The sequence below is a fragment of the Psychrobacillus sp. FSL K6-4046 genome (assembly GCF_038624605.1).
GTDB lineage: Bacteria > Bacillota > Bacilli > Bacillales_A > Planococcaceae > Psychrobacillus.
The window spans coordinates 115,344-173,014 of the sequence record NZ_CP152020.1 but is presented as its reverse complement, the minus strand read 5'-3'; the positions used below and the strand labels follow the sequence as shown (position 1 = coordinate 173,014).

59 protein-coding genes (2 of these 59 cut by a window edge) are annotated in these 57,671 nt (G+C 37.4%); 24 read left to right on the top strand and 35 right to left on the bottom strand.

Annotated features, from left to right (window positions below; translation table 11 throughout):
* Positions 1-1,167, top strand: the 3' portion of a protein-coding gene (locus MKY09_RS00905; RefSeq protein WP_342560124.1) for a class I SAM-dependent rRNA methyltransferase. The gene continues 27 nt to the left of window position 1, outside the view; 1,167 of the gene's 1,194 nt are visible here — the last part of the coding sequence; its start codon lies off the left edge, out of view; it ends in the stop codon at positions 1,165-1,167.
* A 245-nt stretch (positions 1,168-1,412) separates the two neighbouring features.
* Here MKY09_RS00905 and MKY09_RS00900 read toward each other — a convergent pair whose 3' ends face one another.
* Positions 1,413-1,838, bottom strand: coding sequence for a GatB/YqeY domain-containing protein (locus MKY09_RS00900; protein WP_340886372.1), 426 nt, complete (start codon positions 1,836-1,838; stop codon positions 1,413-1,415).
* A gap of 138 nt (positions 1,839-1,976) precedes the next feature.
* On the opposite strand from MKY09_RS00900, the gene MKY09_RS00895 reads away from it, so the two are divergent.
* The 5 genes from MKY09_RS00895 to MKY09_RS00875 all read left to right on the top strand — a co-directional run bounded on the left by MKY09_RS00895 (position 1,977) and on the right by MKY09_RS00875 (position 6,007).
* Positions 1,977-2,312 carry a metalloregulator ArsR/SmtB family transcription factor gene (locus tag MKY09_RS00895; protein ID WP_342567353.1) on the top strand — a complete coding sequence of 112 codons (336 nt, stop codon included), beginning with the start codon at positions 1,977-1,979 and terminating at the stop codon, positions 2,310-2,312.
* An 18-nt stretch (positions 2,313-2,330) separates the two neighbouring features.
* Positions 2,331-3,626 (top strand): arsenic transporter, encoded by a 1,296-nt coding sequence (locus MKY09_RS00890; RefSeq protein WP_342567352.1) that lies wholly within the window; start codon positions 2,331-2,333, stop codon positions 3,624-3,626.
* A gap of 19 nt (positions 3,627-3,645) precedes the next feature.
* Positions 3,646-4,065, top strand: coding sequence for an arsenate reductase (thioredoxin) (gene arsC / locus MKY09_RS00885; protein ID WP_251555290.1), 420 nt, complete (start codon positions 3,646-3,648; stop codon positions 4,063-4,065).
* Between the two features lie 89 nt (positions 4,066-4,154).
* Positions 4,155-4,601, top strand: coding sequence for a MarR family winged helix-turn-helix transcriptional regulator (locus tag MKY09_RS00880; protein ID WP_298469291.1), 447 nt, complete (start codon positions 4,155-4,157; stop codon positions 4,599-4,601).
* A 71-nt stretch (positions 4,602-4,672) separates the two neighbouring features.
* Complete coding sequence (locus tag MKY09_RS00875; protein ID WP_342567351.1) at positions 4,673-6,007, top strand: NAD(P)-binding domain-containing protein; 1,335 nt, start codon at positions 4,673-4,675, stop codon at positions 6,005-6,007.
* 294 nt (positions 6,008-6,301) lie between these two features.
* On the opposite strand, the gene MKY09_RS00870 is transcribed toward MKY09_RS00875, so the two are convergent.
* The 3 genes from MKY09_RS00870 to MKY09_RS00860 all read right to left on the bottom strand — a co-directional run bounded on the left by MKY09_RS00870 (position 6,302) and on the right by MKY09_RS00860 (position 8,526).
* Entirely contained in the window at positions 6,302-6,742 is a 441-nt protein-coding gene (locus MKY09_RS00870) for a cell wall hydrolase (protein ID WP_169359273.1), read from the bottom strand.
* A gap of 151 nt (positions 6,743-6,893) precedes the next feature.
* Positions 6,894-7,715, bottom strand: a complete 822-nt coding sequence (locus MKY09_RS00865; protein ID WP_298469283.1) for a phytoene/squalene synthase family protein — start codon at positions 7,713-7,715, stop codon at positions 6,894-6,896.
* A 79-nt stretch (positions 7,716-7,794) separates the two neighbouring features.
* A complete protein-coding gene (locus tag MKY09_RS00860) occupies positions 7,795-8,526 on the bottom strand; it encodes an SDR family NAD(P)-dependent oxidoreductase (protein ID WP_342567350.1) in 732 nt (243 codons plus the stop codon).
* Positions 8,527-8,713: 187 nt separating this feature from the next.
* On the opposite strand from MKY09_RS00860, the gene MKY09_RS00855 reads away from it, so the two are divergent.
* Positions 8,714-8,917, top strand: a complete 204-nt coding sequence (locus tag MKY09_RS00855) for a spore coat protein (RefSeq protein WP_169359275.1) — start codon at positions 8,714-8,716, stop codon at positions 8,915-8,917.
* Between the two features lie 20 nt (positions 8,918-8,937).
* A complete protein-coding gene (locus MKY09_RS00850; RefSeq protein ID WP_342567349.1) occupies positions 8,938-9,249 on the top strand; it encodes a spore coat protein in 312 nt (103 codons plus the stop codon).
* A 37-nt stretch (positions 9,250-9,286) separates the two neighbouring features.
* On the opposite strand, the gene MKY09_RS00845 is transcribed toward MKY09_RS00850, so the two are convergent.
* Positions 9,287-10,945, bottom strand: coding sequence for a hypothetical protein (locus MKY09_RS00845; RefSeq protein ID WP_342567348.1), 1,659 nt, complete (start codon positions 10,943-10,945; stop codon positions 9,287-9,289).
* Positions 10,946-11,090: 145 nt separating this feature from the next.
* On the opposite strand from MKY09_RS00845, the gene MKY09_RS00840 reads away from it, so the two are divergent.
* Positions 11,091-11,588, top strand: coding sequence for a hypothetical protein (locus tag MKY09_RS00840; RefSeq protein WP_342567347.1), 498 nt, complete (start codon positions 11,091-11,093; stop codon positions 11,586-11,588).
* A 328-nt stretch (positions 11,589-11,916) separates the two neighbouring features.
* Here MKY09_RS00840 and MKY09_RS00835 read toward each other — a convergent pair whose 3' ends face one another.
* The 9 genes from MKY09_RS00835 to MKY09_RS00795 form a co-directional block, all read right to left on the bottom strand.
* Complete coding sequence (locus tag MKY09_RS00835; RefSeq protein WP_342567346.1) at positions 11,917-13,626, bottom strand: hypothetical protein; 1,710 nt, start codon at positions 13,624-13,626, stop codon at positions 11,917-11,919.
* 464 nt (positions 13,627-14,090) lie between these two features.
* Entirely contained in the window at positions 14,091-15,131 is a 1,041-nt protein-coding gene (locus MKY09_RS00830) for a siderophore ABC transporter substrate-binding protein (RefSeq protein WP_169359280.1), read from the bottom strand.
* A 219-nt stretch (positions 15,132-15,350) separates the two neighbouring features.
* On the bottom strand, positions 15,351-16,115 hold the full coding sequence (locus MKY09_RS00825) for an ATP-binding cassette domain-containing protein (RefSeq protein WP_169359281.1): 765 nt from the start codon (positions 16,113-16,115) through the stop codon (positions 15,351-15,353).
* Positions 16,112-17,068, bottom strand: a complete 957-nt coding sequence (locus MKY09_RS00820) for an iron chelate uptake ABC transporter family permease subunit (protein WP_169359282.1) — start codon at positions 17,066-17,068, stop codon at positions 16,112-16,114. The genes MKY09_RS00825 and MKY09_RS00820 overlap by 4 nt, the downstream gene beginning before the upstream one ends.
* Entirely contained in the window at positions 17,055-18,011 is a 957-nt protein-coding gene (locus MKY09_RS00815; RefSeq protein WP_169359283.1) for an ABC transporter permease, read from the bottom strand. The genes MKY09_RS00820 and MKY09_RS00815 overlap by 14 nt, the downstream gene beginning before the upstream one ends.
* A gap of 852 nt (positions 18,012-18,863) precedes the next feature.
* Positions 18,864-20,099 (bottom strand): MFS transporter, encoded by a 1,236-nt coding sequence (locus MKY09_RS00810; RefSeq protein WP_342567345.1) that lies wholly within the window; start codon positions 20,097-20,099, stop codon positions 18,864-18,866.
* Positions 20,100-20,245: 146 nt separating this feature from the next.
* Complete coding sequence (gene helD / locus MKY09_RS00805) at positions 20,246-22,432, bottom strand: RNA polymerase recycling motor HelD (RefSeq protein WP_342567344.1); 2,187 nt, start codon at positions 22,430-22,432, stop codon at positions 20,246-20,248.
* Between the two features lie 208 nt (positions 22,433-22,640).
* On the bottom strand, positions 22,641-23,327 hold the full coding sequence (locus MKY09_RS00800; RefSeq protein WP_340886329.1) for a GNAT family N-acetyltransferase: 687 nt from the start codon (positions 23,325-23,327) through the stop codon (positions 22,641-22,643).
* Between the two features lie 14 nt (positions 23,328-23,341).
* Positions 23,342-24,454, bottom strand: coding sequence for a dipeptide epimerase (locus MKY09_RS00795; RefSeq protein WP_340886327.1), 1,113 nt, complete (start codon positions 24,452-24,454; stop codon positions 23,342-23,344).
* An 87-nt stretch (positions 24,455-24,541) separates the two neighbouring features.
* Here MKY09_RS00795 and MKY09_RS00790 point away from each other — a divergent pair, with 87 nt between their 5' ends.
* Complete coding sequence (locus MKY09_RS00790; RefSeq protein ID WP_340886325.1) at positions 24,542-25,777, top strand: hypothetical protein; 1,236 nt, start codon at positions 24,542-24,544, stop codon at positions 25,775-25,777.
* Positions 25,778-25,867: 90 nt separating this feature from the next.
* Here MKY09_RS00790 and nhaC read toward each other — a convergent pair whose 3' ends face one another.
* The 3 genes from nhaC to MKY09_RS00775 form a co-directional block, all read right to left on the bottom strand.
* Positions 25,868-27,307 carry a Na+/H+ antiporter NhaC gene (gene nhaC, locus MKY09_RS00785; RefSeq protein WP_340886323.1) on the bottom strand — a complete coding sequence of 480 codons (1,440 nt, stop codon included), beginning with the start codon at positions 27,305-27,307 and terminating at the stop codon, positions 25,868-25,870.
* Positions 27,308-27,399: 92 nt separating this feature from the next.
* Entirely contained in the window at positions 27,400-28,503 is a 1,104-nt protein-coding gene (locus MKY09_RS00780) for an amidohydrolase (RefSeq protein WP_340886320.1), read from the bottom strand.
* Positions 28,504-28,563: 60 nt separating this feature from the next.
* Complete coding sequence (locus tag MKY09_RS00775) at positions 28,564-28,758, bottom strand: YwbE family protein (RefSeq protein WP_169359290.1); 195 nt, start codon at positions 28,756-28,758, stop codon at positions 28,564-28,566.
* Between the two features lie 213 nt (positions 28,759-28,971).
* Here MKY09_RS00775 and MKY09_RS00770 point away from each other — a divergent pair, with 213 nt between their 5' ends.
* The 6 genes from MKY09_RS00770 (at position 28,972) to MKY09_RS00745 (ending at position 31,810) form a co-directional block, all read left to right on the top strand.
* Entirely contained in the window at positions 28,972-29,412 is a 441-nt protein-coding gene (locus MKY09_RS00770; RefSeq protein WP_169359291.1) for a peptidylprolyl isomerase, read from the top strand.
* Positions 29,413-29,554: 142 nt separating this feature from the next.
* On the top strand, positions 29,555-29,737 hold the full coding sequence (locus tag MKY09_RS00765) for a hypothetical protein (protein WP_340886314.1): 183 nt from the start codon (positions 29,555-29,557) through the stop codon (positions 29,735-29,737).
* Positions 29,738-29,836: 99 nt separating this feature from the next.
* Positions 29,837-30,142 carry a metalloregulator ArsR/SmtB family transcription factor gene (locus MKY09_RS00760; protein ID WP_169359292.1) on the top strand — a complete coding sequence of 102 codons (306 nt, stop codon included), beginning with the start codon at positions 29,837-29,839 and terminating at the stop codon, positions 30,140-30,142.
* A gap of 2 nt (positions 30,143-30,144) precedes the next feature.
* Positions 30,145-30,837 carry an SRPBCC domain-containing protein gene (locus MKY09_RS00755; protein WP_340886311.1) on the top strand — a complete coding sequence of 231 codons (693 nt, stop codon included), beginning with the start codon at positions 30,145-30,147 and terminating at the stop codon, positions 30,835-30,837.
* Between the two features lie 393 nt (positions 30,838-31,230).
* Complete coding sequence (locus MKY09_RS00750; RefSeq protein ID WP_169359294.1) at positions 31,231-31,422, top strand: hypothetical protein; 192 nt, start codon at positions 31,231-31,233, stop codon at positions 31,420-31,422.
* A gap of 187 nt (positions 31,423-31,609) precedes the next feature.
* Complete coding sequence (locus MKY09_RS00745; protein ID WP_340886307.1) at positions 31,610-31,810, top strand: YjcZ family sporulation protein; 201 nt, start codon at positions 31,610-31,612, stop codon at positions 31,808-31,810.
* 91 nt (positions 31,811-31,901) lie between these two features.
* Here the strand turns inward: MKY09_RS00745 and MKY09_RS00740 are convergent, their stop codons facing one another.
* The 5 genes from MKY09_RS00740 to MKY09_RS00720 form a co-directional block, all read right to left on the bottom strand.
* The gene (locus tag MKY09_RS00740) at positions 31,902-32,573 is read right to left on the bottom strand and encodes an SOS response-associated peptidase (protein ID WP_340886305.1); all 672 of its coding nucleotides are present in this window, start codon (positions 32,571-32,573) and stop codon (positions 31,902-31,904) included.
* 114 nt (positions 32,574-32,687) lie between these two features.
* Positions 32,688-33,800: a DUF5808 domain-containing protein gene (locus MKY09_RS00735; protein WP_340886303.1), complete on the bottom strand. Its 1,113-nt coding sequence runs from the start codon at positions 33,798-33,800 to the stop codon at positions 32,688-32,690.
* Between the two features lie 3 nt (positions 33,801-33,803).
* On the bottom strand, positions 33,804-34,187 hold the full coding sequence (locus MKY09_RS00730) for a GntR family transcriptional regulator (RefSeq protein WP_340886300.1): 384 nt from the start codon (positions 34,185-34,187) through the stop codon (positions 33,804-33,806).
* Positions 34,188-34,467: 280 nt separating this feature from the next.
* Positions 34,468-34,629: a hypothetical protein gene (locus MKY09_RS00725; RefSeq protein ID WP_340886298.1), complete on the bottom strand. Its 162-nt coding sequence runs from the start codon at positions 34,627-34,629 to the stop codon at positions 34,468-34,470.
* Between the two features lie 9 nt (positions 34,630-34,638).
* Positions 34,639-35,283 (bottom strand): FMN-dependent NADH-azoreductase, encoded by a 645-nt coding sequence (locus MKY09_RS00720; RefSeq protein WP_169359299.1) that lies wholly within the window; start codon positions 35,281-35,283, stop codon positions 34,639-34,641.
* Between the two features lie 202 nt (positions 35,284-35,485).
* Here MKY09_RS00720 and MKY09_RS00715 point away from each other — a divergent pair, with 202 nt between their 5' ends.
* A complete protein-coding gene (locus MKY09_RS00715; RefSeq protein ID WP_169359300.1) occupies positions 35,486-35,698 on the top strand; it encodes a hypothetical protein in 213 nt (70 codons plus the stop codon).
* A gap of 58 nt (positions 35,699-35,756) precedes the next feature.
* Here MKY09_RS00715 and MKY09_RS00710 read toward each other — a convergent pair whose 3' ends face one another.
* On the bottom strand, positions 35,757-36,194 hold the full coding sequence (locus MKY09_RS00710; RefSeq protein WP_340886295.1) for a GNAT family N-acetyltransferase: 438 nt from the start codon (positions 36,192-36,194) through the stop codon (positions 35,757-35,759).
* Positions 36,195-36,407: 213 nt separating this feature from the next.
* Complete coding sequence (locus MKY09_RS00705; protein ID WP_340886292.1) at positions 36,408-37,352, bottom strand: rhodanese-related sulfurtransferase; 945 nt, start codon at positions 37,350-37,352, stop codon at positions 36,408-36,410.
* Between the two features lie 864 nt (positions 37,353-38,216).
* Here MKY09_RS00705 and MKY09_RS00700 point away from each other — a divergent pair.
* The gene (locus tag MKY09_RS00700; RefSeq protein WP_340886288.1) at positions 38,217-38,690 is read left to right on the top strand and encodes a hypothetical protein; all 474 of its coding nucleotides are present in this window, start codon (positions 38,217-38,219) and stop codon (positions 38,688-38,690) included.
* A 93-nt stretch (positions 38,691-38,783) separates the two neighbouring features.
* On the opposite strand, the gene MKY09_RS00695 is transcribed toward MKY09_RS00700, so the two are convergent.
* The 4 genes from MKY09_RS00695 to ugpC are packed head-to-tail and all read right to left on the bottom strand — an operon-like array spanning position 38,784 to position 43,051.
* Positions 38,784-40,145, bottom strand: a complete 1,362-nt coding sequence (locus MKY09_RS00695) for an ABC transporter substrate-binding protein (protein ID WP_342567343.1) — start codon at positions 40,143-40,145, stop codon at positions 38,784-38,786.
* Between the two features lie 34 nt (positions 40,146-40,179).
* Complete coding sequence (locus MKY09_RS00690) at positions 40,180-40,992, bottom strand: carbohydrate ABC transporter permease (protein ID WP_251555407.1); 813 nt, start codon at positions 40,990-40,992, stop codon at positions 40,180-40,182.
* On the bottom strand, positions 40,989-41,924 hold the full coding sequence (locus MKY09_RS00685; RefSeq protein ID WP_298469768.1) for a sugar ABC transporter permease: 936 nt from the start codon (positions 41,922-41,924) through the stop codon (positions 40,989-40,991). The genes MKY09_RS00690 and MKY09_RS00685 overlap by 4 nt, the downstream gene beginning before the upstream one ends.
* Complete coding sequence (gene ugpC, locus MKY09_RS00680; protein WP_251555410.1) at positions 41,921-43,051, bottom strand: sn-glycerol-3-phosphate ABC transporter ATP-binding protein UgpC; 1,131 nt, start codon at positions 43,049-43,051, stop codon at positions 41,921-41,923. The genes MKY09_RS00685 and ugpC overlap by 4 nt, the downstream gene beginning before the upstream one ends.
* A 221-nt stretch (positions 43,052-43,272) precedes the next feature.
* Between ugpC and MKY09_RS00675 the strand changes: the two genes are divergently transcribed.
* Positions 43,273-44,139 carry a glycerophosphodiester phosphodiesterase family protein gene (locus tag MKY09_RS00675; RefSeq protein ID WP_342567342.1) on the top strand — a complete coding sequence of 289 codons (867 nt, stop codon included), beginning with the start codon at positions 43,273-43,275 and terminating at the stop codon, positions 44,137-44,139.
* Here the strand turns inward: MKY09_RS00675 and MKY09_RS00670 are convergent.
* From MKY09_RS00670 to MKY09_RS00655, 4 genes are all read right to left on the bottom strand, one after another.
* Complete coding sequence (locus tag MKY09_RS00670; RefSeq protein ID WP_340886274.1) at positions 44,136-44,588, bottom strand: YaiI/YqxD family protein; 453 nt, start codon at positions 44,586-44,588, stop codon at positions 44,136-44,138. The two genes, MKY09_RS00675 and MKY09_RS00670, sit on opposite strands and share 4 nt — an antisense overlap.
* A gap of 211 nt (positions 44,589-44,799) precedes the next feature.
* Positions 44,800-45,879 (bottom strand): ABC transporter substrate-binding protein, encoded by a 1,080-nt coding sequence (locus MKY09_RS00665; protein WP_340886273.1) that lies wholly within the window; start codon positions 45,877-45,879, stop codon positions 44,800-44,802.
* A 12-nt stretch (positions 45,880-45,891) separates the two neighbouring features.
* Entirely contained in the window at positions 45,892-46,671 is a 780-nt protein-coding gene (locus tag MKY09_RS00660; RefSeq protein ID WP_298469777.1) for an ABC transporter ATP-binding protein, read from the bottom strand.
* A gap of 5 nt (positions 46,672-46,676) precedes the next feature.
* Complete coding sequence (locus tag MKY09_RS00655; RefSeq protein WP_169359313.1) at positions 46,677-47,504, bottom strand: ABC transporter permease; 828 nt, start codon at positions 47,502-47,504, stop codon at positions 46,677-46,679.
* Between the two features lie 121 nt (positions 47,505-47,625).
* Here MKY09_RS00655 and MKY09_RS00650 point away from each other — a divergent pair, with 121 nt between their 5' ends.
* A complete protein-coding gene (locus tag MKY09_RS00650) occupies positions 47,626-48,981 on the top strand; it encodes a M48 family metalloprotease (protein WP_340886270.1) in 1,356 nt (451 codons plus the stop codon).
* Between the two features lie 215 nt (positions 48,982-49,196).
* A complete protein-coding gene (locus tag MKY09_RS00645) occupies positions 49,197-49,535 on the top strand; it encodes a DUF5412 domain-containing protein (protein WP_340886948.1) in 339 nt (112 codons plus the stop codon).
* 152 nt (positions 49,536-49,687) lie between these two features.
* Here MKY09_RS00645 and MKY09_RS00640 read toward each other — a convergent pair whose 3' ends face one another.
* From MKY09_RS00640 to MKY09_RS00630, 3 genes are read right to left on the bottom strand one after another with little or no spacing between them, the layout of a single operon-like run.
* Complete coding sequence (locus MKY09_RS00640; RefSeq protein WP_340886267.1) at positions 49,688-50,158, bottom strand: nucleoside deaminase; 471 nt, start codon at positions 50,156-50,158, stop codon at positions 49,688-49,690.
* Between the two features lie 38 nt (positions 50,159-50,196).
* Entirely contained in the window at positions 50,197-53,277 is a 3,081-nt protein-coding gene (locus MKY09_RS00635; protein WP_340886265.1) for an SMC family ATPase, read from the bottom strand.
* A complete protein-coding gene (locus MKY09_RS00630; RefSeq protein WP_342560116.1) occupies positions 53,274-54,440 on the bottom strand; it encodes an exonuclease SbcCD subunit D in 1,167 nt (388 codons plus the stop codon). Before MKY09_RS00630 ends, MKY09_RS00635 begins: the two co-directional genes overlap by 4 nt.
* A gap of 149 nt (positions 54,441-54,589) precedes the next feature.
* Here MKY09_RS00630 and putP point away from each other — a divergent pair, with 149 nt between their 5' ends.
* From putP to MKY09_RS00615, 3 genes are all read left to right on the top strand, one after another.
* Complete coding sequence (putP, locus tag MKY09_RS00625) at positions 54,590-56,080, top strand: sodium/proline symporter PutP (protein ID WP_342560115.1); 1,491 nt, start codon at positions 54,590-54,592, stop codon at positions 56,078-56,080.
* A gap of 157 nt (positions 56,081-56,237) precedes the next feature.
* Positions 56,238-57,290 (top strand): fatty acid desaturase, encoded by a 1,053-nt coding sequence (locus MKY09_RS00620; protein ID WP_342560114.1) that lies wholly within the window; start codon positions 56,238-56,240, stop codon positions 57,288-57,290.
* An 86-nt stretch (positions 57,291-57,376) separates the two neighbouring features.
* Positions 57,377-57,671 carry the 5' portion of a sensor histidine kinase gene (locus tag MKY09_RS00615; protein ID WP_342560113.1) on the top strand. It continues 836 nt past the right edge of the window, so 295 of the gene's 1,131 nt are visible here — the first part of the coding sequence; the start codon lies at positions 57,377-57,379; the stop codon falls past the right edge of the window.

Genomic DNA, 57,671 nt, shown 5'->3' with positions numbered 1-57,671 from the left:
AAAGACTCTCTAGCACAAGATTTACAGAAGGGGGTTCCTGTTTTACTGAAGGATGGCTTTCACGAGACGGACTCGTTGGTAGATGGGACAATTCTAAAGCTCAGAAATCCTGGAGGAAAGTTTATAGGCAAAGGCTATGTCGGGAAGCAAAATAAGGGAATTGGCTGGCTGCTTACTAAAAATGAAGCAGAGACAATTGATACTGGTTTCTTTCAAAATAAAATTACCAATGCATTAAAGCACCGAAAAGATTACTATGAAAACGATGATACAACCGCCTTCCGTGTCTTCAATGGAGAGGGTGACGGAATCGGCGGTTTGACGATTGATTATTTTGATGAATTTTATCTGCTCAGCTGGTACAGTGAAGGGATTTATGCATTTAAGGAGCAAATCTTAAAAGCTTTAGAATCTACTGTTCCTTCTTATAAAGGAATTTATGAAAAAAAACGTTTCGATACGAAGGGCCAGTATTTAGAAGACGATGATTTCGTAAAAGGCGAACGCGGGGAGTTCCCTCTTTTAGTAAAAGAAAATGGAGAAAACTTTGCTATCTACTTAAACGATGGAGCGATGGTTGGAGTCTTCCTAGATCAGCGAGAGGTTCGAAAAAAAATACGCGATGAGTATGCAAAAGGAAAAACGGTTCTCAATACATTCTCCTATACTGGTGCTTTTTCTGTATTTGCTGCAGCTGGCGGTGCAAAAAAGACAACAAGTGTCGATTTAGCAAAACGTAGTTTAAGTAAAACGACAGAGCAATTTGAAATAAACGGGATTAATGTTGAAGACCAGGATATTATCGTGATGGATGTCTTCGATTACTTCAAATATGCAAAGCGTAAAGAATTATCTTTTGACATGGTTATTATAGATCCCCCTAGCTTTGCACGCTCGAAGAAGTATACGTTCAGTTCCGCTAAGGATTATACGAAATTGTTAATGGATGCCATTACGATAACAGAAAAAAATGGGGTAATTGTTGCCTCCACAAACAATGCAACCTTTGGCATGAAGAAATTTAAGACCTTTGTGGAAAAGGCATTTAACGAAAGCAATCGAAAGTATGTCATTGAAGATGAATTCTCGTTACCAAGTGATTTCCGTACTTCCCCACTCTTCAAAGAAGGTAACTATTTAAAAGTACTTTTCATACGGGCAAAATAATAAAAGCGTAAGCACTACTTAGGCTAGGCTCGATATGCTAATGGGGTAAGAGAAAGGGCAGGTTTTTGGTTACTGCAAGGTTCTTGATGGTTTCCGCAAGGTTTAAGCTGATTTGTGCAAGGTTTCAGTCGATCTGTGCAAGGTTCTCGCTCGTTTCTGCAAGGTTTTCTGCCGGAGCCTAATTCATAAATGGTTTAAATATAACGAGGAGGGGCATGACTTTTTGAGTCACGCCCCTCCTTTTTTTAGATTAAGCTTTTAACTACTTTAGACATTGTTGCTCCATCTGCTTTTCCTGAAAGCAAAGGTTTAGCAATTTTCATAGCGTCACCCATGTTCATTCCCTTAGTAACCCCTGCTTCTGTAAGAGCCGCAGCAATTTCTTCTTCACTTAATTGTTTAGGCAAGAAGCTCTTTAATAATTCTAGCTTCGCTTCCTCTTTCTCAATTAAATCCTCACGCCCCGCATCTTTGGCTCCATCTAATGCTTGGTTCGTTTGTTTTACTTCACGATTTACCACTGCTACTTCCTCTTCTTGCGTTAGAGTAGCACCTTTTTCTTTTTCAGCTTTATCTAAAGCTGCTTTTAAAAGAGTCAATACACCTTTTGATAACACATCTTTATCACGCATCGCTTGCTTCAATTGTTCAAATACTGCTGTTTTTAACATTTAAATACTTCCCTTCTACTTTACGTTCCATATATTTTATTATAGTCCACCTCTTCTCCTACTGTAAAATTTAGTTGCACTCGAGCATATAAGCAAAGTATTATATAAGCAAACACTTATATAAAGGATGGATTACTCTTGGAACAAGAAATCGAACGTGCTGCGAATCTTTTCAAGCTACTCGGTGATAAAACCAGACTTACAATGCTTAAGATGCTTGAATCGCATGATTATTGTGTTTGTGAATTTGTGGAGATTTTCAAGACGAGTCAGCCTGCAATTAGTCAGCATTTAAAAAAGCTAAAGGATGCAGGCTTAGTTCAAGAGTCTAGAAGAGGCCAATGGATTATTTATTCGCTAAATAGAAATCAGGAGCTCTTTTCACTCGTACAAGGCTTGCTCGAACATTTGCCAAACCAAGACTTTTACCTGGAACAGCTAGAGGAACAAGGAAGACGCATTTCATGTAAGTAATTATTGGAGGTTTCTATATTGTCACCACTTATTTTAGCAGCAACTATTTTTATCGTTACTTTGATTTTTGTCATTTGGCAGCCTAGAGGCTTGAATATCGGCTGGTCTGCCTGCGCAGGAGCCGTTGTCGCGTTGTTAGTTGGCGTTGTCGGATTTAATGATGTCCTAACAGTAATAGACATCACCTGGAATGCTACCCTATCTTTTATAGCAATCATTCTAATTTCATTAATTTTAGATGAAATTGGTCTATTTGAATGGGCTGCCCTTCATATGGCTAGAGTAGCAAAAAGCAATGGTATTAAAATGTTTGTCTATGTCAGTCTGCTAGGGGCGGTAGTTGCGGCGTTCTTTGCTAATGATGGAGCTGCTTTGATCCTTACCCCTATCGTATTGGCAATGGTTCGCAACTTAAATTTTACAGAGAAAATGATTTTTCCTTTTATTATGGCTAGTGGTTTTATAGCCGATACGACTTCTTTACCCTTTGTCGTCAGTAATCTAGTAAATATCGTTTCTGCTGATTTCTTTGGCATTGGATTTATAGAATATGCATCTCGAATGATTTTGCCAAATATATTTTCTTTAATTGCCACTATTACAGTTTTGCTGGTTTACTTTAGAAAAAGTATCCCGAGAACGTACGACTTAACCATGCTTAAACAGCCTAAGGAGGCTATAAAAGATACGTCTATGTTCCGCTTGTCCTGGTATGTGCTTGCTATTCTATTAGTCGGCTATTTCACAAGTGAGTTTATAGGGTTACCTGTGTCATTTGTAGCTGGCGTGGTTGCCATATTTTTTATCGTTATGGCAAGAAAGAGTTCCGTTGTCGATACTCGCACGGTAATTAAAGGTGCACCATGGAATATTGTCTTCTTTTCTATTGGTATGTATGTAGTTGTTTACGGACTAGGAAATGCAGGATTGACTCATGCCTTGGCGGGGGTTATTGAGACTGCTGCTGGATATGGCTTATTTACTGCAACCATGTCTATGGGGTTCATCGCTGCGTTTCTATCATCCATTATGAACAATATGCCAACGGTAATGATTGATGCACTTGCAATCGCCGAGACGAATACTACTGGTACAATCCGAGAGGCACTTATTTATGCCAATATTATTGGCTCTGATTTGGGACCAAAAATTACACCTATCGGGTCTCTTGCAACACTTGTATGGTTGCATGTCCTTTCTCAAAAAGGCGTTAAAATATCTTGGGGAATCTATTTTAAAACAGGTCTCCTGTTAACAGTCCCTATTTTATTCATCACACTATTGGGCTTATATCTTTCCTTACTAGCCTATTAACTAAAGGAGCAAAACTACAATGACCAACAAAATCATATACTTTTTATGCACCGGTAACTCATGCAGAAGTCAAATGGCAGAGGGTTGGGCAAAACAATATTTAAGTGACGAATGGATTGTAAAAAGTGCTGGAATTGAAGCACACGGCCTTAATCCTAATGCTATAAAGGCCATGAATGAGGTAGATATCAATATTTCCAATCAAACCTCAGATCTTATTGACATGGACACACTCCATCACGCCGAATTAGTCGTTACTCTATGTGGCGATGCTGCCGACAAATGTCCAGTAACACCACCCCATGTGAAAAGAGTACATTGGGGATTTGATGACCCTGCTAAAGCAAAAGGATCTGAAGAAGAAAAATGGAGCGTCTTCCAACGAGTTCGCGATGAGATTGGAGAAAGAATCAGGCACTTCGCGAAAACGGGTGAATAAGTATGATTTCGAGCACTTACGCTCGAAATTTTTATTAATTAGTTGCACTTTACAAGTAATGACCATATACTTTAATAGAGGTGAACTACATGGATAACAAACGGGAGCTATTTCAAATACTTACGCGTCGCTTTGGACTATTAAACAAAAATTGTTGTTCAGTAGGTTCTGTTGATATTTCAACTATTCAAAGCCACATTTTATACGAAATTGATAAACACCCCGATCGTTCTATGCAACAAATTGCAGATATTCTTGCAGTGGATATCACTACCTTTAGTCGACAGATTCAAACATTAATTAAAATGGAATTAGTAAAGAAATGTCCATCACCTAAAGACAAAAGAGTTTACCTGCTTTCTTTAACCACTCAAGGAAAATTTGTCGCTACCACAATCGATCAATCGATGAATGATTATTTAGAGGAAGTATTTTCACATATGAATGAGTTTGAAAAAGAAACTGTCATACGCTCCATTCAATTATTGAATCAGGCAATGGCTAAATCCACTGTATGCTGTACTCCGTTACTTTAAGCAAGCGAAAGCTTGCTTAATAAAACATTATATAGTTGCAAATTGCAAGTAAATTACTGGAGGTTACTATAATGAATCAAATTAAATTAACGCCGATTAACACAGGGTGCTGTTCTTCCACTCCTGAAAAGATTGAACCAAACAAAGCACTACCTATAGCCATTATCGGTGCTGGCCCCATTGGCTTGGCAGCAGCTGCTCACTTAGTAAATGCAGGAGAACACTTTATCATTCTTGAAGCTGGAAGTACTGTTGGACACCATATTTCTTCTTGGGAACATGTACGTTTGTTTTCTCCATGGCAATATAATATAGATAAGGTTGCGGAGAAATTATTGAAAAAGCAGGGATGGATTGTACCAAATCCTGAGCATCTTCCTTTAGGTAAAGAACTAATTAGCAGCTATTTAGAGCCTTTAGCAAAAATACCCGAAATAAAGTCTTCACTTTCACTTAACACGAAAGTAGTATCCATTAGCAAAAAGGGATTAGACAAGATGAAAACTGCCAATCGATCAGATGTACCCTTCATTTTGTACATGGAGCAAGCAGGACAATTAAAGAGACTAGAGACTCGAGCAGTTATTGACGCAACTGGAACGTGGTCTTCCCCCAATCCAATTAATGCCGACAACATATGGACAAACGCTGAAAAAGATTTAATAGACCATATTTATTACGGAATTCCTAATGTACATGGCTCTGCTCTAGACAAATATAAAGGAAAACGAGTAGCTGTTGTTGGTGGTGGTCATTCAGCTATTAATTCGATTTTAGAGCTAGCTCAATTAGATGACAAAGTTGAAATCATGTGGATTATGAGAAAGAGAAATGTAGAAGCGGCATTTGGAGGAGAAGACAAGGATGCCCTGGCAGCTAGAGGTGAATTAGGCAGTAAAGTACACCAACTAGTAGATGCCGGCAAAGTGCGGGTATTCACACCATTTCTTATTCATCACTTAACAAAAACAAAAAATGGAATCATTATAGAGGGTGAATCTCAGGGACAGGTTACCACTCTACCTCCCGTCGATGAAATTATTGCAAACACAGGTAGTCGACCAGATTTTTCTTTAACAAGAGAGATTCGCTTGGATATCGATCCGGTAACTGAAAGCGTGACAGCGATCGCCCCATTAATTGATCCAAATATCCATAGCTGCGGAACTGTTCGCCCCCATGGAGAAGAGGAATTAAGACAGCCTGAAAAGAACTATTATATTGTTGGGATGAAAAGTTATGGTCGTGCCCCTACATTTCTAATGGCAACTGGATACGAGCAAGTACGTTCCATTGTAGCCTATATAACTGGAGATATAGCTGCGGCTAAAAAGGTAGAATTAGATTTACCTGAAACGGGAGTTTGCAGTGTGAATATTCAAGACCCTACTTCTAGCTGCTGTTAAGCTTTGCTCATATATAATCTTAGCTGGGATTACATTAGACAAATAAAAACATCTTTCGTTGAAAAATGGGTATACACTACCTTAATTTTCAATCGGAGGTGTTTTTCTTTTGGAATATAAGTACTTTATTTAGTAGAAGTAAAAATGACTGCTATATTTTCATCTATCTCCAGTGATTTATAAAACTATGCTCAAAAAATAGACATATTCATTTTATCTGAATATGTCTTACAAATAGACTTATTGAAGAACATTAAATTCCACTAAAACTCCAGATTTAAAATACTGTATAACCTAGCCTATATAAACGCTTTCGCATGTTCCGGCTGCTGGTTCATAAAAACAATGATCTTTATATTGACCAGAAAAAGGTTGACCATACCAAGTCGGAGGACACGGAGCGTATGGATTAAAATACCACAATGCATATTTCGCTGGGTGTTCTCTCCAATAGTCCAAAGCCTGCTTTGCTAACTTTTTTTCAGTACCTCTCGCTCTTTCATAAAATAAATTACCTTTTTGAACGGCTTCAAAAGAATAATTGCCCCCTTGTACCTGAAAAATGACATCCTCAATAGACCTTACATCTCTAAAGTCTAAACAATCAGCTTTAGCACGGTTTACAATTACATTTCCAACATATAACATCCCTTGCTTACCTTCACCTTCAGCTTCTGCTCTCATCATCCTTGCCATGAGGTCAACATCTTTATCTCGGTATTTAACTCTAGCCATTTTTTCACCCCCTAGATACTATATGATAAAAGCCCGAATTATGTCATTTTGATACTCCCTATTCTTTTAGGTCATAAACCTTTTCCTTTAAATCAGCCTATTAAAAAATCTCGAGACACTACATCTCGAGATTGCTTTAGTCTATACAATTTTAAACTTCTGCTTGTACTTCAACTACGGTTTCTTCTACTTCAGAGCGACTCATTTTTTCTTTACCGCTCTTCAACGCTTTTAATGTTTTATGTGCTAGCGCAAGCGGCAGCTTACAGAATAGTAGGATGCTTTTACGGTTAATGCTTTTTATATACTCGTCCGCTTTAGATAGGTTGTCCTCCGCATATTCAAACATATCCGCTCGTGTCCATCCCTCGGGGAAGAATTGTACCCCTCGCTCTTTGTCTTCGTCTTTATTTCTCAATATATTTACTGCTTGCAAGCCTCTCCCGTACGCTATCGCTAAATCGCGGTCGGTTTCAATATCTGCATTCCACTTCCATAGATCAGAAAGCATTACGCCAACAAGTCCAGCTACATAGTAGGTATACTCGTCTAGGTCTTCTTTTGTTTTTACTTGCCATTCCTTCTCTACCCACTTCGCCATTCCTTCTGCCATTTCAGCGGTATAGGTCTTAACTGTAGCCACTAAATCTGTTGGACAGATTTCAAGCCAGTCGCCAAGTCGGAGGGAAACTGCTGGTAATTGTTCCTGATACGGAGCTACAAGCAGTTCATATTCTTTTTTATCAAAACCATTTACAAGCATCTTGCTAGTTTCGAACAATAAATGTTGTTTTACTAGTGCATCCAATGTTTCGTGGTCTTCAATCTCATCAATTGCACGCATACAAAGATATGCAGAAGCAACCGCCTTTTTCAGAGTGGGCTCTAAAAAAGTAATTGGAATATAAAAGGTTCTGCTTGTTTTCTTTAGCATATCCATTGCTTCTTTTTGTAATGTTGCTACTTCACGCACAACTATGCGCCTCCATTTCACGTTCAAGATTCTATACCCTCTATTGTATCGGATTTTGCCTAAAAGATAAAATGACTCCTTACAGTTGTCGTAAATCTGTTACAACTTCACTAGTATAATATTGATCACTTTCTAAAAAACCTATCAGCTTGGATGCAACTTCCTCTGCACTACTTAGCTGACCAGACACTTTATACTCTCTAAATTTATTTACTAACGCAAATTCACTTTCTTTGGCATCTCGAATCTTCCCTTGCATATTCGTATCAATAATTCCCGGAGCCATAGATACAAGCCTTACACCATTTGTTTTCCTCGATTCCTCGAGCTGTACTGCTTCTGTAAAACGATCAAGTCCTGCCTTCCCAGCACAATAGCTGCTCCATCCCTCATATCCATTTCGACCAGCGCCAGAAGAAATTTGCATAATTTTTTTCGGAACTACTTTTTGTTCTGTCATTCTTATAAACGTTCCAGTTAATATCATAGGTGCAGTTAAGTTTACCGCAATGCTTTTAGCCACTAGATTAGAATTTATCTCTCCAGCTGTCCCAATTGGCTCAATGGTTCCTGCATTATTGATAAGGGTCAACGATGTTGCCTCTTCTATCACGTTATTCAACAGCTCTTCTAGAGTTTCTGCTACCTTTTCGGTTGTTGCTAAATCAAATAGAACGTGATGATAATTAGGATGTTCAAGCTTACTTTCTCCCCTTGCAATACCAAATACTCTCTTATTTTTATCTATAAGTTGTTTTACAAGCTCTTGTCCGATCCCGCTAGTGGATCCAGTTACGATAAATACGTCCATCTTTTCTCCTCCTTTAACTACTGCCCCTATTAGCATATCCTTCCTTCTGTTTCCTTTCAAATGTCCTCCGCCCTTTCTATTTAAATGAAAGATGGAAATTTATTTCAAGTGAAATTTTTTAGGATTAAAAGAAATAAAAGGGGGTAAAAGATTTAAAACAAAATAATCTTGCATAGGAGGATTTCAGATGGCTACTAAAGAACTGGCATTGCACGAACAACTAGAGGTGCACGAGGTGTTAATCTTTAAAACTTCTTGTGTCGCAAAAAGCAAATTATTTATGGATTTAGTACAAGACAAAAAATTAAAAGAAATTTTAGAGGAAGACTTAGAGCTTTCTACAAAGGCTATTAAAGATTTAAGAAAAGTCCTTGCAGACGCAAGCAAATAATTAAATAGGAGGAATTTAAAATGGCTACTAAAAAAGAGGAAACAAAAACAGAACAACAAGAAATGGCAATGATTGACGACTTAGCAATTGCGACTGATTTATTAATTACTTCCAAAGCAGCTGTTAGAAACCTAGCTACTGCAATTACGGAAACTGCGACTCCTTCTGTTAAGAAGCTACTGCGTCGTGAGTTGGATAATGCCATTGATACACATGATAAAATCGCACAATACATGATTAAAAATGAAATGTATCATGCGTATGATTTAAACGAACAAATGGAGCATGACTTAGAAAAAGCTGATATTGCCTTAAATTTAGCGAAAAAATAGGGATTCGGAGATAACTCCAAATCCCTTTTTTATAGCACTACTCAATGCCCTCTATCTTTACTTCTTTCACTGGTAAGAATAGCTCGCCAGTCTCTAAATATTTCACCTGTACCTTGTCGCCCACTTCCATGTATACAACGAATGGTGCCATTTCCGACGAGACAATGTAATTTGCTTTATTGTCTAGTAGGAACGATACTTGCGTGAAGTCTCCTACACGTTCTTTAAATACACGAACTACTGTACCAGACACTGATTTTTCCTCGGCGCTAGAACTACCGTCTACAGTGCTTCCGCCACGCTGAATAGCTGTTTTATAAAGCTTTAACGCTTCATTTGGCGTATTCCCGTAAACAGAGATTTCCGGGTTTGCTGCTGACACGATAAAGTAGTTTTGTAGAAACCCGTTTGAGTCTAATACTGGTGTTAGCCAGCTTGCTTCTCCATAAAAATTATAGAGAACAGGCATCTCACCAGACCATTTCTTTTCTATAAATTTCTTTTCAATAATTTGAAGTGCACCTTGTGAGTCCATATAGGAATCCTCTAGGTTACCAGTGTAATAAGTAGCTTTACCAGTTCGACCATCGGTTAAGGAGTAACCGAGCATAGAGTCCACGCCTTCTTTAGGGCTAGTGAAATCTGTAAAATAATACATTTCTCCGTTTTCAGTGAAGATAGGACTTACATTAGCCTCCGTCCCTTCGTCTGAAGGAAGCTTCACTTCTTTTTTACCGATCAAGCTATTAATAAAACCATGTACATATTTTCCATAATAACTGTTTTGTAAGCTTACAGTTTCTGGTGAAACAGCACCATCAATAAATTCAGGTACATCTGCTAAAGCAAATGATTCCGTTTGACCTGTAGCTGGGTCTACAACAACGATCCCCTCTACATCAAAGCCATTACGTGCAGTGATAAATTTACCGTATGAACGAATATAGTATGGTTTTCCATCTTCATCTATTTCTAATTGGGCATCTCCATAGAAAATTTTAGTCGGATGTTTCATACGCATATGTCTTTCTAAGTTTTTATGAAGAAATGACGATGGTGTATAGGTCATTTGGGATTTCACAAATTTAGGGTTATCCGCTGAATCAGTTGCACTCATTGTGAAATAACCTGGAGTTATATCCCCATTCCACCATTTAAAAAATCCTGAAAATTCTACCGGTGCGATATATACGTACTTGCCATCTACCTTTTGAATTTGTAAACTACCTAATTCATAATAGCTCGTATCAGGCACTTGACCAAATGCCTTCTTCATTTTGTTACGCGCAAACTTAGGAGGAACACTCGCTGGTGTTTTCGTTTCATCGAATGCCTCAATTTCAACTTCTTCATCCATTTTTGCAACTTCATACTTTTTATCAGCATTCCACACAGGTGCTGATAGCATATAAATTGCTAAAGCTAAGCTTCCTAGTAAAAGGATACCTTTTACCTTTTGTTCTACACCTCTTGCCAAAAACGTTCCTGCAAAGGTGATCAATACTAGCCACGGCCATAGGGCAGTCCAGTTTCTATCTAAATTTGTTACATAATATATGATTGCGACTACAACGAACGTTAGGATTGCAAGTAAAGCAATAGAAGACACTTTATCCTTACGATCGCCGCCAAGTGGGACTACTAATAATGCAGTGACTACTGCGACTACGGCTGAAATAATAAATACAAAAGCCATTTATTCATCCTTCTTTCTTTTGTTCATACTTCAATATACGGTCGAAAGAAGAAATGGTTTCAAGCTAATAAATTAAATAATTCTTTCAAACTTATTTAATTCCCATTATAATTTACAAGAATCTAATGATTAAGGGAGCAATAATTTGAAAAGAATACTAACTATACTTATATCCATGTTAATCCTTGCAAGCTGTTCAAATCAGAACAATAGCGTGGAAAATGAAAGTAAAGATTTTTCTCTAGAAGACCAAATGAACGAGGCCATTATTGGTTATTTTGGCCATCGGGTTGAAATTCCAGAACAAGCAGTTAAAACGATAGAATTTAATGAAAAAAATGGAAATTTAAAAGTTGTTGTAACTACCTTAGCTTTTATGGATGAAACAGTAGAAGAATTTAAAGCTGATTTACTTGATAGTTGCATACTACTTTTGCAAGAAATACAAATGCAAGACAAGGTGCAGAATCTTACACTTGTAGTTGAAATACCGTATGAAAAAGAAAATGGGGAAAATATAAACTATGGCGTATTCAAAATAGATTTTACACAGGAGAAGCTTTTAAAGGTCAATTTCGATAAACTAAATCCTCAAAACCTTAGAGAAAAAGCTGACTTTTATTTTGAAGCTCCCTTTTACTAATAAAAAACTGTAATACTTCCTCCATGAATAATGTTGGATATATTACAGTCTTTTTTTATTCAGGCTATGTTACGGTTATGTATCGGCGTTGAAGATAAATCAGTGAATCATGTGTGTTTTCATGTGAAAACCTCGAAAATATTAAAAAGCCCTTAGAGAGATGGACAGTATTAATTCTGTCACTATCACTCCCATTTGCACAGAAAATGGTAACTCATTAGCATTGGCAAGTTTCTCTATACTGGAACAATCGAATTTTACACAAGGTTCTTTTCTATTATTTTCCCTATATCTAACCGTTAATTTTAATTAGCTGAAACGACTTTCATCATTGTATAATTTTATCGCCTTCCACCTTGTACGTTTTTATGGCGTGTTTTGGAAGTTTTGAAGAATATAATGTTTCAGTAGAAACAACCACCAATCTCCCATTTTGATAAAATATATTTTTGATATATCCACTCATTGTATAACTCTGAACTCTTTCCATTGTGGCATAATTGTAAACCTCTATATTTTTTCTATTGCTTGTATAGAAGAGCCCATCATCCATGTTATAGGTAATTTGTTCAAAGGGGGTATATAGCTTTGTTAGATACGTCATATTCATTGCCTTTGAATCTGAAGCAACCATAATGACACCGGAACCGTTAAAAATATATTTTCCATCCGGTGAAATGCTTATATTTGTATTTAGTGAGTAATCACCGTGATAAGGTGAATCGTACCCTGTTGTTACTTTACCATTTTCAATAAAGTGATTTTCAATGTCTCTTGGACTAACAGTTGTATCAATGGCATAAATTCTATCTAAATTTGGATGCATTACTATATAACTATCCTGATATACAGACATGCTGCTCTTGGAAGTTTCGAGTAGTGTCTCCCTTGAATATCCCAGGATATTTGAATGTTGACCAGAACCGCTTGATATATATATAGACTTGTCATCTGCCACTATATCAAAAGGATCGATATTAATATCAAACTGTTCCACCACTTTAAAATTAACCGTATCAATTATAGCGATAGCCCCATTTTGATATTCTATATAAGGACTACGTGTCCCTTTTAGTAAAGCAACATACAGCTCATTATTATATAAATAGATAGTTTCGGGAACTAGATTCATTGTAAGTCGCTGAATTTCACCTGTTTTATAATTTATCTTTAAAACATCTTTATTTTCGTTTAAAGCATAAATAATAGGCTGGGATGGATGAATCACTACCTCCCGAATTAAATCGGATAAATAAAAGAACTCATCATAATCGAACAGGTTGATTCCTGGAATGGTCTTTTTAGCCTCATCTAATTTATTTAGTAATAGTTGTCGAGCGTTTTCATCTTGTATTTTGTTAACAGTGGCATGAATTTGCTTGGCAGTTAAAAGTAGTTCTTCTTTGGTTTTATTATTAGCAATTAATTGCTGAAACCGGTCAATCTCTATGTTTGCGCTTATGGCATACATGGTAGATTGTCTGGCTTTTTCTCCTGGGCTTTTATATCTTTCTAAAATAGCATCCCTCGTTGACTTACCGTATACACGATATAGTAATATCGCCTGCTTTCTAATTTCGCTCGATAAATCATGATAAGCCTTTTCTGTTTGCTTACCTAACGGGTTTAATCTATAGGCATCATTAAGGTCATCTTTTTTTACTATGATTTTATTCCCAGACTTTATAGCATCTATGTACGCCATTGACCTGGTAAAGTGGATATCCACATTACTCTCCATTCTTTTAGTTAACTTCGCTTTCTCTTGAGAGGGGAGACTTTTGATCGCATCGTATGCTAATTGCCTTGCACGTTTTGTATCATTATATAAATTCATATTTGGTAATGTCACGGGATCTGAATACTTAACCTTTCTATGTTCTAGAGAGATTTCCCATTTTAATACCGTTGCAGCACTCTCAGCTTTTTGAACCAACTTCTCTGCTTGTGAAAGGGTAGCTGCATTGCCTGTGCTAGGCATTGTCATCATAAGAACAGTTAAAATAATAACCGTCGCAAAAATATTACATTTATTCACTTAATTGCTCTCCTCATCCTATTAAGAATCTTATAAAAACTATATATTAATATACTAATAGATTTGCCTAAGATTGTATAATGGTAAAAAAAATCCACCCAAAGATGTGATTCATCTCTTTCCAATCCGGTTAACTCTAAAGTATTATTCACCATACAAGATCAGTTAATGATTTGTTAAGAGAATCATCTCATATTTTCTAAACGCAGATGGATGGAACTTGTTTGAAAGATTGTAATATTCCTTCGATTAATTACGGACACTCTCTGTATTGATTGTAGCGGGAGGTGGCGACTCCGCGGTGGGATGAGTAAGACAGATAAGCTATCACAACCACGCGCGTAAGCGATGGGTGATGGCTTATCGCTCACCCCGCTACTAAAAAAAACCCTATAAGATGACCTTTTTTCAAAGTGTCTATCTTATAGGGTTTATTTGGCTATGATTTGAATCTTTTTATGAGATTATTTTAACTCATTTAAGATTTCATCTAATTTTTCTGTTTCAGTAGTTACACCGTTGCTTGAGAAGTACCAGTTAACACCGTCTAAGTACACGATTTTACCTTCTTTGTAAGCACGAGTTTGTTTAATAATATCATTTTCAATATCTGCTTTAATTGCATCTACATCAGAAGCAGTACGGTCAATTATTAATAAAACTTCTGGATCTACAGAAAGAACTGATTCATAAGAGAAATCTGAACCATGAGATGATGCCTCAATATCAGTAGTTGCTGGTTTGAAACCAAAGTCATTGTACACATATGCAAAACGAGAATCTGCTCCGTTATCGAAACCAGAGATTTTTTTGTCATTGTACATTGCTACTAATGCATTTTCATAACCTGCTGCTTTTTCTTTCACTTCATCCACTTTAGCTTGTAGATCTGCTTTTAGCTTTTCAGCTTCTGTTTCTTTATCAAAGATTTGAGCTGCTAAGTCAACTGTTTCGTTTACAGCGTTAATATAATTTTCATTGTCAGAACCGATGAATACTACATTTGGTGTAATTTCTTTTAATTCCTCATAGAATGGTGCTTGACGACCTGAGATGAAAATAACATCTGGTTCAGCAGCTGCTACCGCTTCAAAGTCGATTTGTTTTAGCGTACCAACATCAGCTACACCGTCAACAACATATTTTTCTTTTAAGTGTGGTGGGATATTACCTTTACCACCGTTTGCTGCGATTCCTACAATTCCCTCTACTCCAAGTGCATCAAGTGTATCTAAGAAACCATAATCTAAAGTGATAATGCGCTCCGGCATTTTATCTAAAGTTACATCTTCAAATGTAATTGTTGTACCTTTTTCTTCATCTTCGCTTGAAGCTGTCAAAGAAGATATTTTCATTGGAAATGCAGATTTTTCAGCCGTATCAGTTGCTGCTGAAGTTGAATCTTTCTCTGTAGATTCACCAGTTGCTGAATCATCATCTGAGTTACATGCTCCTAGCATTAATGTTAAAGCTGCAACTGCAGTTAAAAACTTCCATTTTTTCATCTTTCTTTTCCTCCTAAAATATACTTACTTTAATTGAAAATGATTATCATTTTCACTTCTAACTATAGTTTAAATGAAACCCTCAAAATTTGTCAACTGATTTCTGCAATTAATTATCATTCTCATTTAGCCTCATGAAACACGTGCATAAGTGTCTGACTTATGCACGTACATGGAATCTACTGATTACAAACTAAAAGGAACCTTTCGTCTACAAAGTTATTGAGAATTAAAGTATACGCAAATACGGCAACCATCCTGCACTTGTACTGGGATATCCATATCGTAGACATCACGTAAAGCTTCTGAATTAATAATCTCATGTGTTGGACCATCCTTTACAAGGCGCCCCTCTTTCAGTGCAACGATACGATCAGAATAAACAGAAGCAAAGTTAATGTCATGTAATACAATAACGACAGTTTTTCCTAAGTCATCTACGAGTTTACGTAAAATTTTCATGATTTGTACGGAATGTTTCATATCTAGATTATTTAACGGCTCATCCAATAAAATATATTCCGTATCTTGAGCAATTACCATGGAAATAAAAGCACGCTGCCTTTGACCACCTGATAACTCATCCAAGAACTTATCTTGCATATCTGTTAAATTCAAATACTCCAGTGCTTGATCTACCAACTTCTCGTCCTCTGCATTTAGTCTCCCTTTTGAATAAGGATAGCGACCAAAAGCCACAAGCTCACGTACAGTTAAACGGATGTTTAAATGGTTGGCCTGCTTTAAAATAGCCACACGCTTTGCAAAGTTATTCGATTTCATTTTCTTTACATCCGTTTGATCTAAAAATACTTCCCCTGTATCCGCATCTAAAAGGCGGCTTACCATGGATAACAATGTGGATTTACCTGCACCATTTGGTCCAATAAAAGAAGTGATTGCCTTTGGTTGTATTTTTAGTGTTACATTTTCAACGACCGGTTTTTTCCCAAAGCTTTTAGAAAGCTCTTTAATTTCTATCATGCTGCTTTCCTACTTTCCTTTAGTAATAAGTAAATAAAGTAAATCCCACCGACAAAGTTAATGATGACACTAATAGTTGTATTTAAATGAAACACATGCTGTACGATAAATTGTCCTCCGACAAGGCCGATAATACTAATCAAGCTCGCTCCAACAATTAATACAGAATGCTTATACGTATCTAAAAATTGATAAGCTACGTTCGCTACGATTAGTCCTAGGAATGTAACAGGACCAACTAACGCTGTGGAAGTAGCTATTAACACGGAAGATAAAATCAAAACTTGTAGAACAATCTTGTCATAGTTAACACCGAGGTTAATGGCATTGTCTCGACCTAACGAAACAACATTCAAATCTTTTAATAACCTAGAGCCATACAAAAATGCCAGTCCTAGTATAACCATGGCAATTAGTAATAATTCGGTTTTCACATTCATAAAGCTTGCAAACAACCGAGCTTGTAAACTTTCATATTCCACAGGATCAATGATGACCTGCATAAATGTCACTAGACTTCCTAGCAAAGTCCCAATAATCATACCTGCTAATAAGAGAAGGAAGATTGGATACTTATCTGCTCGGAATAAGAAACGATATAAAAGCACCGCGAAAATGATCATTGCCATAATCGATACACTAAAGTTCAAATAACGATTTACGACGAATAAAGAAGCAGAGCCTGCTGTAAAGTAAATCACCGTTTGTACTACCTCATACATAGAGTCAACACCCATTACGGAAGGTGTTAATAAACGATTATGTGTTACTGTCTGGAATATAATCGTTGCATATGCAATTGCAGTACCCGTGATTACCATTGCAGCTAAACGTTCCACACGCTTTGGAAAGGCATAACTAAAGCCGCCTTGAATATTATAAAATGCAAACAATGCCATACATACTAATGCAATAACAGCCAAAATAATTAGCTTCTTACTATTTTTTCGCATATGCTTTCCCCCTAAACAACATAATTAAGAAGATCGCACTGCCGATTACGGCAACTGTTGTATTTACCGGAATCTCATAGGGATGAACTATTAGTCGGCTGATAATATCACATGCGAGTAAGAATGCTGCTCCCATGAAAATAGTATGCGGTATTGTCTTGCGTAAATTATCTCCTAAATACAAAGAAACAAGGTTCGGTACGATTAAACCTAAAAACGGTATAATACCTACTGTTAAAACGACCGTTGTAGAAATAATTGCTACAATAACAAGACCTATATTTAATACTGTACGATAACTTAAACCTAAGTTTTTTGCAAAGTCCTCACCCATACCTGCTACAGTGAATTTGTTTGCATAAATATAAGCTATAATAATGGCAGGTACGGCTACGTATAGTAATTCATAGCGTCCAGAGACAATTAGTGTAAAGCTTCCTAAGAAGAAGGAATCTACATTTTGTAAGACATCTGCTTCGTATCCTAAGAATGTGGAAATGGCACCAATGATATTACCATACATAATACCAATTAAGGGTACGAACATAACATCCTTGAACTTAATACGCTCAAGCAATTGCATAAAAATAAACGTACCGATTAGTGCAAATGAAAAACTAAAGAAAATTTGTCCCATATAAGACATATTTGTAAAGAATATCATCGAAACTATGACACCTAGTTTTGCTGCATCCAGCGTACCGGCCGTTGTCGGTGATACGAACTTATTCCGACTTAAACTTTGCATAATTAAGCCTGCAATACCCATTCCTGCACCAGCTAAAATAATTGCCATTAAACGTGGCAATCGACTCATTACAAAGATTTGGGTCTTCTGGGAGTCCAAATCAAGCAGATCACTCGGTTTTATATCAATGGCACCTATAAATAGCGAAATAAAGGATAGGATAATAGTTGCTACTACTAATATCCATAATCTCATTTGTAATCCCCATAAAAAATATATTTCTCAACTTTGTTGATAACGATTATCATTATTGAGTCGTCTTCCATTATAAACAACGAATATAGTAAAATCAACATGTACTACTTAATTACATTGTTAATTTCAACAATTCTTTGTACTCTAAAATTATGGAATTGACGTTAGTTTATAAACATATGTTTTACAATATAGTTTAGGGTAGGATATTAACCTGAGAATCCTAGTTTTTTAGACCTAATAGCATCCTGCAGTCAAAATTATAAAAAAGATTAAATTCGGGTTATATAGAAGCTTCTTTGTAAATTACTGTTTATATCTTGGCTATATTAAAGGGTTGGGTTGATTGATGATGCAAAGAAATCTTAGATCAGAGAGTAGAATTGATTTTTCGCACCAGCCGGACGCTTTCCTCGGGGTAGCGATAAGCCATCACCCATCGCTTACGCGCGTGGTTGTGATGTCTTATCTGTCTCACTCATCCCGTAGGAGTCGCCGTCTGGCGCTCCAATCAATAAATGGGAACAGGTTTAACATCGATAAGGCGCTAATAAATTTACTCGCATAAGCGAAGCTGAAAAAATGTCACCAACCCAATTTCGTCATCTATTTTATGATTTTAGTAGTAATTGGAATGTCCTTTTTATAATGTTTACAGTCACCATAAAAAAATTGTTAGTCAAAATCAACGAATAACTTTAACAAAGCTTATATTTTTTAAATTCCTCTACATTTCACTATCAAGAGAATATGAAAAAACTGCTCTTCATATTCCACCTCACGAAAGAGCAGTTCTATTGATTTATTTATTAAGTTTAGTAGATTCCCTATAGAACTTCATGATTCAGCTGTTTACAGACTGACTTCCTCTATACAAATAGCTTTCTTATTTCTTACCGAAAAGCCTTTCCTCCAGCTAATTGTAACCATGAAGGCCGACACGACCAAGAGTCCACTTAATATATAGAAACATATGATAATTAATCCGGAAGAGACCATTCCTGTAAAAAGTGCAAGCAATAAAATTCTGATGAGTAAGCCAATAGAACGGAACAAACTATCAACTCTGCCAATAATCTTGTTCGGGACTTGATCCATAAGGAACGAATTTCTCGCTACTCGAGCCCCGCTGTTTCCGATAGCTAAAAACAACATTAACGATAGGTAAACAGGCAGCTCTACAAAAACAATCAAAGAAATGGCAACGGTATAAATAAGCACTCCTAATATAATAGTCTTCTCATTTCCTAGTTTTTTCGCAAGCATCGGAACAAATGCCCCTGCTAGCACTGCACCAGCAGCATATATCATTCCTTCTAAGCCATAAACGCTAGCATCCGCCTCTAGTACTTCCACTAAATAAACAGGAAACAAATAATTCGTCAGCATAACTCCTATAAAAGGCATAAAGGCAAATACCAAAAAAACGAACATGGCTGGACGTCCCATCATATAAACTAACCCATCCCAAGCTCTACCTTTCTCTTCCTTCTCTGCTTCTGATCGTTTCGCTCTGGTATAAGGAAGTTTAACATAGAAGTAAATAGCTGCTCCGTAAGTCAAAACATCTAATAGTAAAATAAAATGTAAATCCCATTTCATTAACAAAATACTAGCTACTCCTCCAGCTATCATGCTAGAAAGCTGCCCCTGTACCTCCATCGTCCCGTTTAAAGATTTATACTGATCCTTATGAAAAATTTCCTGATTCATCGCAAACATGGTTGGATAAAAAATAGTGTAATACAGACTGCCAATCATATAAATTAGTGTGTAATGCCAAATTTCATAGGATAAGCCCAAGAATCCAATGGAAGTGAAAAACAATAAGGCAACTAAACAAACTATTTCACTAATTAACAGTAACTTTTTTCTGGACATTCTATCTACTAACGAGCCAACAAAGGGCGTTATGATAAAACTAATGATAGTCATTGAAATCGTAATATAACCGAATACTGCGTTACCGTCTTCACTCGTCACGAGCATCCAGGGAATTGCTATCATTGTAATTCCTGAGCCTATAGAGGAAGCTATATTAGCCAATATGATCAGCCAAAATCTTGAGTCTTGATATAAATTTTTCATCGTCAAACACCCCTTCAAATATTCTTACTATTCTTAATGTAAGGGAATTGGCATAGATTGCATTCAGCCAATGGTCTTAAATCATCCTCATACCTTTGACCGAAGAAACCCACCTTTACAGTCAGATAAAGGTGGGTTTCTTTGTTTTATTTTAAGGTTTCCGTAAGATATAAGTCCTTTTGGATTTGTTTCAAAGCCTCCGTAAGCTCTATACGATAGAAAATAATTAAGTTTCTGGTTGCTCGCGAGACCATCGTGTAGAGAAGAAACTTGTCATTGGGCCCATCGTAAACCGATTGGTCAGCGTCTGCTATTAATACAGTCGTAAATTCAAACCCCTTTGCCATGTATCCTGGCATGATTAATATCCCTTTCATATATACCTTTTGTTCCTGTGATATTAGTTGAATAGAGGGAATGATATTCTTCAATTCCTCATAGAGCATCCGACAGCTTGCCATGTCCTTACATAATATAACCAAAGAGGTGTTGGTCTCATAATAAGAATCTACCACTGCTTTTATTTCCGTTAGCCGCTGCTCCTTATCCACTTTTTTTACTAATGGCTTTCTCCCACTCACTCCTAGCGAGAGGACCTTATCTTGCTTTAAAACAGCACTCATAAAATCTGTAATTTCATGCGTAGAACGATATGATTTGTTAAGTTCTACTATAGATATATCGGAAAGCTCCCTTGGTATCTGATCTTTTTCGGTTGGATGTACTACCTGGTTTTTATCTCCCAGCAAGGTAAAGTGAGCTTTCGGGAAAAGCTGCTGAATAGCTTTAAACTGAAGAAATGAATAGTCCTGTATTTCATCGATTACAATATGCTTGATGTCTAGGTTTCTGTCAATCCCTTTGATTCTAGCTTGTATATACATAAGTGGACCTAAATCTTCATAAAAAAGTTGTTTGGATTTTATTTGTCGAATCGTTAATTCATAGACTTTTCTAGCCTCCGTTGTATCCATACTCCTAATGGAACCCGTATAAATTTTCAGGATGTTAACGAATCCCAGTTCTTCTATTGCACTATGGAGGGGTGAGTACTGCTTTTCTATCTCTTTTTTACTCTGTCTAATCAAATCCTCGTCATCACCGATGTATTGGTCGACTCCTCTAAGTTCCTCGTATCTCCTCAAAATCGCTTGTTCCTTCCATTCCCTTAACCTAGGCATCAAGTGATTACGGATCTTTTTTAAACGGAAGTCTATTTCCAAGTTTGTATATTTTCGATAAAACAATTCTTGAAGCTCTGTAGCTGATATAAAAACTTTCTTGCCAATGCTTAATGTGTAAAAAGGTAATCCTGCCAATCCTAAATCCTGTAGGTATTGTACGAGATGAATTGCATAAGCATTTGAGTTTTTCCAGTAAAAGCTTTCCTGATGTATCAAGTCGGCGTTTTGTAGCCGCTCTACATTTTCATAAAAGGTCTCTGCCAATAATGGAAGACGCCTCATCCCTTTATATAAACGATAATAGGTTGAATGTACGACATTCTCCTCTCCTAATTCTGGTAAAACATTGGAAATATAATCATTAAACAAATCGCTTGGGGATATAAGCATAATATTTTTGGCGGAAAGCGTCCTGCGGTATTGATATAGAAGATAAGCGATGCGTTGCATAGCTACAGATGTCTTTCCACTTCCCGGTGGTCCTAGCACCATCATATTACGATGACTTTCTGAACGAATAACTGCATTCTGATCACTTTGAATGGTCGTCACAATACTCTTCATCTTTTGTTTTGCTGTATCCGTCAAAAGGCTTTGCAGCACCTCATCACCGATATACATGTCTGCATCGAATATTTGTAGAAGATTATCGTAGGAGATTTTAAATTGTCGGCGTCTTTGAATCTGGACGGGCACCATCTCTTCACTAGGAATTTGGTAGAACGCTTCACCTAACTTGTTTTCATAAAACAGACTGGATATAGGGGCACGCCAATCATGGATAATGATATCACCTGTATCTTCTTCACCAAACGTAGCGAGTCCAATATAAAGGCTCTCCAGTTGTTCATCCTCTATATCAATTCGTCCAAAATAGGCACTTTTATAGAGTAGCTCTAACTTAGAAAGCACGTCATTAACATGGATATAACGAAGTTCTTTTTCCTTGAGAGTAGGTAGTATGGTTGCAAAATCAATTCCACGTTCATCAGACAAATCTGAGAACTCCTTTGAAACGGATTGCCGCTCTTCTATTAGTTCACCTTTTTGCTTTTTAAGAAAAACTTGAAGAACATCTATATGTCCCGTTAGCTTTTCAACTACTGTGGTTAAATGTCGCTGTTCCTCATCCCAAATATGTTTTTCCATCCACTAACCTCCCTGACATAGCATGCTTATGTATTATTACAAAAAATTCTAACAATTTGCAGTCTTATAATAAAAAAATAAATCTGCTATAATGAATATATAAGAAAGGCAGAGACACTAGTGTCCCTGCCTTTTATAGTCTATGCAAATAAGCAAAAATTTATAAGAGTTACCTCAAGGCTATAGCTCTAAAGGTATTCCCTTTACCTTAAATCGTTTCTTTATAGACTACGTACCACTCTTCTTCTTTTTGTAGAATGTTGGTGCCTACCCAGCCTGCTTTAAGTAGCTTTTGCTGTTCCTCTATGTCAGACATTTTTATATTCATCTGATTTTCACCAAATACAATATAATCATTTCCGTCGAGCCTTTTGTAAAATATGTAACGTAGCATGTTGTCATACTTACGTTTGAGAGCTTTAATAACCATTCCTTGACTAAGCTTGTCCTTCAAGCTAGCAAAGTTAAAAGGTGCTACTGTTGCACAAATGTATGTGTACGGAGAATTCTGCAGGAGCTCCATTACTAGGTCTGCTAGTTTTCTTTGAAGACCGTAGCCTCGATACTCTGGATGGACATTTGTAATTTCCTGATAAACTACATCACCTAGCTGCTCTTCCGAAAGACCAATGTCATAGCCAAGGTGATTCTCATCCATCACTGGGATGGCAAGCGTTCGAAATGCAATCAGCTCATCATCAGCGAATACCCCTACCATTAATCGATGCTTAAGAGAGTCTTCAAATTCCTCTTTTGTTAGAGGCTGTAAAAACTCTTTGTTCTCTAAATGCTGGAGAACAATGCTCTGTAACGCTAAAATTTGTTCCATGTTGTCTATTGTTAATTCTCTAGCTGGATAATCTTTTTTCCCTAGACTGACAGTCCACTCTTTCATTGACGCACTTCCTCTTACTTCATGACTTTTACGGAGAACTCGGTTAACTCTTTTAACATATTTTCATCCACATCAATTCCTAAACCCGGACACTCATTCAGTTTAATAAATGGGACATCATAGCGCAAATTCCCAACGTCCTTCGAGAATTTAAGTGGACCGGTCAATTCGACACTCGTAAATGCTTTTTTAGAAAATGCCACATGAAAACCTGCTGCTGAACCAATAGAAGACTCTACCATCGAGCCAATCTGGCATTCCATTCCAGCCATTTCTGCCATATGAGCGAGTTTCATAGCAGGGTATATACCCCCACATTTCATCAGCTTGATATTCACCTTATGCGCGGCTTGTTTTTCTATTAATTCACGCATGTCTCGTATTCCTCTCAACCCTTCATCCATCATAAGCGGGGTACTAGTTTTTGCCTTGACCTCTACCATCCCATTGAAGTCGTCGGCCATAACGGGCTGCTCTAGCCAATCTAATCCGGTATGCTCCAACTGACGCATGGCAGAAATTGTGTTCGCACTGTTCTTCCACCCTTGGTTTACGTCCACTCGGATAGCAACCTCATTACCTACTTTTTCTCTAACGGCTTGTATACGTTGTACATCCGCCTGTACTTCTGTTCCAACCTTCATTTTAAACGATGTATAGCCCTCTTTCATACGTTTTTCTGCTTCCTCTGCCATAGACTCTGGTGATCCTATGCTCAATACATGAGTAACTGGAAATTGCTCGTGATAACGCCCACCTAACAATTGGTATACAGGTACGCCTAGTTTTTTACCAACTACATCGTAACAAGCAATATCTAAGGCTGCTTTAGCTGCTGGAGCTTGATAGACCGCCTTATCCATTTTTTCATGCAGTCGCTCAAATTCCATTGGATTTTCTCCAATCAAAGCCGGAGCTAACGTATTTTTCAGCATCGCATAAGTGCTCTCCCACGTTTCCCCTGTTACATGCTCGTCTGCTACTGCCTCCCCATATCCAATTAAACCTTCTTCTGTTGTTAGCTTAACTATAATCGAAGGCATATCATCGTATGTATGATAGCTGATGATAAATGGGGCAATTAATGGTAATCTAATAGCATAAATTTCTATTTCTTTAATTTTCATATTTTTCTAACTTCCTTTACATTTTTATATTTTTTAGTTATAGTTGTCGTTAAATAGTCGTTAATGTTTTAAAAAAAGGAGGATGTCATGCAAACACGTATAGCAGTACTTGGTTCTAGAAACTTTATAGATCGCTTGAAGCTTTTCGAACAAGAAATTCCTTCTATCCGTTTGGATTATTATCAATATCATACTCCAAAAGAAGCAAAGGAACTACTAAAAAATATAAAACCATGCGACGCTGTATTTTTCTCCGGTTCGCTCCCCTACCTATATGCAGTACAGGAGAGAGAGCTGTTGCCGGTACCTTCCTATTATTTAAAACAGGATGGTACTTCTGTTGCCACTACATTATTAGCAACCTGCAGTACCCCTATGCATCATATTTCCATGGATTTAATGGAACCAGCCCTTGTAGAGAGTGTCCTTCAGGATATTAATCAAACTGCTTCTGTCCCCTTCCTTATGCAAGTAGATCCTGCATTCTCTTTAGAGGAAGTGACTTCCTTTCATATAAACCTACAAAGGAACGAAAAAACAAAATTGGCTATCACCTCTGTGCACGCAGTTTATGAGACCCTGGTACAAAGGGGAATACCTGTTATACGAATGATTGATCCTAAAAACTCTATTTTAAAGTCCCTTGAAGAAACTAGGTCATTGGCATTACTCACAAAAAGTGAGGCTGCTAAGATTGCCGTTTGTTCCATCTCCCTTACCGAACAAGACATGAACACAGCAACAGCATTAAAAAGAATTACAGATTCGATTGATGCTTCTATTGTGAAAGCAGATGACCTCCTCTATTTGCTATTTACTACTCAAGGTAAGGTTCAGCAAGCCTTAGAGCACAATAAGGTTAATAATTGGCTTGAGTTTTTTAGTACACCAATTCGTATTGCCTTTGGTTATGGAACGACAGCAATAGAAGCAAGTGAAAATGCAAAAGATGCTTTAGCACATGCGACAGAAAATACAGTCTTCCTTATGAATGAGAAAAAACAATTGACTAGCCCACTCTTCCAGGAAGAGAACAAGATCAATTTAAGAACGAGCGATCCTAGGCTAGTTGTATTGGCGAAGGAAACAACTTTAAGTCCAGCAAATCTATCTAAAATTATGCTTTTTAGTCGCCTCCATCATTCAGTTGAGTTTACGGCACATGATTTAGAGATCTTTTTAAAGGTCAGCCGCAGGACTACCGAAAGGATACTAAAGAAGCTGTTGAACAAAGGTTATGCATCCATTGTTGGGGAAGAAATGACGTACCAGCAAGGCCGTCCCCGAGCGATTTATGAATTTAATTTTCCTACCTACCAATAAATATGTATAGGCATCAACTAATCTTTTTATCAGTATTCAATCATGAAACCTATAAAAAAGAAAGTTCAGCTTGTCACTGAACTTTCTTTTTTACGCTTCGGCAATCTCTTTGTTTAAAATCTCTTGCTTTTCTTCCTCTGTAATTTTTACAATGGAGAACCCTACCGCTGCATAGATAATAGATATAATTGGCACTGTAAAGTTTAATATTGCATAGGGAGCATATTCATAAGCCCCTACTCCTAATGTTCCTAATATGAAAACGCCACATGTGTTCCAAGGTATGAACACAGAAGTCAATGTCCCTCCATCCTCTAAAGCTCGTGATAGGTTTTTAGAGTGGAGTCCCATATTCGTATATGCTTTAGAAAACATTCTCGCTGGCACAACGATGGAGATATATTGCTCAGAGCATGTCGCATTCGTTGTAAAGCAAGCTAATATAGTAGAAGCTATCATCGAAAAAGCAGTCTTTGCTAGCTTTAAAATTTGATTCATAATAGATTGAAGCATCCCTGAAAATTCGAGAATACCACCAAATGTCATCGCCACAATGGTCATCGACACGGTATACATCATGGAATCCAATCCACCACGATTAAATAGTTCATCCACCATTGTGTTACCTGTTTTAATCTCAAACCCACTTTGAAGAGCACTAACAGCTGATGCTACATCTCCCCCTTGTACAAAAATTTGAGAAAGGAATCCTAGTAAAATCCCCACCACTAAAGCTGGTATAGCAGGTACCTTTACAGCAACTAATACAATTACTGCTAACGGGATTAATAACAACCATGGAGATATTACAAAGCTTTGATCAAGTACATTTATTGTTTGCTGTATGCTCTCCTGATCAATACTGCTATTTTTGTATTTCATTCCTAACAGACCGTAAGCTACTAACGCAATAATAGCTGCTGGTATAGTTGTATAAAACATGTGTCGGATATGTACGAACAAATCTGTCCCTGTAAGACCAGCTGCAAGATTGGTAGTATCAGAAAGCGGGGACATCTTGTCTCCAAAATAAGCTCCAGAAATAACTGCACCAGCAATCATAGCAGCTGGAATCCCCATGCTTAGACCAATCCCCATACCTGCAACCCCGATAGTCCCCATCGTAGACCAGGAGCTACCAATGGCAAGAGAGACAATCATACAAATCACACAAATAGTGACTAAAAAGAATGCTGGTGTAATAATTTTTAGACCAAAATAAATCATGGTCGCAACTACACCGCCACCGATCCAAGCTCCTATTATGAGGCCGACCAATATAATGATGACTACAGCTGGAAGCGCTAGTTTGATCCCCTTATACATCATTTCCTCGACTTCATCCCATTTAAAGCCATGCTTCCAAGCAACCATAGCTGCTACGATTGTACCAACTATTAGCGGAATGTGAGGACCTTGCTCCAGCTTAACGACAGCTATAACCATTGTTATAATCATTACTAGTAAAGGCGTTACAGCCCATATTAATGACATTTCTTTTTTCTCTGTTTGTTCCTTCTTTTCTACCATTCCACTTCACCCCTTCGCGACTTTTTCAATTATTAGAAATTGTCGTTTATTAGTCGCTATTAGGGATATATTAATCTTTTATTAAAAATTCGTCAATCTTTTTTGGCAATTTGTAAAAGCGTTTTCATAAGGACTTGAGCGCCTATATAAAGGGCTTTACGGTCAAAAGACATATGTGGATGATGAAGACCGGGAGAAAGGTCTGCACCGACCCCAATCATAGTAGCCTTTAAATCCGGCTGTCTAATCGTATAAAAATGGAAATCATCACTACCAGATGTGATAACCTCTTCCGCCAGGCTCTCTTCTCCTATTGCTTCCACGATACCCTCTCTTGCTATTAAAGCAGCCTCATTGGAGACTTCTGCTCCTGGAGTGATATCCTGCCATTCCCATTCTATATCTATATCAAAAAGAGCTTGAAGAGCATGTAAATTCTTTTCAATTTGTACTTTCATTTGTTTTAGCACACTATTCTTTTGAGCGCGTGCATCAATTGAAAAGCTCGCTGTACCAGGAATAATATTAGAGCTCTCACCGCCAGCCTGAATTTTAGTTAGTTTCGCGGAATATGCTTCAAAAGGAGAAAAATATAAGTTCTTTAAGGATTGATGTATAGCGACTGCTACATCAATTGCATTCTGCCCTTGATGAGGTCTGGCTCCATGGGCATCCATTCCTTTAATCTTACCTTCAAGAAACATAGCTGCTCCGTGATGAATTGCTGGTGAGACCTTACCAAAAGGTAGTTCTTCTATCGGTCTTAAGTGCACACCAAAGAGATGCGTAACTCCTTCAAGCGCTCCTCTATCGACCATAGAATTCGCACCATTTCCTTTTTCTTCTGCAGGCTGGAAGATGAAACGAATACGTTTATTTAATTTTTCATCCTTCAATAAAAGAAGGGCTCCTAAAACCATAGAGATATTAGCGTCGTGACCACATGAATGATTGGCTCGGTAAACCCCGTCCACTTCCTGCCACAAAGCATCTATATCTGCACGAATTGCTATTACTTCGTCACCTTCTCCTATCTCTGCTAGGAGGCCGGTTACATCATTAAAAAGTCGGTAAGGTACATTGAGCGAATCAAGAATTTCTGTTATTTTTTTCGTTGTTTCGAATTCCTTCCAGCTAACTTCGGGGTATTTATGAAAATGTTCAAACCACTCTAAAATTTGAGATTCTACCTGCATCTTTTCTCATTCTCCCTTTACACTTTTTTATTTTTAGAGCTTTTTTGAAGCCCCAATTTTTTACTTTATGATTTCACATACACGGCCAATTTGACCATCTGTGAGTCTTACTTTAATACCGTGTGGATGAAAGGAAGAATTCGTTAAAATATCTTGAACGATTCCTTTTGTTTTGTTACCGGTACGCTGATCCTTCTTCAAAATAATATAAACTTCTAGTCCTGCGTGAATGTCTTTTCTATTTTGTCCGTTCATATAATCACCTCTTTTTGTATCGTACCACTTTCATATCATGCTTACATCCATTTGTTTAATTGAAACCGGTTTTCCTTAGTAAGTTTTAGAAGAAATGGGCGCCATCTTATATTTAGTACACTACAACTGCTAATAACAGCTATGTTCTTTGGAAAAAGCAAGAGTTCATGCTATACTGTGAAAGAATTTTCATTACAAAAGGAGTGTTTTATAATGGCGAAAAAAGGTTATTTCCTTATGGAATCTGGGGACAAAATTGAATTTGAACTATATCCAAACGAAGCACCAAACACAGTAGCTAACTTTGAAGAATTAGCTAACAGTGGTTTCTACAATGGTGTAGTGTTCCACCGTGTAATTCCTGGTTTTGTAAGCCAAGGTGGAGACCCAACTGGTACAGGTATGGGCGGAAGCGGTAAAACTATTAAATGTGAAACTGCTGGAAATCCTCACAAACACGAAGCTGGAAGCCTTTCTATGGCTCACGCTGGAAAAGACACTGGGTCAAGCCAATTCTTCATCGTTCACGAACCACAACCACATTTAAACGGTGTTCACACTGTTTTTGGTAAAGTAACTAGTGGTTTAGAAGTAGCAAAAGCTATGAAAAACGGCGACAAAATGGAAAAAGTCGAAGTATTCGACGAAGCTTAAGTTAGATATTTTAGGTCTTGGGGTGATTAATTCCAAGGCCTATTTTAAATAACAAAGTCACACCCCTCCCCCCAGCTAAATCCCCAGTATCGTATATCACTGAACAATAAAAACAGAGCAGTACATTTTAGGAGGTAAAAGGATGAAGGATTTCCATTGCTGTGCAACTTGCATTCATTTTAGCAGTGAAAAAACGACTAAAGGCATGCATTATAAATGCAAACGATTAGGCTTTCAAACTGAACCCTCTTATAAATTCAACTGTTGGAACCCAAAAGAGAATGTAAGAAAGCTAATGGAGAAGACAGACACTAGTAAGTCTTAATAAATTAAACTAAATATTACAACTATATATTTACACCGCTTATCCATTATTGTATATTTTATATATAACCAAAAGGTTATGTGATGAGGAGGTCATTTGTTGACGGACATTTATAGAGCAATAGCAGATCCCATACGTCGTCGTATCCTCACCATATTGTCTCAAAAGGAATGTACTCAAACCGAGCTAGTTGATCATTTCCCAATCTCCCAGCCTGCAGTAAAAAAACATCTCACTATATTGCTAGAAGAGGAATTAATTGAGGAAAGGCGAGAAGGGAAATATCGTCTCTATCGTTTAAAGCAAGACAATTTTGCTGTTCACTATAAAAAATTGCAAGAAGAGATTGGCTTGATATTAGAGGATAAGCTCACGAAGCTAAAAAACTATTTAGAGGAGGATTAAAATTGGAGAAAGTTGTTCAGTCGGTTCAAAGGAAAATCTTCATAAAATCTACACCTGAGAGGGTATGGAGAGCACTTACACAAGCAGACGAACGTAATGCCTGGGAAACCAGAAGCTGCGAAATGGATATTAGAATCGGCGGACAGGTAACCCTAGATTATGGGTGGGGCGCTAGCTATGTAGGAACTATAATAGAGTTAGAGGAAGAACAAAAGCTCGTTTTGCAAGGGAACGACAAGCAATTGACCACATGGACCATTACTACTGAAGCAGATGGTGTCCTTGTCTCCATTGAATATACAGGTTCTTGGACTGGGGACATTGGCTTAATGGAAATGGACAATATGCTTTTTGGTACTTATCAGTTCATGTTAAACCTTAAGAGTGTATTAGAAAAGGAAATGGATTTACGCAAAAACTTTTGGAAAAGTTGGATTGGTGTCTTGCATCGTACTGCGGATAAACGAGAAGGAACTAAAGTAGTTCAAGTAATAGCCTCTACTCCAGCGGATGGGTTAATAGAAGTAGATGACGTGATTACAGCAGTAAATGGAAATCCGATTCAATGCTATGACGACTTGGAAAGGTATGTATTTTCATGTAATCCCGGACAAAATTTAATTATTTCTCTTAATCGAAATGGGCATGAACTGCCGGTTAGCCTTCATACGGTTGGTTTTGGTCAATTCAATTAATTCTGCTATATTGGAATCCAAGTAGGCCCTCCTTCGAGAGCCTACTTTATGTTAGGAAGAATCCATCTCTCGTCACTAAGCGTAAAGGCTTATCCATCAACCGTCTCGCTTCGCCACCTACAGCTTTATAAGATCTACCCTCTTAAGCACTTTCCTTCCAACTCATTGCATCGATTTTTAATAACAGTACTTCAGTTCTTAAAACATCTCAGCAAAACCCATTACGTTGTAAATAAATTCCTTTTATAGTCATAATTAATTATTTTTTTAATATTTGGTTACTATATTACAATATAGTAACAATTATAATATAAATTTGTATATTTATACCTTTTATATGTTTTTGTAGGTATAATAAATTATAACAAAATAGTGATAGGCGGAGGTGTACCTATGTTTCTAATCACTCGCAAAATCAATGGTACAACAGAGACCTTGAAAAATTCCAACAGCCAATTCAATAAAACTTTTACAACTTATGAGGATGCCCATAAGTTTGTTCTAAAGTTAAATAATAATATTATTCCTTCTAAGCATTGGAAGGTTACCGAAGAGACGATGGAAGTTACAAACGAGCAGTCATAGCTGCTCGTTTTTTTATTACAGTTTTACTTACCTGTCCAATCCCACCATATCCCGTCAATACTAGTGAACCCAATATTTTTTTGTTTCGCCTAAAAAATAATATGAAAAATCGTTACATATTCATCAGTCTAACCCTATCCCTCTACATATAAATAAGATAACTCTTAGCGAGGAGGAGGTGTTAATAATGAGTTATTCAAATTATTGTGGTGGTGGCTACGGTGGTGGATACGGCGGTAACACTGGCGGTGGCGGTTACCCAGGCGGCGGAGCTGGCATGGGTTCTGGATTTGCTTTATTAGTTGTTTTATTTATTCTTTTAATCATCGTAGTTGGTACTTTCGGATATGGAAGTGGCGGCGGTTATGTTGGCGGAGAGTCCTGCTAAATAAATGTGTTAATGTTCCTCCTAGTTACTATACTTCACCTCACAAGACGGGCTTTTAGGAGCCTGTCTTTTTTTATTACATGTAGTTATTTTATAATGAGTTTAAGAGCTCAGCATAATTATTTTTTGGAGTATTTACTTCCTTCGAAACTGGATAAGCCTGCATTAGGTTTGATTCATAAGGGTTGAGCATTGCTTTAAGCCTATCTTTATCACGAAGGTTGGGATCTAACCAATTCCCGAACTTTTCTGGTGGAAGTATGACTGGCATACGATCATGAATAGTCTTTACTAAAGAATTAGCTTCGGTAGTGAGAATAGTGCAGGAATGAACCGTTTCTTCATTATCCCTTTTCCAGGTCTCCCATATTCCCGCTACTCCAAATAGTTCATTGTTTTTCATTTTTATAAGCATTGGAACCTTTTCCTTTTCATTTACGGTCCATTCATAAAAGGAATTCATAGGTATGATACATCTTCGTTGTGTAAAAGCATTACGATAGCTAGGTTTTTCATCAACTGTTTCAGACCTTGCATTGATCATTTTGTAACCTATCTTCTCGTCCTTTGCCCAGCTGGGTATTAAACCCCACCGTAGCTGCCCCATTCTATTGCTGGTTCCATCGTTAATAATAGCTACGACAGACTGAGAAGGGGCTATATTATAATTAGGATAATAATCCTCTTCATTGGATACAAACTGCACATCAAATTGTTCTTTGATCTGTTCCATATCCGTATATAGACTAAAACGCCCACACATAAGTGAACCTTCCTTTCTAATTACCTGTCCTATATCCTTTTCCTATTTATCGTTCGTTCAAACGCAGACAAAAATTAAAAAGATCCCTAGAGTGTTTTACTCTAGAGACATTTTCTATAAGAGAAATGAAATACCAATAATGAGCACGATAGGTCCTAAAATAAATAACCAAGCTAGCGGTCTTGCAAAGTTGACAGACCAGCCAACTCCAAAGCGTTTTTCTACAAAAACACTTGGATCATCTTTGTTGATATAGAAAATACCGCCCTTCCAAAATCGATCATCATCTACAGAAGTAATATGAGGATTTCCTACAACCGCTTCTTCCTCCCCTACTTTCAAACGTGATCCTCCTTGACCAACTCTTACAGTAAAAATAGCTACACTAGCAAAAGCTAGCACCAAAAATCCTATTGGTAAAGCAATCATAACAAGGGAAGAGGTTATTTCAGGATGTATAGTCTGTAACTGAAGATATCCCATCAGCAAGGTGACTCCTACCGACATGACAAAAGAGAGCCAGCTAGAGTATTTCCGAAATGCAAGCTGCTGCTTAACGGAAGTTTTTTTGCGTTGAGGGCTAATGCTTGTTCCCGACATTTTAATTCCCTCGCTAGTAAATAAAAACATTACCTGCACTATCAATAAAATTAGTGGAAGGGAAATAACAGTAAGATAGCTTTTCTCACTAAAAGCATCCGCTTCCCCAGTTGGACCCCAATGAGTAGGAATCATGTCCGGCATCTGTGGATATTTTAAAAGCGTATAAAATATAAGCCCAATCGATACAATCATGGGAATAATAAATAAAATTCTCGGCAGCAGTTGAAGCTTCTCTTGAAATCCTAAATCTACTACTTTCACTTCATTTTTGTCGGAAAACCAGCGACGCTGCTCCTTTAATTTCTTCATTTTCGTATGCATGATGAAGTAATAGGCGACGCTCAAAAATAGAACACCAATTTGAACTCCAACACTAACAAGAGCTAATACTTCTTCCTGAGGATTTTGAAGCAACGCCCAAGCAATATAGCCCGCAAAAATTACTAACCCAACAAAAAGTACTACAGCTGTGTATCTATTTTTTAACTGAAGGATTTCCTTGTCCTTTTCATGCTGCTCAGGAACGTTTACACCAAACACAATCGTTGGTTTTAAAAATTTTGGAATGTATGCCTGTAAAATTGTAATAAATAAAAGAATAAATCCAAATAACAACAAAATCATTATTTACCCCTCCTTAATTTGTCGAACAAGCTCTCGTACCATTACAACCATTTCTTCCTCTGAAAGTTGCAATACCATCCCCTCTGCTAACAATGGGCGAATCTGTTCAGCTAACACTTGCTTTTGTTGATCTGTTGCTTTTTCCATACCTTTTGGTTGTATAATTACCCCTGACTTCGGAACAATTTGAATGAAATCTTTCTCCTCCAAAAGATGATAAGCCTTATTAACCGTATGCATATTCATACCCAAATCACTGGCAAAGCTTCTAACAGATGGCAAGGAATCCCCTGGCTTTAGTTCTCCTCTAGCCATTCCTTCCATCAATTGTTGCGCTAGCTGTAAATAGATCGGCACAGATGAATTCGGCTTTATCTCTATAAACATTTCATGACCTCCTATTTACCTCTTGTTCTATATATATTATAACACTCTGTTCTATATGTAGTATATCAAAATGTTTTTATTTTTGGCTAATCCATTGTTTTACTGGATAATCTTGGGTCGTTTTACGACAATCCGCGCCTCAATTACTACAATCCAGGCTTCGTTTACTACAATCCCTCACTCTTTTACTACAATCACTGGAAATTTTACGACAATCCCTTTCCAGGCTTATTTCCCTGACTCGATTTACTACAATCAAGCATTCATTTACTACAATCCCTCATTCTTTTACTACAATTAACTGAAGTTTTACGACAATCCCGATCCAATCCTGATGCTTATCAATAACTACGGAGCCCTTCACACTTACCATTCTTCCGCAAACAGGACTCATTCCAACAAAAAAAGCCGACAAGATCTCTGAGGATCTTGCCGGTTCCAAATATGTTTATTATCCTTTTACTGTTAACTCTACTAAGCGTTGAGCAGAAGCTTTTACTTCTTCCATACCTGCTGAGATAATTTCTTGTGCTTTAGCAGGCATAGCATTGTGACCTTCAATAATTACTTCATCAATGATTTGCATACCGAATACTCCACCAAATACTGCACGCATATAGTTTACAGCCATTTCCATTGGCGCTGCCTCAGGTGTAGAATAAATTCCACCACGAGCGTTTAAGAAGATTGCTTTTTTATCTGTCATTAATTGAACCATGTTGCCTTGTGCATCATATTTAAATGCAAAGCCTGCAGCATATACATAATCAATAAAAGTTTGTAATTTAGCAGGGATTGTTAGATTCCATAATGGGAATGCAAATACTACAACATCTGCAGCAGTTAATAGATCCATTGCTTTTTGTTTAGCTGCTAATAAGCGAGATTCAACGTCCGTCAACTCTCCACCAGTTTGTACTTTACCGAAAGCATTGAAAAGGTCTTGTCCGAAGTATGGAGTATCCTCTTCATATACATCATAAACTGTTACGTTTACATCTTTACCTTCAAGTTCAGCCATGAAAGTTTCATACATTTTACTTGAAATCGCTTCTGTTGCTGGTCGGTTATTTGCTTTTACTACTAATACGTTCATTTTTATAACTCCTCTATAATATCCATATATTTTTATATTTTTATTTATCTCAAATTCGAGACTTCCTTATATTATATTAATATAAGAAGACTGTCAAAAGGTTAGCTCCTGTTAGTTATTTGCTTCTATGTTTTTCTTATCCTTGGAAACTTTAACTATTAATGTATTTGTTATACTATTTATATAAAGGGAGGTGCATTTCTTGGAGGATATTATTGCTATCTTTATTTTTTCAACTATTGGCTTATCCTTGCTGAGTTTAATCGCTATGGGTGGCTACGTAACAGTGAAACAACAGCAGCATAAACAAAAGGAATTAGAGATAGAACTTTTGCGTTTAGAAAACGAGGCTTTTATGCTTTTGGAGCGAAAAGCTATGCGAGAAGAAAAGCATCTAGAGGAACCTAAGAATTGAATATAAAAAGGTGCTCCTTGTAAATAACTTCACAAAGAGCACCTTATAGAATTGTTGTTTAAAGTCCTATTACATGAGTGGTGTCAGGAGATCTGCGGTCAAATATAAAGCCGTTTGCCCGATAAAAAGCATCCGCTTTCATGGATTCGGTTTTAGTCGTGATTTCGTTGAACTGACCTTTAGCATCCTCTAAAATTGCTTTAAAAAGTTCACTGCCGATTCCTTTTCTTCGATAATCAGGCAACGTATAAAAACGATGCAATCTAGCAGAATCTGCTCCTAAAACATCTCGATTTAAGCCTCCAATTGCCACTAGCTCTCCTTCATTCCAAGCACCATATAGTGCCTCCCCTTGCTCACTAAACCTGTTTGTACCGTCCTCATACTCAGTAGCTAGCCTGGATACAAAACGGTACCCTTCTTTTTCGCTTTCTTGAATTAGCTTGGATACGTCGACCTCATTCAAATCAGAAATTCTTCTTACTTCGATTGCCATATACGCTCCTCCATTCTATTTGTAAAAACGAACTCCTAGTAACTTTCGATATACAGAAGCGAATAACCTCTATTACATCAATATATTTCTATCCTTCCACAAATAGAATGTCATCATTCACGTACCCATTAAATCTTATTTTCTGATGCAGGCTCGTCTTAAAAAAAGTAAAAAAAGACTGCGCTTAAAAGCACAGTCCTTTAGCAAACGAAATTAGATAGCAGCTAATCTTGCTTCTACTTCTTCATCCGTCAATTTATGTTCTACAATATAGCGATTACGCGGGTGTACACGACATTCGTGTGAACAGCTGCGAAGATACTTATGTTCATTTTCTTCCGAACATAGAATTTTGTCATTACAGTCCGGATTTGCACAGTTTACATAACGTTCACAAGGCTCTCCAGTGAAATGATCTTTCCCTACAACCACATGCTCTACTTGGTTAATCGGAACAGCAATACGCTCATCAAATACGTACATTTGACCGTCCCATAGCTGACCACGAACTTCTGGGTCTTTACCATAGGTAGCAATACCTCCGTGCAGTTGAGCAACATCTTCGAATCCTTCTCTAACTAACCAACCAGAGAATTTTTCACAGCGAATTCCGCCTGTGCAATACGTTAATACCTTTTTACCTTCAAAAAGCTCTTTATTATCGTGAATCCATTCAGGAAGATCACGGAAGTTTTTGATATCTGGACGGATTGCTCCGCGGAAATGACCTAAGTCAAATTCATAATCGTTACGAGCATCGATAACTATTGTGTCTTCGGCTTGCATTTGCTCATAAAATTCTTTTGGAGACAGGTATTTACCTGTTAATTCATTAGGATTGATATCTTCCTCTAATCCTAAGTGAACAATTTCACGCTTAGGGCGAACGTGCATTTTCTTAAATGCATGTCCTTCCGCTTCATCTATTTTAAACACCATGTCAGCAAAACGTTCGTCTGCTTTCATCATGTCCATGTATGCGTCTGTTTGTTCAATTGTTCCGGAACAAGTTCCGTTTATACCTTCATTCGATACTAAAATACGCCCTTTTAACCCAAGTTCCTTACATGCAGCAAGATGTTCTTGTGCAAATGTTACTGGATCTTCAATCGGGACATATTTGTAGTAAAGTAATACTCTGTATGCATTTGTGTCCATTTTTTACTCCACCTTTTCAAATTTTGTCCATCAATTTATCATAACAAATTTAAAGGGAGAAGTTAAATAGTTAGTTTTGTCAAAAAATAATCACGAAATAATTCAAAGAGTTTTAATGTCTGATAAGTCTAACAGGAAAGCCATTTTCCACTTATAACTTTAAGGTTTTATTTTTCTTTATATGGAATTGTTTGTAAAATGTTACACTTGAACTAGTAATGATCATCGCAAACAATATTTTAGTTGTGATGATAAATAAATTTACTGACGGGGGTTTACATGGATAGTTTTTTCATAATACTTTTAGTCTTTTTTATCGTTGCTGCCAATATTATTGGATTTCTAACTTACAGAAAAAAGAAAAGTCTATATTACTCCGCTTTTACTATATTATATCTAGGGGTTTTGTTTGGCTCCATCGGTGGTGCAATAACCGTATTTGTTATTAATGATCCTTTTGCAATATTTTACGGTCTTCAAGTAGCATACTATCTACTAATAAATAGTGTTATTGTTTTTCTAATTGCCATTTTAGCAAGCGCAATAAAAAGATTTAACAACAAAACAATATGATTCGAGACTAGACAGTTTTGACCTGGGTTTTAGGTTTTCTAACTATTCTCAGTCCTTTTTGAATATAAATCATATATGTCCAATTGTTGCGTGGGTCATTTTCAGCTCATTTATTTTATTTAAAGAGATTCATAAACAAGTAGTACCCGCCAATCAATGACAAGGTAAAAGAAGCGTACGAAAGATATATAGAAGATAGAGACGAAAAACAAACTTAATGCAAGAACGCGAAAACGAAAAAGTTTTTTCTTTTTGAAAAACAGTAATGTGCATTAAGATAGGAGAATTTCTTTGAATAATAAATTTAAGATTTTGATGATCTTATTAACTTTTTTCGCCATTGTATGTTTGGCTGTATCTTTTTTTAGCCAAGACAAAAAGAACGCAGAAGAATTTGCAAACAAAGTCTTTTCTACTCCTCTACCTCCTAAGACAAAAGAGCTTGATCGTGGATTTGACTTTGGAGTTGCGTATGGTGGAGGACCATGGGGGAGTGGGGGACGACCAACTGTCGTTGTCTACAAAAAGTTATATTCTGAACTTAGCGAAAAAGAAGTACATGATTATTATAAGGAAAGAGGTTTCGAAATTTACTTTGACGGTGACGAAGAGCTTAAAAAGACCTCTAATGGTAAGAGATTTTGGTATGAAGGAAAGGAACGCAAGAATTTAAGTACTAAAGATAATACTGAAGAACCTATAAAATTCATTATTCAGATAAGAAAGGAGTTTACTTCTGCATTTGGAGATTTAGCTAGATATTAAAGTAAGCTCGGAGATTCATAATTAACCGCCCTGTATCCTTTCTTTAAATTACTTAAAAAACAAGCAGAAAGCCTAAGCTCTCTACTTGTTTTATTATTTTGTTCTATTAGCAATCTCGATTGCGCGGTTAGTTCCTTCTGCCGCTGCATCTAACGCTTCTTTAGGGTCCATCCCTTGATATAAATTCTCCAACGCCGTCACGATTTGCTGACGAGATTCTGGGAACACCGATATTAAGGCACCCTGAGTAGCGATAGATGGCTCTGTGCTTTGTAGCTGTTCTACTGTTACTTTTAACTGTGGCATCTCTTCCCATGCTTCTTTAACAATGTCTGCTTCATATGCAGATGGGTTAATCGCAAAGTATCCTGTATCTAAATGCCATTTAGCTTGAACTTCCGGAGTAGTTAAATACTTCATGAACTCCCAAGCTGCTTTTTGCTCAATTTCAGCAATTCCTTTAGACATCCATAGAGAGGCTCCTCCAATTACAACGCCTTTACGATCTACTTCGTCTGCATAAGGAATGTATGCAGCGCCCACTTCAAATGGTGCATTATCAATAATTCCTCGTACACCTGCGGAGGAATCCATATACATAGCTACCTTCCCTGATTGGAAAGCTGCACGAATGTCATCCCAGTTCGTTCCGAAGTTACCAAATGTACCAGCCTCGTTCATAGTATTTAAGAATTCAAACACGCGTTGACCTTCTTCTCCATTAAAAACCGCTTCTGTCGCGTCACCAGCACGACCGTTATCTTCATTTACATAAAGTCCACCTTGTGTGGCTACTAGCTGCTCGAAGAACCAGCCGTATGTTAGCATAGAAAAGCCTTTCATCTCATCTGTTTTAAGCTTAGCTGCTGCATCAATTATCTCCTGGAACGTTTTAGGAGGGTTCTCAGGATCCAAGCCGGCTGCTTTAAATGCATCCTTGTTGTATAGCATTACTGGCGTAGAGGAGTTAAATGGCATAGAATATAGCTCTCCATCAAGAGAATAATAATTTAAGATATTCTCCTCTAATTGAGACAAGTCATAGTTATCTTCATCGATAAACTTTTGCATTGGCTCGATAAATCCACTTTCAATCATATATTTAGTACCTACCTCAAACACCTGCGTTATGGCCGGAGCGTCTGCAGTACCTCCAACACTACGAAGCTTAGTTAACGATTCTTCATATGATCCTTGGAATTCTGCCTTTACCTCGTAATCATCCTGGGATGCATTAAAGTCAGCGACAATATTATCAAGAGCTGTTTGCCCTGAACCTGACATCGCGTGCCAAAAGGAGATGACTGTTTTACCTTCTTCGGATTTTTCAACATCCTCGTCGCTTTTTTGTACAGGTTCTGTCGATGAACTGTCATCACTATTTGTACATGCAGCTAATGCTAGAATACCTAACAAAATCATGAATAACGATGTAAACTTAAACTTCTTTCTCATGTCATACACCTCTTTTTTTAGTTTGGAACAACTGTTATTTTAGAGCCCCTTGCGTTAACCCTTTTTGCAATTGCTTTTGACCTAAAAACAATAGTAGTAGTGTTGGAATAATAACAACGATTACCCCTGCCATAACCACCCCCCATTCTGTTGCAACCTCTTGTGACTGGAGCTGTTTCAAGCCAATTTGTACGGTTCTTACGGAATTGTTGGTTGTAACCAATAAAGGCCAAAGGTACATATTCCAAGTCGTTAAGAAACCATATGCTCCTAATGTTACTAAACTAGTTTTAGAAACCGGCAAGATGACACGAACAAAAAACGCAAATCTACTGAGCCCTGCAATCTGAGATGCCTCATGCAGCTCCTTCGGTATTGTTTTGAAATGCTGTCTAAGTAAAAATGTCCCGAAGGCTAAGGCAAAAAACGGTAGTGTCATCCCTTGGTATGTGTTAAGCCAGTTTAGATTTTGAATGGTAAAGAAATTGGGAATCATTGTTGCTTCCCATGGAATCATCATCGTGGAGATAAAAAGGAAAAATACAAAGTCCCTTCCTTTGAATGGGATAAAGACAAAGGCATAGGCCGCTAAACTACATACGACCAGCTGTCCAAGCATAACCCCGAACGAAACAATGAAACTGTTAATCAAATAGTTTAATAGAGGCAATCGATCAAACACCTTCACATAATTATCAAAGCTAAAAGAAGAAGGCAAGAATTTTCCTTGTAAAATTTCGCCTCCCGTCATGAAGCTCACCATCAAGGCATAGATAATCGGGAAAAACATAATCAGTGCAGTAACGATTAATAAAAAATACACGATGGAGCGCTTTAGTATTCTCATTGGTAATGCACCTTCTTTTCCCCTAGCTTAAACTGTAAAATTGTAACGAGTAAAATACATATAAATAAGAACACTGCTTGAGCACTTGCAGTACCAAATTGAGCGTTAACAAAGGCCTCTCGATAAATGGAATACACGATTAAGTTAGTGGATTGGGATGGCCCGCCCTTTGTTAAGATATCCACCTGTCCAAACGTTTGAAACGCATTGATGAGAGAGATGGTAATAATAAAAAATAAGGTGGGAGAGAGCATTGGTATAGTGATTCTTCTCAAACGATACCAATAGCTTGCTCCGTCAATACGAGCACTTTCATATAAGTGCTCATCAATATTTTGTAGTCCCCCTAGCAATATGAGGAAGCAGAAGCCAGTGTTCAACCAAATCGTTGTTAAAGACACCGACAGCAAAGCCCATGTTGGATCTAGAAGCCACTCGACTTGTGGAAGATTCAATATGGCAAGCACTTTGTTGAACATCCCAATACTTGGGTGGAATAAGAATAGCCACACAACGGAGGAAGCTGCTACGGAAACCCCCATAGTGGAAGCATAGATTGTACGAAAGAAACCAATTCCTCTTAGCTTTTCATTGGCAAGTAATGCGAGGCCTAGCGCAATAATAATTCCAGTAGGCACTGTATATAGTACAAATAGGAATGTCGCCTTTATACTGTTTAGAAAAGCAGACGATTCAAGCAAATAAGCATAGTTTTCCAGACCAACAAACACTGCAGCCTCTCCTGCTTGGTTGGTTAAGAAAAAGCTTAAATAAATGGTGCGAAACATTGGATAAAAAACAAAAACGGAAAATAAGATAATAGATGGCAATAAATATAATAGAGCTGTTCGGGCATTTAGTGAGCGCTTCCAGAAACCTTTCTTTTGCTTAGACCTAACAGCAGTTACATGATTTGATTTCACTACTGTCATACAAATACCTCTTTACCAAATACATGGTTTTCTACATCAGAAGGTTTTTTAATAATCTCCTTTGTTACGCTATCAAAGAAGCAAAAGGAATCATAGTTCATGATGACTGGTATTTTATCACCGACAGCTATCTGCCATTGGCCGCTCCATTTCACTTGCCATTGCTGATCATTCAACGTAAATGAAAATACAGTTTCATTTCCTAAAATTTCTACATTTACAATTTCTACAAATACCTTTTCCTCAGCGGTCGAATCCTTAGTCGCTGCTTTTATATGCTCCGGACGAATACCAACAATAACTTTGTCTGTCAGGTAGTGTGCGTCCTCATCTGGTACGGAAATAGTAATTAAATCATTTAACACAATAGCACGCTGTTCTTTACTTCCTATGCCTTCAGCAATATTCATAGGAGGTGAACCAATAAAGGTAGCCACAAAAGGATTGGCTGGATTATTATAAATATCAATTGGTTTACCTATCTGTTGGATAGATCCTTCATGTAGAATCATAATGCGATCACCCATTGTCATCGCCTCAATTTGATCATGCGTTACATAAATCATAGTAATTCCAAGTCTGCGCTGGATTTGTCTAATTTCAGATCTCATGTGTGCACGAAGCTTAGCATCTAAGTTAGATAATGGTTCGTCCATTAGACAAATTGGAGCTTGGTTTACAATAGCTCGGGCAAGAGCAACTCGTTGTCTTTGTCCACCGGAAAGTTCTCTTGGCTTACGTTTTAAGTAATCAGAAAGCCCTAGCATTTGAGCAACCTCTATTGTTCGATTGTTACGTTCTTCTTTAGAGATTTTTTTTACATGCAGACCAAATTGAATATTTTCTTCTACCGAAAGATGCGGGTATAAAGCATAGTTCTGGAATACCATAGATAAATCACGCTTACTTGGAGGTAAATCATTCACTTCCTGCTCACCAATCTTGAGCACTCCTCCTGTTATCTCTTCTAATCCCGCAATCATACGAAGCATTGTACTTTTTCCACACCCCGATGGACCAACAAGCACAAAGAATTCCCCTGGTTCAATCGTTACGTTAATATTAGAAATAACGTTAGATTGTTTGTCGTATGATTTAGAGATATCAATCAACTCTACTCGCTTCAAAAGATTTCCCCCATTCTCTAATCGATTATGTTACCTAGGCATCAAGTTTATAGATTTTACTATGGAAGCTAGTAAAATATGTTTTTTACCATTTTTCCATAGCTATGTAATCTTTTCTTCACCATATTACTAAAAAGAATATTCTAAATCAAAGAAATTTACAATATTTACAGAATATTTAATTTTATACAAAAAGTTTACAGTTCTTGGAGGATAAACTTATGCGTAAATATCAAATAATCCTACTTATATTTGTTTTGTTTGTTAGTGGATGTGTAGGGAAAGAAGTGACGCCCATTGCTTCAGAAGAGTTTTTTATCATCGCGCATAGAGGAGCATCTACTTATGCACCAGAGCATACAATGGTCGCTTATGAGGTTGCTGAGCAGCTAGGAGCTACTTATATTGAAATTGACTTACAAATGACGAAAGATGGAGTATTAGTTGCTATGCATGATGAAACAGTAGACCGCACTACTGAAGGTGAAGGGTTAGTCAAAGATTACACATTAGAGGAATTAAAAAAGTTGAATGCCGGGAAATGGTTTAATGATAAATATCCAGATTTCGCCAATACTGCATTTGAAAAGGCACGAGTTCCTACATTAAGAGAAATATTTGATAATTTTGGAGATAGAGTCAACTACTACATTGAAATGAAATCCCCAAAAATATATGAGGAAATGGAGGAGGAATTGCTTGCTTTGTTAGAAGAATATAACTTATTAAATCACGAAGAAGATGTACCAAAAGTAATCGTCCAATCCTTCAACCGTGCTAGCCTAATAGAATTTCATGAGCTTGAACCAAGCATCCCCCTTATCCAACTGCTCGGTAATAAAGAGGAGGCTAAATTTACCAACCAGGAAATGAAAAGCCTAAAAACCTATGCAAGTGGAATTGGCGTCAACGTGAATGCTGTAGATGGAACCTTTGTCCATGAAGCACATGAAAATGGGTTGAAGGTACACCTGTTTTCCTTGATAGGAGAAGCAGATATAAAAAAAGCCTTGCTCTACAAGGCTGATGGTATATTCGCAGATGCTCCTAACGTTGCTTTAGAAATAATAGATCGTACACAAAATTAAATCTGTTGCTTCAAAACTTTTTCACAAAGTCTTTTAAAATGAATTTCATATTTCTCATTGTCTTCTTTTTGACGTTTTCGTGGTCCCTTCATTCGGCCACCTGCTTGTCTTATTTTTTTGGATATATGTCTACTCTCTAATAGCTGGTCTATATTCTCTGGTGTATACCATCTTCCATTTTGGTCTATTGCATAGCCTCGCTTAGCTAAAACCATGGCTGCAAGACCATAATCCTGGGTGACAACAATGTCGCCCTTATTCACTTTATTAACGAGCACAAAGTCTACAGCATCCGCGCCTTTCGAAACCATGACTGTTTCAGCACCTTCCCTCTGCATATAATGTGCAGTGTCGCATAACAACGTTACCTTCAAATCGAACTGTTTTGCGATATCAATCGTTAAATCCACGACAGGACAGCCGTCCGCATCTACTAGTACATTCACCATTTTGAGCACCCCTATCAGCTATATATCCTACATTGTATACTAAAAGAATATTTTTATGAATGTAGGAGGTTGCAATACAAAGGCTTTTTTACCACGCAGTTATCAAAATGAATAATTTAGTTGTATTTGGCAATTAGTTTTTAAAAGTTTCCAATTATTATATAAATCAAAAGGCATGGATATATTCTTCCATACCTTTTATATTGAATCTTTACTTATATTCACCTAATATCTCCACTGCTTTTTCTGTTATAGATGTATCCACCGCTTTATCAAAGTCAACGTCACCGCTAATTGCTCCATTTTCTTTATATACGTCATATTGCTTTAACACGTCATCTAAAAACATTTTTCCATTAGGATCTAAGCCTGTAACAAATACTTTTTCCCATAACACTGGATCTTTTAGTGAAGTATACTTTGTCATAATTTCAATGATTTCAGCTTTTCCTTCACCCTTTATAAATGCATCATTATAATCCCGGACACCCTTTAAATAGGCCGCCATGAATCGGAGCGAAACATCTTGTTCCTCACTCATAAATTGAGGAGAACCTAAAACCATCGCGATTTGAGATTCCGGTGCATAATCCGTAGCGTCTCCAAAGCGCTCATGAAATCCGTTTTCAATCCCTTGGGCGATTAGTGGTTCAATTTGAAGTGCGGCATCTATCGAACCATTTTCAATCGCCCCTAGCATGCTTCCAAAGTCTCCAAGTAATACAAACTCTACATCCTCAGGTGTTAATCCTGCATGCTTCAGCATTTCTAAAAAGATAAATTCATCAATCGAGTTTTTAGAGGAAACAGCAATACGCTTTCCTTCAAAATCCTTATACTCCTTGATGACATCCTTCATGTGGTTTCCAATGACGAATGAGAAATACGACTTACCTGGCACATTGTGTCCCTTGTCTGCAATAATTTTTACGTCAATCCCTTGGGCAATGGCATTAAAAAATGAAGCAGTTGAAACCCCACCGGCAATATCCACGTCTCCCGAAGCAAGTGCAGGAAGCATTTCATCACTATTTGCAAATTGCGCAAACTCTACTTCAATATTGTAGTCCTCAAAATAACCTTTTTCTTTTGCAATGTAAAAACCTGCTCCAGAGGCAGCCCCGTCTTCCGCTATAATTACTTTTACTTTCTTATTTAGCGGTGCCAAGTCTCCAGAAGGGTTATCCTTACTTACTTCATCATTTACATTGTCAGTTCCTTCTTCTTTTGGACTACAAGCACCTAGTAAAAGAACAATAGATGCAAATAGTATGAACCAGCGTTTCTTCACAACTTTCCTCCTTTATTTTCTCGATTTTTGAACTTCTTGCTGTAAATGATTCCAAATCGTTATAAACTGTTCCGCCATTTCTGCATTTGCCCTAACCTGCTCCATTGTACGGGGTCTTGGCAATGGAACTTTTATCTCACTTACAATCTCACCTGGATGAGAGCTCAATAACACGATACGGTCACTCAGCAACAAAGCCTCATCAATACTATGAGTGATAAATAAAACGGTCTTTTTGTTTTCGGACCAAATTGATAGTAACTCTTCCTGCAATATGAATTTGTTTTGTTCATCCAAGGCAGCAAATGGCTCATCCATTAACAAAATTTCTGGATCATTGGCAAAAGCCCTAGCAATACTAATCCGTTGCTTCATCCCTCCAGAAAGCTCTTTTGGATAAAGCGAAGAAAACTTACTTAAACCTACCTTTTTTAAGTAGTAGTCGGTTTGCTTTTTAACGTATTCCTTTGGAAGGTGCCTCATTTTTAAACCAAAAGCAACATTCTCTTCAACGGTCAGCCAAGGAATAACCCCTTTTTCTTGAAACACCATAGACTGTAGCGGACGTTCCCCTGCTTCCGATGCAATTAAAAAGGAGCCAGAGCTCGGAGTTTCTAGTCCCGCAAGGATGCGTAAAAGAGTTGTCTTTCCACATCCACTTGGTCCAACTAGACAGATAAATTCTCCTTCCTCTACCTGCAGAGAAATATCCTTTATAGCTGTAACACTATTACTTTTTTTATAGAAAATCTTCGTAAGATTATCAATGGAAATTTTAACTTTTCCGCTCATTTAACTCACCTCCATGGGACAATTCTCTTTTGCAGTCCACGTAGGAGAAGGGAAAAAAGAAACCCAAAAAAAGAAATGAGCACTAAACCAACGAACATTTCCTTCAACATGAATGCCTTATAAGAGGTCCAGATTAAATAACCGATACCAGAGGTTGCCCCCATCATTTCTGCGGCAACGATTGTTAACAAAGCTATTGCCTGCCCCATTTGAATACCTTCTAGCATAACTGGCAAGGCACCCGGGAAAGCAATTTTCAAAAAGAAATCCTTTGGACTTGCACCATAGTTTTTGGCTACATCTAGATGTACCCTATCTATGTTCAAAACACCAGCCACTGTATTAATAACGACAGGAAAAAATACACTCCCAGCAATAGTAACTACCTTTGAAAAATCTCCAATACCAAAAAGGATAATGATGATTGGCATTAAAGCTAATGTTGGAATCGGCATAAATGCCATTACTATAGGGGATATAAAGTGTCGAATAGGAGCATACAATCCCATTAACAGCCCTATGATTACACCTGGAATTACACCGAGTAGGAAACCCATTGCAATTCGGTAAAGAGAGACTGATACATGAGTCCATAGTAACCCACTTGTAGCAAGCTCAAAAAATGTCGAAACTATTGCAGTAGGAGGAGGGAAAAAGCGTATATCTAAAATGCCCGTTCGTGAGAAGACCTCCCACAAGATTAAGATGAGTATTGGTGAAGTAATTGTTAAAAGCTGCTTACCACGTTCTTTTAGTTGTTGCTTTTTCCATTCCTTTTGTTCCGTTTCATAGGGATCGTAGTCGCTATCCACGAGCCCATTTTCATCGCGCATCTTTCACCACCTCTTTCTAAAAATAATATGTCGAATGGGGAAAATGTGTGACCACACCTACATTGAAATTGACTTAAAATGTAGATTTTGGTAATTTTAAAATAAGAAAGAGGGGGTTAATATGACAGACAAACAATTAAGATCCACAAAAGAAATGCCATATTTTATTTTAAGCATCCTATTTAGTTTATTAATTTACGTTATAGCTATAGCTAGTATTTTTGGGATCGCAATCATTCTTGTTTTATTTTTTATCAGTACATATGCACATCTTATGAATCTTAGCTATATTCGATCAAATGGTATCAGAGTTAGCCAAAGGCAGTTTCCAGATGTCTATGAACGAATAACTCGTATGTCTGAAGATATGAATTTAAAAAAAGTACCAGATATATTTGTAGTTCACTCCGAAGGTGCTTTTAACGCTTTTGCAACCCGGTTTTTAGGAAAGAATATGGTTGTGCTCTATTCAGAGGTATTTGAGCTTGCTAGGGAGCAAGGCGATGCAGAGCTAGATTTCATCATAGCTCACGAGCTTACACATATTAAACGAAATCACATTTGGAAAAATATATTAATTACACCCGCTCGTTTAGTGCCGTTCCTTTCCCAGGCGTATAGTCGTGCATGTGAATATACATGTGATCGTCAAGCAGCTTACTTCATTAGAGATGGTGCAGCTGCTAAGCGTGGCCTAACAATTTTAAGTATTGGGAAGGAACTATATAAAGAGGTAAATGAGGATGCCTATTTAGAGCAAATTTCCACAGAGTCCAATGTTTTCACATGGCTTGGTGAGGTCTTATCCTCCCACCCACCCACTCCTAAAAGAGTCCAAGCAGTCGGTCATTTTATGCAAGTAGAAGGGACTCCTACCTACTATACGAATGCTAATAAAATCGCTCTTGGTTTAGGCGCATTATTTGGTATTTTATTCATTGGTTATTTAGGGATTATAGGAATAGTCCTGGCAGGCTCTCTTACCTATGCAAGCATTTTTCCTGATGACTTGCTAGAGGATGAATCCGCGTTAAATACTTTAACTTCGGAGGAGTCAACACTAGAGACAGGCTCTTCACCTTCAGACCAAGACACTTACAATTACACTCCATTAATGAATGCAGTCGTGGATGGAGACTATACGAAGGTGCGAGAGCTTATAGCTAGCGGGGTAAATTTAGAAGAAAAAGACACAGAGGGGGCAACTGCTTTACATCAAGCAGTATATTTAAATGACATTATGATGGCAGAAATTTTACTTGAGGCTGGGGCAGACCCTAATACAAAGGATCTCTATTCCAACGCTTTGACCGCCACCTTTTATCATGAGAATTACGAATTGACAGCTCTATTGTATGAGTATGGGGCAGATCCGGCCATAGTTGATCCCGAAGGTTACTCGGGAAATAATATTCTAGGTGTTCCTAGTGGGCAGTTCGAACAGACATTGAATAGTCTACTTCAACCAGTAAATTGAAATACCTATTTTAAATCTATCCTCTCCTAGTTTTGGACAGGTCACTCCCGTCGCGGTAAGCGTCAAGCTGGTGCGGAAATCAATTCTACTTTTTGATTAATTAGCATAGTCTATTTTTTAATAGTTCCAATGAGGGGAAGTAATAAGATTTGGAATACAATGAACCAACTCTAAATGACAATAAAAATAAATTAAATAGACTATTAAAGGTCTTCATCATTGGAAGCTTGTTAATCGTCGGACTTGTCGGCTACGGAGTATATTGGGCTTTTTTTGATATGAATAGGTTACCAACAGGAGAATATCTTATAGAAGAGACTTCACCTAATGGAAAGTACACATTAAAAGCATATGTTACGAACGGAGGCGCAACTACGTCATATTCTGTTCGTGGCGAGCTGGTATTTAATGATAAAGATAATAAAACTAAAAACATCTATTGGAACTATCGAGAAGAAAGCGCAAATATTTCTTGGACAGATAATAATACAGTAATAATTAACGGTCATACATTAGATGTTACAAAGGAAAAATTTGATTTTAGAAGACAATAATAATCTTTTTTTCTCTAATCATAAAAAAGCTCGCGAAGATGAAATTCCGCGAGCTTTCCTTCTATATATTTGAGTATTTATAGACTATATTTACTTTACCAATCAATCACTTACCCAGAAAAATCTACCATTTACTATGCATATTTTTCGTCTTATTGCCTATTACGCAATGATGTTACATTATTTGCATTTGTCTCCCAGCTAATCATTAATTCCTTCTGTCTATTCTTTAAATCCTCAAAAGGTTCTTCCATTACTTCGATACGGTCAAATTTTTCTAGGAAGACGGAGGCATCTTTCAGTCTTTTATATCCTCCAAAACCATGATCATCGTTTAATAACCAAACGACACGCTGAATTTTAGCAAATAGTATTCCTCCTGTACACATTGGACAAGGCTCGAGGGAGCTATAAAGCGTAAATTTCTTGTGTTTAATTTTAGCATCAAACATTACAGTCCCAGCATTTCTTATCGCATCCATTTCTGCATGTGCCGTAATATCCTGACTAGGATGTACTCTATTTCTACCTTTAGCAACGAGATTAAAATGCTCATCCACAATAACTGCTCCAACTGGATAAGTATTTTCCTCTAATGCTTTTTCCGCTTCCCCTAACGCCATCTCTAAAAAATATGATCCAAGTCCATGATATCCCTCCGTTACTTAATCACAAACTTTGTTTGGCTGTAGCCTTCTTTTAGCTTCTCGACTTCAAGTATGGCAGGAATAGCCGACTTAAGCTCACTAACATGAGAAATCACACCGACCATGCGACCGGATCTTTGAAGATCTACCAACGTGTCTATCGCTTTATTTAAAGATTCCTCGTCTAGCGAACCAAAACCTTCGTCGATGAACATCGTATCAATTCTTACACTTCCACGATAGCTTTGGATGACGTCTGCCATACCAAGCGCAAGACATAGGGAGGCATTAAATTTTTCTCCCCCTGATAATGTTTTAACATCTCGGATTTGCCCAGTGTAAGCATCATATACATCTAGACCTAGTCCACTTTGCTTGCCGTGGGTTTCCTGTCTATCACTTCTCATTAGTTGGTACTGTCCATTCGATAAATGCTTGAGTCTTTCATTTGCTGCATGAATTATCTGTTCTAAGTACTCTATTTGTATATAGCGTTCAAAAGAAATTTTCAAAGGATTTTGCCCTCTAAGTAAATCGTATAAATCGAGAATATGACTTACTTGTTGCTCTAACTTAGCAATACGATCGCTGGATAATGCTATTTTTTCTTGAATTTCTATGCCCGCTTTTACAAACTCCTTAGTACTATTCAAAGTATTTAATGCAGATTCATATGCAGTTTTAAGTTGGCTTAACTCTTCTTCAAGGGCGTTCAAATCGACTTTGCTCTTACCTTCTAGCTTCTTATAACCATCCTTCACTTGTTCGGTAAATGTATGTACCGCCTGTTTATATGCTTCACAACGTTCTCTTAACGCCTTCCGCGCAGGTTCATCCATTCTTGCTTCCTCATACTCCTCTTTGGTTTCAAAACCAGCCTTTACTAACGCTTGTAAAAATTGTTGTTTAGCCTTCTCTTGCTTAAGTATTGCTTCCTCTGCGGATTGAGTGGCATGCTCTAATCTCATTTGGGCTTTCGTATGGGATTCCTCTGCATCTTTATGTTGCTTTTGAGCCTTCTCCCATGTTTCTTCTAATAGAAGCTTTTGCTTAGTAGCAGCATTAATTTGTTCGTGAAGCTCCTCAAGATTAGAAATTGTACTTGGGATAGAGCTTTGTTTGGACTCTAGGACGGCATTTGCCTGCTCATATTCGGCCTTTGCATGGATATAATCTGCCTCAATATTATTCTTGTTTTCTTCTAATTCCTCTATTTGTCTTACACTCGTTTTGTACGTTTCTTTTAAGGAAATTAAGCTTTCTTTATCAGAACGGAGACCTTCTATTTCATTTTCTAGCTGATTTAGATCCATTTTTACTTGCTCTATATCTAGAATAGATAATTGTAGCTCTTCTAGCTGTTCCAAGATTTTTTCTATGTTCTCAAGAGCATGCTCTCGTTTGGTTCGTATAGTTAAGTAGCTAGTTTCCTTACTCGTAAGATCTTTTTTCAGCATCTGCACTTGCTCATCCGTTAATATAGCTTCATGGGTATAAGTGCTTGTTGGCTTATGCTCGGTACTACCACATACAGGACAAGCTTCACCGTCTACGAGCCTAGAGGCAAGGATACTCGCCTGATTATTAAGCCATCTGCCTTCTTCATATTGAAGAGTTTGCTGGGCTTTCAGGTATATCGTCTCTTCCTTTTCTTCTATGTTCTTCAATTCCTCAAGCTTGGACTCCTGCTGTATAAAATCCTGCATTAGTTGATATTGCCCTTTAATCTGAGAGTATTGTTGAACCTTGTTATCTAATGGATTTACTTGCTCCTCTAGTTTCTCTATTTCGTTTTTCATCAAAAGGTGGCTTGCCTTAGCTTGTTGGTATGTAGCTATTTTAAGTTCATGCTGCTCCTTGAGATTACGTTGCCTAACCTCTAACTCTTTTAACTGCCGCTTCCTTTTTTCTAGGTCTTCCATTAAAGGTAATAGAGCATTTAGCTGGATTAAAGCTTCTACACTTTGTTCACGGTCTTGCTTTTTGCTTAACTCTTTGAGATAGACCTCTTCCATCTGAATTAAGGAATTAGATGTTAAGGATAGCTCCTCTTTAGCTCTAAGCAATAGGCTTTCCTTTAAATTTCCTTCAGTAACTGTTTCTTTATAGTGGCTCTCGATTGCTTCTATAGTATTTGCCCGTTCTGCTGCCTCTAGTCTACTTTCTTCCTTTTTGTATGTTTCTTCCTGGCTAAGAAGACGCTGGAGGTTTTGCTCTTTTAACTCAAGCTCCTCCAATTGGGTATTGGTGTTTTTAGCATTGTAATAGGCTGATTGCTTCGCTACCTGATTTTCATATGCCTCTTCACAGAGGAGCTCGTCTTTTTCTATCTTATCTCGGTAATAATTAGTCTCAGCCTGTAAAGCATCCTTTAACTGGAATATATTATAATTACCTTCCTCTAGGAGGTCAAAAAGAATAGACTCCCGTTTTGGAAAAGAGGCCATAATCTGTTCCGAATAACTATTACGGGTGTTTTCTTCTTTTTTAAGCTCTGCCTCAGCTACTAATTTTTTCTCTTTAAGTCTTTCATTAATCAGCCTGTAGGGTTCTGTTTTAAATATTTTTCGAAGAATTGCTTCCTTGTTTTCAGTAGAAGAGGTTAATAGCTTCCTAAATTCGCCTTGTGGCAGCATGACGATTTGGCTGAACTGATCTTGCGTAAGTCCAATGATATCCTCTATTTTCTTGTTAATCTCTGAAACTATTTGTCTTTCAACAACAGGTACTTCCCCTGTCTCCTTTATTTCGAAGAACTCATATTTTTCTCCTGTTGAGCTTTTATTTCCTTTTTTAACGTGAGGAAGCTGTCTTAAAATACGATATTTACGGTTAAATATTTCAAATATCAATTCAACAGAAGTATGCGTTTGATCCAATGCAAAATCACTGCGCAACATTTTCGTATCTTTTCTATCCTCCCCACTCCCAGAGCCATAAAGGGCAAAGCTTATTCCATCAAATATTGTCGTTTTTCCTGCTCCAGTGGCCCCAGATATGACAAATAATCGATGATCCATCAAATCCATGAAGTTAATCGTTTCCGTGTATTTATAGGGACCGAATGCTGTCATTTTTAACTGAATAGGCTTCATGCTCTGCTTCCTCCTTCTCTTTCTTCAAGCATTAATCCCGAAAGTACTTCCTTAAATAGTTCTTTTGTTTCCTCAGCCGGAGTTTGTCCCTTGATTTCCTCATAGAAGGATTCAAATAGCATTAAGTCATCCATCTTATGACGACTTTTTGGTTCTTCTGCTTTTCCTATTCCAAAAGATTGGAATACTTTTCTTTCTACATGCATGGCATTCGGATATACAGTTCGAATTTGCTCCATTGGTGAAAGTACTGGCGTTTCATCTAGTAACTTCACGAAAATGTAATCCTCGCTTGTAGGATGCTGTAAAATGTCATTCAAATAGCCTTCCACTGTGCGCATATCTCTTTTAGGGGTAAGTAATCTTTTTTCTACTTTTGCACAACCTTTTTCATCTATTTCCACTATTAGAAAGCCTTTTTTATGGTGTTCCTCTGAAATGGAATATTTTAAAGGAGATCCGGCGTATTGAATGGTTTCATTTTGCACAAAATGTGCTTGATGAAGATGGCCTAACGCTGTGTACTTGAAGTTCTTAAATAGCGAAGCATCTACATACTCAGCTCCACCAATGGCAAGCGGTCTTTCTGACTCACTAGTATTATCCTCTTCCCGACCTTGAGGAGTAACAAAGGCATGTCCTACAAACACATGTCTTTTCGAAAAATCCATTTGCAATTCAATAGCTTCCACTATTTTTTTCATGGCTAGCTGATGACTGGTGATTGTTTCGTCCTCGAGTATGAACCTAACCTGAGAAGGGTCCATATACGGGATTAGATGAAATTCTACTTCTCCATATTCATCACTGATTGTCACAGAATTAAACTCTTTTGTTAGTTGTCCCACTATATGTAAACCAGTTTCTTTCATAATGTTTCTTCCAAAATTTAAACGGCCTGGGCTGTCATGGTTTCCCGCAATACTTAAAACAGGAGTCTGATGCTTTAATACAATCTCTGCAAGTACATTGTCCAACAAATTTACAGATTCTGCAGGTGGTACAGCCCGGTCATATAAATCTCCTGCTATGATTACTACATCTGGCTTTTCTTCCTCAATTGCTTTTATAAATGAAGCCAACACATGTCTCTGATCTTCTGTCATATAGATCCCTTGTACTAATTTACCTAAATGCCAGTCGGCTGTGTGAAATATTTTCATGAGTAATTACCCTCCTACACTGAAGATTTTATGTTAATTTATATCTATTTTATCATTTAAGGAGGACAGGTTATATTAACTTGCCGAGATTTCATATAAAGTTAAATAGTAAATATGTAAAGATTATGATTAAAAGGAGGATTTTTTATATGTCACCAGAAACTTATCAATTGATAGCCATATCTATCTATATGGTTGCCATGCTTGCTATCGGATATTATTCGTATAGAAAAACCGTTAATCTGACTGATTATATGCTAGGAGGACGTTCACTCGGCCCAGCAGTTACCGCTTTAAGTGCAGGAGCTGCTGATATGTCTGGGTGGCTCCTAATGGGATTACCAGGAGCAATCTATCTACATGGTATGGGAGAAGCTTGGATAGCGGTTGGTTTAACAATTGGAGCGTATTTAAACTGGCTATATGTAGCACCACGTTTACGAGTATACACACAGGTTTCCAACGATTCCATTACTATTCCAAGCTACCTAGAAAGTCGCTTGAAGCAATCTTCACGCTTGTTACGAGTAGTATCAGGTCTCATTATTCTTTTATTCTTTACTTTTTATGTCTCATCCGGAATGGTTGCTGGTGGAGTATTTTTTGAAAGCTCATTTGGACTAGACTACCATACTGGCTTGTTAGTTGTATCAGCGGTTACAGTAGCCTACACTCTGTTTGGCGGCTTCCTAGCCGTTAGCTATACGGATTTCCTACAAGGTCTTCTTATGTTTCTCGCACTAATTTTCGTTCCCATTATTGGCTTATTTGCAACTGGGGGAATAGATACAACTGTAGATTCAATCAAGGCGGTTAATCCAACTCATTTAAGCCTGATCGCTGGTACTACAACTGCAGGGATTATATCATCCTTAGCATGGGGTCTTGGTTACTTTGGACAGCCCCATATTATTGTTCGCTTTATGGCTATTAGTTCAGTAAAGGAAACAAAGAATGCTCGTCGCATTGGTATAGGGTGGATGATTCTAAGCTTAGTTGGAGCTATTTCCACTGCTCTTGTTGGACTAGCATATTACCAACAAAACCCTAATCTAACTCTTACTGATCCAGAAGCTATATTTATCTCCCTTGGCCAAATTGTGTTCCACCCATTCATTGCAGGTCTTGTGCTTGCTGCTGTTTTAGCAGCCGTTATGAGTACAATCTCGTCTCAGCTAATCGTTACTTCCTCTGCATTAATAGAGGACTTGTATAAAGCATTTATAAAAACAGATGCTTCTGATCGAACATATGTAAATTATGGTCGTATCGCTGTACTAGCAGTATCCATAATTGCTGCTGTGCTTGCTTGGGAACAAAACGAGACTATTTTAGGCCTTGTAGCTTTTGCATGGGCGGGCTTCGGTGCGTCATTTGGTCCAGTCATTTTACTTTCACTTTATTGGAAAAAGATTACTGCTACCGGCGCACTTTCAGGTATGGTCGTCGGTGCTGTAACCGTTGTGATCTGGAAGGCTAACGAAACGCTTAAAGACGCATTATATGAAATAGTTCCCGGCTTCCTTTTAGCTCTGATTGTTACGGTGGTGGTGAGCTTGTTAACCTACAAGCCTAACGCTGAGATTGAAAAAGAATTCGATGACACCGTTCAACTATTAAAAGAAGAGCGTAAAAAATAATAAGTAAAGGGCTAACCTCACACTGCAGGTTAGCCCTTTTCTATATATTGTCCTATATGATACTTGTCATAGTGTTGACTTGACGTTTATGCCTACTCCTAATACCAGCATTGCTTTATAGTTAACATAACGAAATATGTATATAGGAGGAATTATAATGAGTAGAGAAAAAACACTTGAATTACGTAAGAATGTAAAACCATTTGAAAATTCCGAGTTGAAGAAAAGCATAGTACAGCTCATCAATACAATTCCACCATTTTTTATCCTCTGGTTTTTAGCCTATTTAAGCCTCGACATTTCTGTATGGTTGACTGTTGGATTATCCATCATTGCTGCAGGATTTGTCGTTCGTATATTTATTATCTTCCACGATTGCACACACGGATCTTTCTTTAAAAATAAAAAAGCTAATAATATAACAGGAACTATTACAGGTATCATCACCTTATTTGCATACGAGAAGTGGAAGCGCGAGCATAACATTCATCATGCAACTAGTGGTAATTTAGACAAACGTGGCGTTGGTGACATTTGGATGATGACAGTCGAAGAGTATATAGAGGCTTCACCGATGAAGCGCCTTTCTTACCGACTATATCGTAATCCAATTGTTATGTTTGGTTTAGGACCTGCCTTGTTATTTCTAGTAAGTAATCGTATTAACCGTAAAGGCGCTAAAGGAAAAGAGCGCTATAACACGTATCTGATTAACATTTCAGTGATTGCTATTTATTCTTTCATGATTTGGCTAATTGGCTGGCAAGCATTTGCCATTATACAGGGAACTATTCTTTTTGTAGCAGGAGCATTAGGGATTTGGTTGTTCTACGTACAGCATCAGTTTGAAGATTCCTACTTCGAAGATGAGAAAGAATGGGATTATGTAAAAGCTGCGATTGAAGGAAGCTCTTACTACAAATTACCAAGAGTGCTACAATGGGTAACAGGCAACATTGGTTTCCATCACGTTCATCATTTAAGTCCAAGAGTACCTAATTACAACTTAGAAAAAGCACATGAATCTACACCACCTTTACACAAAGCTACAACTATAAATCTTCGTACAAGTTTACAATCTATTCATTTCCGTTTATTTGATGAAGAGAACAAAAGCTTTGTAACCTTTAAAGAGATTAAGCATTTGCTTAAACAATCTAAAGATGCAATTAATCTAAATGCTAAAAATAAAACAATCGAAGGAAAATAGACCTCTCTTAAAACCATTCCTTATCCACTAGGGGATGGTTTTACTTTATAATAAAAGAAAGTGTATATGTGAAAGGTGTCTGTTAAATGAATAAATGGTATCAGATTTTCCCTAAAGCTCCCTGGCTAAGTATTTATGCTTGGGTTGTATTTTGTATCTTTCCTTTTTTCTTTATCTTTCGTTCAAACGAGCTATCTGAAATCATTATAGGTCTGCTCTTTACAGGAATATTCTTTCTTGCATACCGTCTTTCTTTTAAGTCGACAGGTTGGTTTTTATATGTTTGCTTAGCTATTGAAATAATAATTAGCTTATTGATGACCTATTATTATGGCTATATTTACTTTTCTATCTTTCTTTCCTTTTTTATCGGGAATATTA

Coding starts and splice junctions, on each gene's coding strand:
- MKY09_RS00630 (WP_342560116.1), bottom strand. CDS start 54,440: ATGAAAATATTTCACACAGCCGACTGGCATTTAGGTAAATTAGTACAA.
- MKY09_RS00780 (WP_340886320.1), bottom strand. CDS start 28,503: ATGCAGGTAGAATCTCAAATTTTAGAGTGGTTTGAACATTTTCATAAA.
- MKY09_RS00695 (WP_342567343.1), bottom strand. CDS start 40,145: ATGAGAAAGAAGTTTAAGTTTACATCGTTATTCATGATTTTGTTAGGT.
- helD (WP_342567344.1), bottom strand. CDS start 22,432: ATGGAAAAACATATTTGGGATGAGGAACAGCGACATTTAACCACAGTA.
- MKY09_RS00815 (WP_169359283.1), bottom strand. CDS start 18,011: ATGAGATTATGGATATTAGTAGTAGCAACTATTATCCTATCCTTTATT.
- MKY09_RS00860 (WP_342567350.1), bottom strand. CDS start 8,526: ATGGACGTATTTATCGTAACTGGATCCACTAGCGGGATCGGACAAGAG.
- MKY09_RS00855 (WP_169359275.1), top strand. CDS start 8,714: ATGGCTACTAAAGAACTGGCATTGCACGAACAACTAGAGGTGCACGAG.
- MKY09_RS00810 (WP_342567345.1), bottom strand. CDS start 20,099: ATGAAAAATTTATATCAAGACTCAAGATTTTGGCTGATCATATTGGCT.
- MKY09_RS00790 (WP_340886325.1), top strand. CDS start 24,542: ATGCAAACACGTATAGCAGTACTTGGTTCTAGAAACTTTATAGATCGC.
- MKY09_RS00740 (WP_340886305.1), bottom strand. CDS start 32,573: ATGTGTGGGCGTTTTAGTCTATATACGGATATGGAACAGATCAAAGAA.
- nhaC (WP_340886323.1), bottom strand. CDS start 27,307: ATGGTAGAAAAGAAGGAACAAACAGAGAAAAAAGAAATGTCATTAATA.
- MKY09_RS00830 (WP_169359280.1), bottom strand. CDS start 15,131: ATGAAAAAATGGAAGTTTTTAACTGCAGTTGCAGCTTTAACATTAATG.
- MKY09_RS00620 (WP_342560114.1), top strand. CDS start 56,238: ATGAGTAGAGAAAAAACACTTGAATTACGTAAGAATGTAAAACCATTT.
- putP (WP_342560115.1), top strand. CDS start 54,590: ATGTCACCAGAAACTTATCAATTGATAGCCATATCTATCTATATGGTT.
- MKY09_RS00720 (WP_169359299.1), bottom strand. CDS start 35,283: ATGAACGTATTAGTAGTAAAAGCAAATAACCGACCAGCAACAGAAGCG.
- MKY09_RS00870 (WP_169359273.1), bottom strand. CDS start 6,742: ATGGCTAGAGTTAAATACCGAGATAAAGATGTTGACCTCATGGCAAGG.
- MKY09_RS00710 (WP_340886295.1), bottom strand. CDS start 36,194: ATGGCAATCGAAGTAAGAAGAATTTCTGATTTGAATGAGGTCGACGTA.
- MKY09_RS00820 (WP_169359282.1), bottom strand. CDS start 17,068: ATGCGAAAAAATAGTAAGAAGCTAATTATTTTGGCTGTTATTGCATTA.
- MKY09_RS00745 (WP_340886307.1), top strand. CDS start 31,610: ATGAGTTATTCAAATTATTGTGGTGGTGGCTACGGTGGTGGATACGGC.
- MKY09_RS00775 (WP_169359290.1), bottom strand. CDS start 28,758: ATGAACGGACAAAATAGAAAAGACATTCACGCAGGACTAGAAGTTTAT.
- MKY09_RS00750 (WP_169359294.1), top strand. CDS start 31,231: ATGTTTCTAATCACTCGCAAAATCAATGGTACAACAGAGACCTTGAAA.
- MKY09_RS00670 (WP_340886274.1), bottom strand. CDS start 44,588: ATGGTGAATGTACTAGTAGATGCGGACGGCTGTCCTGTCGTGGATTTA.
- MKY09_RS00655 (WP_169359313.1), bottom strand. CDS start 47,504: ATGCGCGATGAAAATGGGCTCGTGGATAGCGACTACGATCCCTATGAA.
- MKY09_RS00765 (WP_340886314.1), top strand. CDS start 29,555: ATGAAGGATTTCCATTGCTGTGCAACTTGCATTCATTTTAGCAGTGAA.
- MKY09_RS00640 (WP_340886267.1), bottom strand. CDS start 50,158: ATGGCGTTAGGGGAAGCGGAAAAAGCATTAGAGGAAAATACTTATCCA.
- MKY09_RS00650 (WP_340886270.1), top strand. CDS start 47,626: ATGACAGACAAACAATTAAGATCCACAAAAGAAATGCCATATTTTATT.
- MKY09_RS00825 (WP_169359281.1), bottom strand. CDS start 16,115: ATGATAGAAATTAAAGAGCTTTCTAAAAGCTTTGGGAAAAAACCGGTC.
- MKY09_RS00690 (WP_251555407.1), bottom strand. CDS start 40,992: ATGAGAATACTAAAGCGCTCCATCGTGTATTTTTTATTAATCGTTACT.
- MKY09_RS00900 (WP_340886372.1), bottom strand. CDS start 1,838: ATGTTAAAAACAGCAGTATTTGAACAATTGAAGCAAGCGATGCGTGAT.
- MKY09_RS00770 (WP_169359291.1), top strand. CDS start 28,972: ATGGCGAAAAAAGGTTATTTCCTTATGGAATCTGGGGACAAAATTGAA.
- MKY09_RS00800 (WP_340886329.1), bottom strand. CDS start 23,327: ATGAAAGAGTGGACTGTCAGTCTAGGGAAAAAAGATTATCCAGCTAGA.
- MKY09_RS00850 (WP_342567349.1), top strand. CDS start 8,938: ATGGCTACTAAAAAAGAGGAAACAAAAACAGAACAACAAGAAATGGCA.
- MKY09_RS00660 (WP_298469777.1), bottom strand. CDS start 46,671: ATGAGCGGAAAAGTTAAAATTTCCATTGATAATCTTACGAAGATTTTC.
- MKY09_RS00735 (WP_340886303.1), bottom strand. CDS start 33,800: ATGATTTTGTTGTTATTTGGATTTATTCTTTTATTTATTACAATTTTA.
- MKY09_RS00675 (WP_342567342.1), top strand. CDS start 43,273: ATGCGTAAATATCAAATAATCCTACTTATATTTGTTTTGTTTGTTAGT.
- MKY09_RS00880 (WP_298469291.1), top strand. CDS start 4,155: ATGGATAACAAACGGGAGCTATTTCAAATACTTACGCGTCGCTTTGGA.
- MKY09_RS00705 (WP_340886292.1), bottom strand. CDS start 37,352: ATGGACACAAATGCATACAGAGTATTACTTTACTACAAATATGTCCCG.
- arsC (WP_251555290.1), top strand. CDS start 3,646: ATGACCAACAAAATCATATACTTTTTATGCACCGGTAACTCATGCAGA.
- MKY09_RS00875 (WP_342567351.1), top strand. CDS start 4,673: ATGAATCAAATTAAATTAACGCCGATTAACACAGGGTGCTGTTCTTCC.
- MKY09_RS00845 (WP_342567348.1), bottom strand. CDS start 10,945: ATGGCTTTTGTATTTATTATTTCAGCCGTAGTCGCAGTAGTCACTGCA.
- MKY09_RS00795 (WP_340886327.1), bottom strand. CDS start 24,454: ATGAAAATTAAAGAAATAGAAATTTATGCTATTAGATTACCATTAATT.
- MKY09_RS00730 (WP_340886300.1), bottom strand. CDS start 34,187: ATGTTTATAGAGATAAAGCCGAATTCATCTGTGCCGATCTATTTACAG.
- MKY09_RS00635 (WP_340886265.1), bottom strand. CDS start 53,277: ATGAAGCCTATTCAGTTAAAAATGACAGCATTCGGTCCCTATAAATAC.
- MKY09_RS00685 (WP_298469768.1), bottom strand. CDS start 41,924: ATGACAGTAGTGAAATCAAATCATGTAACTGCTGTTAGGTCTAAGCAA.